The sequence below is a fragment of the Streptomyces sp. NPDC003379 genome, assembly GCF_053589195.1.
Window position 1 is genome coordinate 1 of sequence record NZ_JBSFRK010000043.1, and the last position, 57,671, is coordinate 57,671.

Annotated in this window: 41 protein-coding genes and 1 pseudogene (1 of these 42 running past the window's edge); 17 read left to right on the top strand and 25 right to left on the bottom strand. The window is 72.4% G+C overall.

Translation table 11 applies throughout. From position 1 onward, the window contains the following. Window positions 1–76 precede the first annotated feature (76 nt). Window positions 77–724: a TetR family transcriptional regulator gene (locus tag ACWDVB_RS31755; RefSeq protein WP_451518530.1), complete on the bottom strand. Its 648-nt coding sequence runs from the start codon at window positions 722–724 to the stop codon at window positions 77–79. 157 nt (window positions 725–881) lie between these two features. Here ACWDVB_RS31755 and ACWDVB_RS31760 point away from each other — a divergent pair, with 157 nt between their 5' ends. Both ACWDVB_RS31760 and ACWDVB_RS31765 read left to right on the top strand, forming a co-directional pair. Further along, window positions 882–1,721, top strand: a complete 840-nt coding sequence (locus tag ACWDVB_RS31760) for a VOC family protein (protein WP_451518531.1) — start codon at window positions 882–884, stop codon at window positions 1,719–1,721. A 244-nt stretch (window positions 1,722–1,965) separates the two neighbouring features. Then, the gene (locus ACWDVB_RS31765; protein WP_451518532.1) at window positions 1,966–4,365 is read left to right on the top strand and encodes a serine/threonine-protein kinase; all 2,400 of its coding nucleotides are present in this window, start codon (window positions 1,966–1,968) and stop codon (window positions 4,363–4,365) included. 31 nt (window positions 4,366–4,396) lie between these two features. Here ACWDVB_RS31765 and ACWDVB_RS31770 read toward each other — a convergent pair whose 3' ends face one another. The 3 genes from ACWDVB_RS31770 to ACWDVB_RS31780 all read right to left on the bottom strand — a co-directional run bounded on the left by ACWDVB_RS31770 (window position 4,397) and on the right by ACWDVB_RS31780 (window position 6,893). After that, window positions 4,397–5,185, bottom strand: coding sequence for an enoyl-CoA hydratase/isomerase family protein (locus ACWDVB_RS31770; protein ID WP_451518533.1), 789 nt, complete (start codon window positions 5,183–5,185; stop codon window positions 4,397–4,399). Further along, complete coding sequence (locus ACWDVB_RS31775) at window positions 5,182–5,643, bottom strand: Zn-ribbon domain-containing OB-fold protein (RefSeq protein ID WP_451518534.1); 462 nt, start codon at window positions 5,641–5,643, stop codon at window positions 5,182–5,184. Before ACWDVB_RS31775 ends, ACWDVB_RS31770 begins: the two co-directional genes overlap by 4 nt. Before the next feature lie 98 nt (window positions 5,644–5,741). Then, window positions 5,742–6,893 (bottom strand): lipid-transfer protein, encoded by a 1,152-nt coding sequence (locus ACWDVB_RS31780; RefSeq protein ID WP_451518535.1) that lies wholly within the window; start codon window positions 6,891–6,893, stop codon window positions 5,742–5,744. A 152-nt stretch (window positions 6,894–7,045) separates the two neighbouring features. Here ACWDVB_RS31780 and ACWDVB_RS31785 point away from each other — a divergent pair, with 152 nt between their 5' ends. Continuing rightward, window positions 7,046–8,683, top strand: a complete 1,638-nt coding sequence (locus tag ACWDVB_RS31785; protein WP_451518537.1) for a fatty acid--CoA ligase family protein — start codon at window positions 7,046–7,048, stop codon at window positions 8,681–8,683. Between the two features lie 61 nt (window positions 8,684–8,744). On the opposite strand, the pseudogene ACWDVB_RS31790 reads toward ACWDVB_RS31785, so the two are convergent. After that, window positions 8,745–9,119, bottom strand: a pseudogene (locus ACWDVB_RS31790) (VOC family protein); the annotation flags it as partial. A gap of 231 nt (window positions 9,120–9,350) precedes the next feature. Between ACWDVB_RS31790 and ACWDVB_RS31795 the strand changes: the two are divergent. After that, window positions 9,351–10,199, top strand: a complete 849-nt coding sequence (locus ACWDVB_RS31795) for a hypothetical protein (protein ID WP_451518536.1) — start codon at window positions 9,351–9,353, stop codon at window positions 10,197–10,199. A 178-nt stretch (window positions 10,200–10,377) separates the two neighbouring features. Here ACWDVB_RS31795 and ACWDVB_RS31800 read toward each other — a convergent pair whose 3' ends face one another. The 3 genes from ACWDVB_RS31800 to ACWDVB_RS31810 form a co-directional block, all read right to left on the bottom strand. Then, entirely contained in the window at window positions 10,378–10,578 is a 201-nt protein-coding gene (locus ACWDVB_RS31800) for a hypothetical protein (RefSeq protein WP_451518398.1), read from the bottom strand. A 192-nt stretch (window positions 10,579–10,770) separates the two neighbouring features. After that, window positions 10,771–10,947, bottom strand: coding sequence for a sigma-like protein (locus ACWDVB_RS31805; protein ID WP_451518399.1), 177 nt, complete (start codon window positions 10,945–10,947; stop codon window positions 10,771–10,773). A 205-nt stretch (window positions 10,948–11,152) separates the two neighbouring features. Further along, window positions 11,153–14,128, bottom strand: a complete 2,976-nt coding sequence (locus ACWDVB_RS31810) for a BTAD domain-containing putative transcriptional regulator (protein WP_451518400.1) — start codon at window positions 14,126–14,128, stop codon at window positions 11,153–11,155. A gap of 245 nt (window positions 14,129–14,373) precedes the next feature. On the opposite strand from ACWDVB_RS31810, the gene ACWDVB_RS31815 reads away from it, so the two are divergent. The 6 genes from ACWDVB_RS31815 (at window position 14,374) to ACWDVB_RS31840 (ending at window position 22,460) form a co-directional block, all read left to right on the top strand. Then, on the top strand, window positions 14,374–15,621 hold the full coding sequence (locus ACWDVB_RS31815; protein WP_451518401.1) for an amidohydrolase family protein: 1,248 nt from the start codon (window positions 14,374–14,376) through the stop codon (window positions 15,619–15,621). A gap of 362 nt (window positions 15,622–15,983) precedes the next feature. Then, window positions 15,984–16,892: an LLM class F420-dependent oxidoreductase gene (locus tag ACWDVB_RS31820; RefSeq protein ID WP_451518439.1), complete on the top strand. Its 909-nt coding sequence runs from the start codon at window positions 15,984–15,986 to the stop codon at window positions 16,890–16,892. A gap of 64 nt (window positions 16,893–16,956) precedes the next feature. Continuing rightward, entirely contained in the window at window positions 16,957–17,754 is a 798-nt protein-coding gene (locus ACWDVB_RS31825) for an SDR family NAD(P)-dependent oxidoreductase (protein WP_451518402.1), read from the top strand. Between the two features lie 156 nt (window positions 17,755–17,910). After that, a complete protein-coding gene (locus tag ACWDVB_RS31830) occupies window positions 17,911–19,038 on the top strand; it encodes an LLM class flavin-dependent oxidoreductase (protein ID WP_451518403.1) in 1,128 nt (375 codons plus the stop codon). Between the two features lie 189 nt (window positions 19,039–19,227). Continuing rightward, on the top strand, window positions 19,228–20,967 hold the full coding sequence (locus tag ACWDVB_RS31835; RefSeq protein ID WP_451518404.1) for an N-acyl-D-amino-acid deacylase family protein: 1,740 nt from the start codon (window positions 19,228–19,230) through the stop codon (window positions 20,965–20,967). Beyond that, window positions 20,964–22,460 (top strand): aldehyde dehydrogenase family protein, encoded by a 1,497-nt coding sequence (locus tag ACWDVB_RS31840; protein ID WP_451518405.1) that lies wholly within the window; start codon window positions 20,964–20,966, stop codon window positions 22,458–22,460. The genes ACWDVB_RS31835 and ACWDVB_RS31840 overlap by 4 nt, the downstream gene beginning before the upstream one ends. A gap of 312 nt (window positions 22,461–22,772) precedes the next feature. Here the strand turns inward: ACWDVB_RS31840 and ACWDVB_RS31845 are convergent, their stop codons facing one another. The 3 genes from ACWDVB_RS31845 to ACWDVB_RS31855 form a co-directional block, all read right to left on the bottom strand. Beyond that, on the bottom strand, window positions 22,773–22,994 hold the full coding sequence (locus ACWDVB_RS31845; protein WP_451518406.1) for a DUF397 domain-containing protein: 222 nt from the start codon (window positions 22,992–22,994) through the stop codon (window positions 22,773–22,775). 535 nt (window positions 22,995–23,529) lie between these two features. Further along, the gene (locus tag ACWDVB_RS31850) at window positions 23,530–25,068 is read right to left on the bottom strand and encodes a CehA/McbA family metallohydrolase (RefSeq protein WP_451518407.1); all 1,539 of its coding nucleotides are present in this window, start codon (window positions 25,066–25,068) and stop codon (window positions 23,530–23,532) included. Window positions 25,069–25,315: 247 nt separating this feature from the next. Next, on the bottom strand, window positions 25,316–25,732 hold the full coding sequence (locus ACWDVB_RS31855) for an ankyrin repeat domain-containing protein (RefSeq protein ID WP_451518408.1): 417 nt from the start codon (window positions 25,730–25,732) through the stop codon (window positions 25,316–25,318). Between the two features lie 151 nt (window positions 25,733–25,883). Here ACWDVB_RS31855 and ACWDVB_RS31860 point away from each other — a divergent pair, with 151 nt between their 5' ends. Both ACWDVB_RS31860 and ACWDVB_RS31865 read left to right on the top strand, forming a co-directional pair. Then, window positions 25,884–26,747, top strand: coding sequence for an LLM class F420-dependent oxidoreductase (locus ACWDVB_RS31860; RefSeq protein ID WP_451518409.1), 864 nt, complete (start codon window positions 25,884–25,886; stop codon window positions 26,745–26,747). Window positions 26,748–26,810: 63 nt separating this feature from the next. Continuing rightward, complete coding sequence (locus ACWDVB_RS31865; protein WP_451518410.1) at window positions 26,811–29,405, top strand: bifunctional FO biosynthesis protein CofGH; 2,595 nt, start codon at window positions 26,811–26,813, stop codon at window positions 29,403–29,405. Window positions 29,406–29,480: 75 nt separating this feature from the next. On the opposite strand, the gene ACWDVB_RS31870 is transcribed toward ACWDVB_RS31865, so the two are convergent. Continuing rightward, on the bottom strand, window positions 29,481–30,896 hold the full coding sequence (locus ACWDVB_RS31870) for an FG-GAP and VCBS repeat-containing protein (protein ID WP_451518411.1): 1,416 nt from the start codon (window positions 30,894–30,896) through the stop codon (window positions 29,481–29,483). A gap of 44 nt (window positions 30,897–30,940) precedes the next feature. Then, window positions 30,941–32,371, bottom strand: a complete 1,431-nt coding sequence (locus tag ACWDVB_RS31875) for an FG-GAP-like repeat-containing protein (protein WP_451518412.1) — start codon at window positions 32,369–32,371, stop codon at window positions 30,941–30,943. Window positions 32,372–32,562: 191 nt separating this feature from the next. Between ACWDVB_RS31875 and ACWDVB_RS31880 the strand changes: the two genes are divergently transcribed. Together ACWDVB_RS31880 and ACWDVB_RS31885 are read left to right on the top strand one after the other, a co-directional pair. Next, complete coding sequence (locus ACWDVB_RS31880; protein ID WP_451518413.1) at window positions 32,563–34,971, top strand: tetratricopeptide repeat protein; 2,409 nt, start codon at window positions 32,563–32,565, stop codon at window positions 34,969–34,971. Between the two features lie 184 nt (window positions 34,972–35,155). Further along, window positions 35,156–36,274 carry an ADP-ribosylglycohydrolase family protein gene (locus tag ACWDVB_RS31885; protein ID WP_451518414.1) on the top strand — a complete coding sequence of 373 codons (1,119 nt, stop codon included), beginning with the start codon at window positions 35,156–35,158 and terminating at the stop codon, window positions 36,272–36,274. Here the strand turns inward: ACWDVB_RS31885 and ACWDVB_RS31890 are convergent. Next, window positions 36,271–37,848 carry a sodium:solute symporter family protein gene (locus ACWDVB_RS31890; protein ID WP_451518415.1) on the bottom strand — a complete coding sequence of 526 codons (1,578 nt, stop codon included), beginning with the start codon at window positions 37,846–37,848 and terminating at the stop codon, window positions 36,271–36,273. The two genes, ACWDVB_RS31885 and ACWDVB_RS31890, sit on opposite strands and share 4 nt — an antisense overlap. 207 nt (window positions 37,849–38,055) lie before the next feature. After that, window positions 38,056–38,853 (bottom strand): SDR family oxidoreductase, encoded by a 798-nt coding sequence (locus ACWDVB_RS31895; protein ID WP_451518416.1) that lies wholly within the window; start codon window positions 38,851–38,853, stop codon window positions 38,056–38,058. 90 nt (window positions 38,854–38,943) lie between these two features. On the opposite strand from ACWDVB_RS31895, the gene ACWDVB_RS31900 reads away from it, so the two are divergent. Beyond that, window positions 38,944–39,783, top strand: coding sequence for a hypothetical protein (locus ACWDVB_RS31900; protein WP_451518417.1), 840 nt, complete (start codon window positions 38,944–38,946; stop codon window positions 39,781–39,783). Window positions 39,784–39,912: 129 nt separating this feature from the next. Here the strand turns inward: ACWDVB_RS31900 and ACWDVB_RS31905 are convergent, their stop codons facing one another. The 3 genes from ACWDVB_RS31905 to ACWDVB_RS31915 all read right to left on the bottom strand — a co-directional run bounded on the left by ACWDVB_RS31905 (window position 39,913) and on the right by ACWDVB_RS31915 (window position 42,390). Continuing rightward, window positions 39,913–40,122 carry a DUF397 domain-containing protein gene (locus tag ACWDVB_RS31905; protein ID WP_451518418.1) on the bottom strand — a complete coding sequence of 70 codons (210 nt, stop codon included), beginning with the start codon at window positions 40,120–40,122 and terminating at the stop codon, window positions 39,913–39,915. A gap of 223 nt (window positions 40,123–40,345) precedes the next feature. Continuing rightward, on the bottom strand, window positions 40,346–41,203 hold the full coding sequence (locus tag ACWDVB_RS31910) for a helix-turn-helix domain-containing protein (protein WP_451518419.1): 858 nt from the start codon (window positions 41,201–41,203) through the stop codon (window positions 40,346–40,348). A 416-nt stretch (window positions 41,204–41,619) separates the two neighbouring features. After that, window positions 41,620–42,390 (bottom strand): GOLPH3/VPS74 family protein, encoded by a 771-nt coding sequence (locus tag ACWDVB_RS31915; protein WP_451518420.1) that lies wholly within the window; start codon window positions 42,388–42,390, stop codon window positions 41,620–41,622. Between the two features lie 278 nt (window positions 42,391–42,668). On the opposite strand from ACWDVB_RS31915, the gene ACWDVB_RS31920 reads away from it, so the two are divergent. Together ACWDVB_RS31920 and ACWDVB_RS31925 are read left to right on the top strand one after the other, a co-directional pair. After that, window positions 42,669–45,737: a D-alanyl-D-alanine carboxypeptidase gene (locus ACWDVB_RS31920; protein WP_451518421.1), complete on the top strand. Its 3,069-nt coding sequence runs from the start codon at window positions 42,669–42,671 to the stop codon at window positions 45,735–45,737. Between the two features lie 186 nt (window positions 45,738–45,923). Beyond that, a complete protein-coding gene (locus ACWDVB_RS31925) occupies window positions 45,924–47,777 on the top strand; it encodes an MFS transporter (protein ID WP_451518422.1) in 1,854 nt (617 codons plus the stop codon). A gap of 9 nt (window positions 47,778–47,786) precedes the next feature. Here ACWDVB_RS31925 and ACWDVB_RS31930 read toward each other — a convergent pair whose 3' ends face one another. The 7 genes from ACWDVB_RS31930 to ACWDVB_RS31960 all read right to left on the bottom strand — a co-directional run. Continuing rightward, entirely contained in the window at window positions 47,787–49,091 is a 1,305-nt protein-coding gene (locus ACWDVB_RS31930; RefSeq protein ID WP_451518423.1) for an extracellular solute-binding protein, read from the bottom strand. Beyond that, window positions 49,088–50,254 carry a hypothetical protein gene (locus tag ACWDVB_RS31935; protein ID WP_451518424.1) on the bottom strand — a complete coding sequence of 389 codons (1,167 nt, stop codon included), beginning with the start codon at window positions 50,252–50,254 and terminating at the stop codon, window positions 49,088–49,090. The genes ACWDVB_RS31930 and ACWDVB_RS31935 overlap by 4 nt, the downstream gene beginning before the upstream one ends. Window positions 50,255–50,488: 234 nt before the next feature. After that, entirely contained in the window at window positions 50,489–51,940 is a 1,452-nt protein-coding gene (locus ACWDVB_RS31940; RefSeq protein ID WP_451518425.1) for a hypothetical protein, read from the bottom strand. After that, window positions 51,937–54,345: a tetratricopeptide repeat protein gene (locus ACWDVB_RS31945; RefSeq protein WP_451518426.1), complete on the bottom strand. Its 2,409-nt coding sequence runs from the start codon at window positions 54,343–54,345 to the stop codon at window positions 51,937–51,939. Before ACWDVB_RS31945 ends, ACWDVB_RS31940 begins: the two co-directional genes overlap by 4 nt. After that, on the bottom strand, window positions 54,342–56,186 hold the full coding sequence (locus tag ACWDVB_RS31950; protein ID WP_451518427.1) for a trypsin-like serine peptidase: 1,845 nt from the start codon (window positions 56,184–56,186) through the stop codon (window positions 54,342–54,344). The genes ACWDVB_RS31945 and ACWDVB_RS31950 overlap by 4 nt, the downstream gene beginning before the upstream one ends. A 104-nt stretch (window positions 56,187–56,290) precedes the next feature. Continuing rightward, window positions 56,291–57,172, bottom strand: a complete 882-nt coding sequence (locus ACWDVB_RS31955) for a MerR family transcriptional regulator (RefSeq protein ID WP_451518428.1) — start codon at window positions 57,170–57,172, stop codon at window positions 56,291–56,293. A gap of 97 nt (window positions 57,173–57,269) precedes the next feature. Further along, window positions 57,270–57,671, bottom strand: partial view of a transglycosylase domain-containing protein gene (locus ACWDVB_RS31960; protein ID WP_451518429.1) — the 3' portion only. 1,461 nt of this gene lie beyond the right edge of the window; 402 of the gene's 1,863 nt are visible here — the last part of the coding sequence; its start codon lies off the right edge, out of view; it ends in the stop codon at window positions 57,270–57,272.

Genomic DNA, 57,671 nt, shown 5'->3' on the forward strand with positions numbered 1-57,671 from the left:
CGGATCACCTCAGTGATCCGCCGTCGCGGTGACAGGACTTGGGAAGCATGCCCGTCCGGGCCGCTTTGCTTGAGCGCTACTTCGTCGGCTTTTTGCCTGTGACGCCCAAATGTACCAACATCGCCAGGTTCGGCTTGAGTTCGGCAGGTTTGACGCCCCACGTCTGGAACCCGCGCTGGTGCGAGGCGACCGCGGCTAGCATCGCGACCAGGGAGCCCGCCATGGCCGCGGGGCTGACGTCCTTGTCGACCTTGCCCTTGGTCTGGAGCTCCTTGACGGTGTCCGTAAGGGAGTTGTTGACGGAGTTGAGGATCTTCATCCGGATCTTGTAGAAGCGCTTGTCGCCCTCGGCGGCGCCGAGGTCGACGACCCGGAGGATCGCGTCGTTCTTGCGCCAGAAGTCGAGGAAGCCGTCGACCAGGTCCTGGGAGGTCTGCCAGCCCGCCTTGCCGACCCAGGAGCGGCCGTCGAGCACCTGGGTCAACTCGGCGCCCTCCGCCGCCATTTGCTCGGCGATCTCCAGGACGGCACCCTCGACGTCCGGAAAGTACTGGTAGAAGGTCGCGGGTGAAGTCCCCGCCTTCCGGGCGACGTCGATGACTTTGACGTCCCGGTAGGGCGAGGAGCTGAGCATCTCGCTGAGGCAGTCGAGCAGCTTCTGACGCGTCGCCTGACCGCGCCGACCGGCCACGCGGCCGTCGACGGTACGTACCTGTCCTGTCATGCCGTCAGCTTACCGAGGGGTGATCGGAGCGCGATTCGGCCGAGTGCAAATGGGGTTGGGGCGCGTGGGAGCGGCGGAGGGCTCATCTCGTAATAATTGGCCAAGTGTTCGAATGTGTGCGCTGCGGGTGCCGTGGAGGGCCGCTAGCTTGACTGGCATGGACTACGCAGAGCGGGACACAGGGGGCGGAAACGAGGAGGGCGTGCCCTGCTGGGTCGACGCGATGCTCCCCGACGTCGAGGGCGGCAAGCGGTTCTACGGTGACCTCTTCGGGTGGACCTTCGAGGAAGACGGAGGCGGAGGCGGAGGCAAGGGTGGAGGCGCGGGCTCGGAGCGCGGGCGCTACGCCCTGGCGTACAGCGAAGGCATGCCCGTCGCCGCGCTCGCGCCCAAGGCCGACGGCCGCATGCCCACCGTATGGACCGTGTACGTCGCCACCCCCGACGCCGCCGCGCTCGCCCAGCGGATCAAGCGGGCGGGCGGCTCCATGATCACGGAGGCCGGGCCCGTCGGGCCCTTCGGCACGATGGGGCTCGCCGCCGACCCCGAGGGCGCCGTCTTCGGGCTCTGGCAGGCCGGTACCCACCAGGGCTTCGGCAAGCGGCAGCGGCCCGGTTCGTACTGCTGGAGCGAGGTGTACTCGCGGGACAAGGCCCTCGTCGACCCCTTCTACGAGGACGTCTTCGGATACGGCGGCTTCGACCTCGACCTCGACGGCACCGACTTCCGCACCTGGTCGCCCGCCGGGGCCGCGGCCGGGCCCGACACGGCGATCGGCGGGCGCAGCGTGATGTCCCCGGCCACCGACGGGTACAGCAGGCCGGAGACGCCTCCGCACTTCCTCGTCTACTTCAATGTCGACGACGCGGACGCGACGGCCGCCGCGGTGACCCGGCTCGGCGGGCGCGTACAGCTGCCGCCCCACGACATCCCGTACGGGCGGATCGCGGTCCTCAGGGACAACCAAGGGGCGACCTTCGCGGTCCTCCAGGACTGAGACCGCCGTGCGCGGGGCCCCGCCCCCGGTGTTGTCCTGTAAAACACTGAGCGTTTGTCCTGTAAAACACTGAGAAACCGCGAGAAACCGCGGGAAGCCGGAGACACCCCGATCCCGCCCCGGGTTCGCCACGGCAGCCTCGGACAGGAAGAATCAGGGTGCGTGCCGCCGTAGCGGCTCGGTGGTGAGACGCTGCACGGGGCTGTCTTCTTCGGCGGCCGCGTACGGGGAGGTGGCAGGGCAAGTGGTGGATCAGCTGACGCAGCACGATCCGAGGCGGATCGGCCCGTTCGAGGTCCTCGGACGGCTGGGCGCGGGCGGCATGGGCCTGGTCTATCTCGCGCGCTCCGCGTCGGGGCGGCGCGTGGCGATCAAGACGGTGCGGACCGAGCTCGCCGAGGACCAGCTGTTCCGCGTCCGCTTCACGCGCGAGGTCGAGGCCGCGCGCGCCGTGTCCGGCTTCTACACGGCCGCCGTGGTGGACGCCGACCCGCGCGCCGCCGTGCCCTGGCTCGCGACGGCGTACGTCCCCGCGCCCTCGCTCGAAGAAATAGTGAGTGAACACGGGCCGCTGCCCACCCAGGCCGTGCGGTGGCTGGCGGCGGGCGTGGCCGAGGCACTGGAGTCCATCCACGGCGCGGGCCTCGTCCACCGTGACCTCAAGCCGTCCAACGTCCTCGTCGTCGAGGACGGCCCGCGCGTCATCGACTTCGGCATCGCGTCCGGCGTCTCCAACACGCGCCTGACCATGACGAACGTCGCCGTCGGCACGCCCGCCTACATGTCGCCCGAACAGGCCAAGGACTCGCGCAGCGTGACCGGCGCGAGCGACGTCTTCTCGCTCGGCTCCACGCTCGTCTTCGCCGCCACCGGACACGCGCCCTTCCACGGCGCCAACCCGGTCGAGACCGTCTTCATGCTGCTGCGCGAAGGACCGGACCTCGAAGGGCTGCCGGACGACCTGCGCCCGCTCATCGAGTCGTGCATGCAGATGGAGGCGGCGCTGCGGCCCAGCCCCGCCGACCTCCAGGCCAGGCTCGCCCCGCACCTCTTCGCCTCCGAGAGCGCCGACAACGACGACAGCGGCACGGCCTCCGCCTGGCTTCCCGAGCGGGCCGTCGCCCTCATCGAGGCCCGCAGGGGTGGTCGACCGCCGGCCCGGGTCCCCGTCACCGCCGGGCGCAGCTCAGGCGGTGCCCGGGGCGCCGCTCCGGCCGCGCCCGTCACCGCCCCGCCCGTCACCGCACCGCCGCCCCCGCAGCAGCCGCCGCCCGCGCCGTCCCGCGCGCCGTTCGGGGGCCTGCCCGACGCCGGGCCCGTGCACCTGGCCGGGGCCAAGGTGCCGATCGGCCCCGGGCCGCGCCTCGCCGACTCCCGCGCGGCCGCCGTACCCGGCGACCTCGGGCTCGCCGCGTCCTGGACGCGCTCCGCGTCCCCCAAGGGCGGGGCCAACGGCGCCGCCCCGGCGGCGCCCGCCGTGCCCGCGCCCGCCGTGGCGCCGGACGCCGGGGCCAAGACGTGGCGGCCGTGGCGGTTCCGGATGTCCAACGACGTGTGGGGCACACCCGCCGTCGCCGGTGACCTCGTCTACGTCACCTCCTTCGAGGTCCACGCGCTGGACGTCGGCACCGGCCGCCGCAGCTTCAAGACGCGGGACGTCGCCTGGTCCATGGCGGTCGCGGACGGACGTATCCACGCCTCCGACGGCCCGACCCTCTACGCCCTCGACGGCGCCGACGGCTCCGACCTCTGGCGGCTGCCGACCGACGCCTGGGTGTACTCCCTCCAGGCCGCCCGCGGCACGGTCGTCACCGGCACGCGCGGCGGTGGCGTCCAGGCATGGGAGGCCGCCAACGGCGAGAAGCTCTGGGAGATCACCGGCGCCCAGACCGACTTCGAGACACCGGAGGCCGGGCCCGCCGTCTTCGACGGCACGGTGTACGTCTGGAAGGACGCGAGGCTGCGGGCACTGGAGGCCCGTACGGGCGAGGAACGCTGGTCCTACCCCGTGGGCGACGCGGCCTCCTGCGGAGGCGTGCCGGTCCGGCTCACCCAGGCCCAGGACGGCTACGTGTACATCGCGGCGGGCACCCGCGTGCTCGCCGTCGACGTCGCCGCCGGGCACGTCCGCTGGCACTTCGAGGCGCCCGCCGCCTTCCTCTGCCCGCCCGCCTTCGCCCCCGGGCCCGCCGTCACGGGCGGCGGCGTGTACCTCGCCGACTACCTCGGGACGGTGTACGCGCTCGACGCCACGGACGGCCGTGACCGCTGGCGCATCGCCACGGAGTCCCGCTCCTCCATCGAGCCGGTCCTCGTCGCGGACGGCCACGTCCACGTGGGCAGCGGCAAGGGCCTCTACACCCTCGACGCGGTGACGGGCACCCCGAAGTGGCGCTTCCAGGCGGGCGGCGAGGTCGTCGGCGCCCCCGTCGTCGCCGAGCGGCGCATCCACTTCGGCTCGACGGACCATCTGCTGTACACCCTGAAGGCCGACGACGGCCGGCTCCGCTGGAAGCTGGCCACCGGCGGGGAGATCACGGGGGCGCCTGTGGTGCGGGACGGGGTGGTGTACGCGTGCAGCAAGGACCGGTGTGTGTACGCGTTGGACGCGGAGCGGGGCACGGGGACGTCTCCTCGTCCTTAGGGGGTGTGGGGCCCGGGGTAGGGCGGGGCGATCACCTGATCCGAAACCCACCACCCCGCCGCGCCGCGAACAGCTCTCCCTGCCGTTCCGGCGGCACGTTCCCCAGCGCGATCAGATGGGGCGCGTGCGCCAGCGCGTGGGCGCGGGCCGCCTCCTTCGCCGACCACAGGGACCTGACCGTGCCCTGCACGGCCTCCGTGGGGTACGAGGCGATGGTCTCGGCGGCGCGGACGGCCGCCGCCGATGAGCCGCCCGGCGGGGTCAGCTCGGAGACCAGGCCCGTCTCGTACGCCCTGCGCGCCGAGATCCGCTCGGCCGTGCCCATCAGGGACATCCTGGCGACCTCGCCGAACGGCATGCGCTGCGCCATGTGGATCGTCTCGTACGCGCTGACCATGCCGTACGTGGTGTGCGGGTCGAAGAACGTGGCGTGTTCGTCCGCGACGAGGAACTCCGCCTCGCCCAGGAGGTAGAAGGCGCCCCCGCACGCCATGCCGTTGACGGCGGCGATCACCGGCTTCCAGAGGTCGTTCGCCTTCGGGCCGATCGCGATGAGCGGATCGTCGATCGTGTACGGGGAGCCGGGCTGCGGCACCTCCACGGCGCGGTCGATGCCCGTGCAGAAGGCCTTGTCGCCCGCACCGGTCACCACGATCGCCCGCACCGAGTCGTCGTAGCGGAACCGCCGCCAGACGTCGCTCAACGCGGCGGCCGTCTCCAGGTCGATGGCGTTGTGCCGCTCGGGGCGGTCGAGGGTGAGGACCGCCACGCCCGTGTCCTTGTCGGCGGTCGTACGCAGCGCGCTCGTCGCCCGTGTCACGGCCGCTCCAGGACCCAGCGCGGGACCGTGACCCCGCCCACGTCAGCGAAGACCACCTGCACCTTCGCGCCGATCCGCAGCCGCCGCGGGTCGACGGAGTTCAGCGGGGCGTCCGGTTCCGCGACGAGGTTGCCGACGAGGCGGATGCGCGGGGCGTCGGCCAGTTCGACGACGATCGCGTTGTACGGGGCCTGCGCGGCGTAGGCGGGCAGGAGGGGCGGGTGCGGGACCACGTAGGACCAGACACGGCCGCGGCCGCTCATCCTGCGCCATTCGCTGTCGAAGGACTGGCAGTGGGGGCAGCAGGGACGGGGCGGGAAGCGGAGCTCGCGGCAGGCGGTTCCGGCGCAGGCCTGTATGCGCAGTTCGCCTCGGGCGGCGTAGGCCCAGAAGGGGGTGCCGTCGTCGTCCACGGTGGGTGTGAGGAGGGGTTCGGGTTTCGTCGTCGCGTCTGCCATGTGACTGTCCTTTGCCGGGTGCGGGTTCGTTGTGGCTGGTCGCGCAGTTCCCCGCGCCCCTGGAAGGCCCCTGGCGGGGCCCCAGGGGCGGAAGGCGCCTAGGGGGCCCTCAGGAGCAGCGCCGAGGTGGGGACCCCTTCCCCCGCCGTCACCAGGCACGTCGACGCGTCCGGGACCTGTGCCGTGCTCGTGCCCCGCAACTGCTTCACACCCTCATTGATGAGGTTGAAGCCGTGGACGTAGGCCTCGCTGAGGCCGCCGCCACCCGTGTTGATGGGGAGTCGGCCGCCGCTCTCCAGGGCGCCGCCCTCCGTGAACGCGCCGCCCTCACCGCGCCCGCAGAAGCCGTAGCCCTCCAGGGAGAGCGGGATGAGCGGGGTGAACGCGTCGTAGATCTGCGCGACGTCCACGTCCTCGGGGCCGAAGTCGGCCTGCTTCCACAGGTGGCGGGCCGCTGTCCAGGCGGGGCCGGAGAGCGGGTCGTCGTTCCAGTAGTTGACCATGCCGTGGTGCTGCGCGGGCAGGCCCTGGGCGGTGGAGTGGACGTACACGGGCCTGGTACGGCAGTCACGGGCCCGCTCGGCCGACACGACCACGCACGCCAACGCCCCGTCCGTCTCCAGGCAGTTGTCGAAGAGGCAGAGCGGTTCGCTGATCCAGCGCGACGTCATATACATGTCGCGGGTCAGCGGACGTTCGTACATCATCGCGGCCGGGTTCTGGTTGGCGCGGTTGCGGCAGGCGAGGGCGACGTTGAAGAGGTGGTCGCGGGTGGTGCCGTACTCGTGCATGTGGCGGCGCGCGAGCATCGCGATCTCGTCGGCCGGGCGGAGCAGCCCGAAGGGGCGCGTCCACTGCGCGGGCGTGGGGAGCTGGACGGCGGTGTTCTTCCAGGGGCGCGGGCCGCTGCCGCGCTTGCGGGAGCGCCAGGCGACACCGACGCTCGCCTGCCCCGTGGCGATGGCCGCGGCGAGATGCGCCACCGTGGCACAGGAACCGCCGCCGCCGTAGCCGACCTTGCTGAAGAAGGTGACGTCACCCGCGCCGATGGCCTTGGCGACCTCGACCTCGTCGGTCTCCTCCATCGTGTACGAGGCGAAGGCGTCCACCTCCGACGGTGCGATGCCCGCGTCGGTGAGGGCGGCGAGGACGGCGCGGCACGCCAACGTCCTCTCGCTCTCGGCTAGTTGTTTGGCGAAGGGCGTCTGGCCGATCCCGACTATCGCTGTAGCGTCCTTGAGTGAGGGCATGGGCAGCGGCACCTCCGCGAGACGAGGGACTCGGTCAGCGTCCCAACTGCTGACAGCGCGCCAGGCTACAGCTAATCTGACGGACAGTCAGCTACTAGTGGTGGGCTACTGCGGTGGGAGGGCTTGCGATGCGCGGCGATCTGGGTCTTGCGATGCGCGGCGACCTGCGGTGGGGCAGCATCCCGGGGCTGGTCCGGGCGGCCGCCGAGCGGTACGGCGACCGGGAGGCGGTCGTCGAGGGCCGCACCCGTGTCTCGTACGAGGAGCTCGGCCGGCGCGTGGAGCGTGCGGCGGCCGCCTGCGTGGCGAGCGGTGTCGGGCCCGGCGACCGTGTCGCCGTGTGGGCGCCGAACACCCTCGACTGGATCGTCTCCGCGCTCGGCGCGGTCTCGGCGGGGGCCGTCCTCGTCCCCCTGAACACCCGCTTCAAGGGCGCGGAGGCCGCCTACGTCCTGGCCCGCAGCCGCGCGCGGCTCCTCTTCATCACCGGCACTTTTCTCGGTACGTCGTATGTCGCCTCGCTGCGCCGCGCGGCGGGCGACGGTGGCCCTGGGGGCGACGGTGCGGCCGCCGACGGGCCGGGGCGCGGCCCGCTGCCCGGCCTTCCGCACCTGGAGCAGGTGGTCGTGCTCGCGGACGACGCGCCGGAGGACTTCCGTACCTGGAAGGACTTCCTGGCGAGCGGCGACGCCGTCGACACGGCCGCCGTCCGCGCGCGAGCGGAGGCGGTCGACGGCTCGGCGCCCTCGGACATCATCTACACGTCGGGCACGACCGGCCGCCCCAAGGGCGCCGTGATCACCCACGCCCAGACGCTGCGCTGCTACGACGTGTGGAGCGAGCTCGCGGGCCTGCGCGAGGGCGACCGCTATCTGATCGTGAACCCCTTCTTCCACACCTTCGGCTACAAGGCCGGGATCATCGCCTGCCTGATGCGGGGCGCGACGATGATCCCGCAGCCCGTCTTCAACGTCGACACGGTCCTCGCCAACGTCGCCGCCGAACGCATCTCCGTCCTGCCGGGCCCGCCCACCCTGCACCAGTCGATCCTCGACCACCCCTCCCGCGACCAGCACGACCTGTCGGCGCTGCGGCTCGTGGTGACGGGCGCGGCGGTCGTACCGCTCCAACTGGTCGAGCGGCTGCGGAGCGAGCTGCGGGTGGGCACGGTCCTCACCGCGTACGGACTCTCCGAGGCGAGCGGCATCGTCTCGATGTGCCGCCGCGGCGACCCGGCCGAGGTCATCGCGTCGACCTCGGGCCGGGCCATACCGGACACGGAGGTACGCGTGGTGTCCCCCGCCGGGCGGACGCTGTCGCCCGGCCACCCCGGCGAGATCCTCGTACGCGGCCACCACGTCATGCGGGGCTACTTCGAGGACCCGGCGGAGACGGCCCGCGCCCTGACCCCGGACGGCTGGCTGCGCACCGGGGATGTCGGCGTCCTCGACAAGGAGGGCAACCTCCGCATCACGGACCGCATCAAGGACATGTTCATCGTCGGCGGCTTCAACGCCTACCCCGCCGAGATAGAGCAACTGCTCGGCGTCCACCCCGACGTGGCGGACGTCGCGGTGATCGGCGTGCCCGATCCGAGGCTCGGCGAGGTCGGCAGGGCGTACGTGGTGCGGCGCCCCGGCTCGGTGGTGACGGCGGACGACCTGATCGCGTGGTCGCGGCGCGAGATGGCGAACTACAAGGTCCCGCGGGGCGTCGAGTTCGTCGCGGAACTGCCGAGGAACGCGAGCGGGAAGGTGGTCAAGGGGGAGCTGCGCAGGGCGGCGCGGTAGCCGACCGGGCGGTACCCGCCAGGGCCGGGCGGTCGGGCGGTCAGGCGCCCTCGGCCGCGAGGATGGCCGTCCGCTCGGCCTGGCTGCACTCCACGCAGAACTCGTTGCCCTCCGGGTCGGCGAGGAGGACCCAGCCACGGCCGTTGGGCCGCCGATGGTCGGCGACCTGCTTGGCGCCGAGCGCGAGGACGCGCTCGACCTCCTCGTCCCGGGTACGGTCCTGCGGCTGAAGGTCCAGGTGCAGACGGTTCTTGACGGTCTTGGCGTCGGGCACGGTCACGAAGAGGAGAGTCACGCCGGTCGTGGTGACGAGGGCCTCGGGATCCCCGGGAAAGTCGTCGTCGGCGATCGACCCACCGAGGACCTCGGCCCAGAACGTGCCCTGGCGGTAGGCGTTGTGGCAGTCGAATGTGAGGTGGCGCACGAGAGAAGTCATGGGCGGCACTATTGGGGGTGGGGGGTGGGCCTGTCCATCGATATATGGGGGCCCGAGGGCTCGACGGCGCGGCAGCGCGGTGACTCGGAAACTCGGTGACTCCGCGACTCAGTGTCCGATGGGCGGTGCGATGCAGCCGGTCTCCATGAAGCGCCCGTTCGTAGGCGTCGTCCTCGTAGCGCGGGTACAGCTCCCGTACGCTCGGGTGACCGGTTCTGCGACGATTGCGCGATGCGCACTACACGCCCCCGCGTCCTCATCGTCACCGACCTCGCCTACCAGGCCAAGGGCCGCCGCTACTGCGACGAGGACATCTACCTCACCGCCCGCCTCCGCGAGGACTTCGACGTGGCCCTGTGCCACCCGCTGGACGCGGCGCCCCTCATGGAGACGTCCGCCTTCGACGTGGTCATGGTCCGCAACACCGGCCCGGTCCTCAACTACCAGGACCAGTGGGACGACTTCACGGCTCGGGCGGCGCGGTGCGGGGCGCGCGTGTACAACCAGCTCACCGGCAGGGCGGACATGGCGGGCAAGCAGTACCTGCTGGACCTCACGGCCGCGGGCCACCCCGTGATCCCGACGGTCGACGACCCCCGGCACGTCGACCGCCTCCCGGCCACGGAGACGTACGCGGTGAAGCCGAAGCTGGGCGCGGACTCGATAGGCCTGCGTTTCCTGCCGAGGGAGTCCCTGCCGGCCTTGACGACCGGGGCAGGCCCCGCCTCCGGCATCCTGATCCAGCCGCGCGTCGACTTCACCTACGAGGTCTCGTTCTACTTCGTCGACCGCACCTTCCAGTACGCGCTCCACGCCCCCGCCCCCGACCACCGCTGGCGCCTGGAGCGCTACGCCCCCACCCCCGCCGATCTGGCTTTCGCCCAGCGCTTCGTCGACTGGAACACGATCGACCACGGAATCCAACGAGTCGACGCCTGCCGCACCCCGTCCGGCGACCTCCTCCTGGTCGAACTGGAGGACCTGAATCCGTACCTGTCCCTGGACCTCCTGGACGATGCGACGCGGGACGCGTTCGTGACGGCGGTGAAGGAGTCCTTGTCGGCGCGACTGGCCGCCTGACGCGTATCCCGGGCGGTGGCCGAGCAGTTGGCCGTGCCCGCGCTGGTGGCGACCGAGGCACTGGCGGTGGTGGGTCAGGGCGGGGACATGGGGTGGCACTGGGCTGCGAGGCGCCGTCAGGTGGGGTGGCGCCAGGCGAGGGGCCGAGGGGTGAGCTCGGCCCCTCGCCTGGCCGGTGTCAGCCCTGCGGGGGTGTCGGTGCGTGACCGTCGCCCAGGGGCGCCGTCGGCGAGTGGCCGTCCTGGTGGGCGGTGATCGGTATGTGGCCGTCCCGAGGGGGAGTCGGCGCGTGGCTGTCGGCGAGCGCCGGGGTCGCTGCCGCGCCTGCGGTGGCGGCAGCGATGACGCAGGTGACGAGTAACGTCTTGGTGCGGGTCATTCCAACTCCTGTGGTGAGGCGGACTTCCGACGTCGAGTGACCCTACTGATGCGGCGACTGAACGTTCGATTCCGTTGATCGCCGGGCGTGGCATCTTCTCCGTGTCCAGGCGCCCGGACATGCGTCGGCCGCGACGGCTCCCCCTCCGCGCCGCCGCGGCCGATCGATCCCCCGTCGGGATATGACGCTGGCTCAGTCCTTGGGCGGGGTGGGCGTGTGGCCCTCGCCCTGCGTGGTGACGGCGCCGTCCTTCGGCGGGGCGGGCGTGTGGCCCTCGCCCTGCGTGGTGACGGCGCCGTCCTTCGGCGGGGCGGGCGTGTGGCCCTCACCCATGGTGGTGATGACGGACTTCTTGTCGATCTCGCTCATGTGGGACAACTCCTAGGGTCAGAGCGGGGTTCAGGTATCGAATACGCCCGTTCGGCGACTCCCCCGAGGACCGCCGAACGGGCGTTCTGGGCCGCTCACCTTATCCGCAGGGCCCGTGCGACCCGTCTGCCCCCCGACGCGACGGATCGACTCCATGAGAGTGGCAGCCGCTCATAAACGTTCGATGAACGTGACCCGGGAGCCGTCAGGTGACGGCTGCCGGATTGAGGAGATTCCTGACCCGAGCGGCCTCCGGGGCGCTCGATTCCTCGTGGATGGCCAGGGCCTCGCGCCAGCATGCCTTCGCCCGGTCCAGCTGACCCAGTTCGGCGAGGGAGCTTCCCAGCAGGGTCAGTACGTTGGCCCGCATCCACTCGCCGCCGACACATCCGATGGCGAGCGCCTGTTCGGCATGCTGGGCCGCCCGCGCGGGACGGCCGTCCGCGAGGTCCACCTGGGCGATGCGGTAGTGCGTCGTACCCTCCCACAGGCGCTGGCGGTTCTCGGCGAAGATCTGCAAGGCGTCGTTGAGCTGGTCGAGAGCGTCCGCACGACGGTTGGCGTCGCTGAGTGCCAGGCCCAGAGCGTACTTGGCGTTGGCCAGGCGGAAGGTGACTCCATGATCGCTGTAGATGGCGATGCCCTGCCGTGCGAGGTCGATCGACTTGGCGGTGCGGCCCATCGCGAGCAGTGCACGGGACAGGTTGCACAAGGCACTGGCCTCGCTGTGGCGGTTGCCGTCGGCGCGAAAGACGTCGATGGCTCTGCGCAGGTGCGTCTCGCTGACCGCCGGCCGGTCGATGCAGTTGTTGATGATCCCCTGCTCGTTGAGAGCGTTGCCGGTGGTCCACGGGTCCGCGGACTTCGCGGCGAGCGCGGTGGCGAGGTCCAGCTCGACGGCCGCGTCGTCGAAACGACCGACCTTGTTGAGCACTTGGGCAAGACTTACCCGTGCCCGGCCCTCGGCGAGCGCGTCCCCCGCCGTGGCGGCGGCCTCGCAGGCGGCGCGCGTCGCCGTCTCGTACCCATGCGATATGGCTCCTGACTCCGCCAGGTCCTTCGCCGCGAGGAGAAGGTCGACGGCCCGGCGCAGTGCGGCGGGGCCCAGGGACTGCTGCACGCACGCCAGGATGCAGGAAGCCTCCCCGTGCAGCCAGTCGAAGGCCTTGGTGCTGTCGGCGAAGTCGAGGCCCGCCCGCTCGGTCACCTCAAGGTGGTCCACCGTCCGGTCCCCGGGCCGCTCCAGGGCGTAGACCCGTGCCGCCGACGCCAGATAGAAGTCCAGCAGGCGCGACATCGCGGCGTCGCGCTCGCTGGGAGGCTGTTCGTCGCGTTCGGCGCATGCACGCGCGTAGAGGCGTACGAGGTCGTGGTAGCGGTAACGGCCCGGCGCCGCGGATTCGACCAGGGAGGTGTCCACCAGGGATTCCAGGAGGTCTTCCGTCTCCTCCAGGGGGAGGTCAAGGACCGCGGCGGCCGCGGCCAGGGAGAGGTCGGGGCCGTCCGCGAGGCCCAGGAGGCGGAAGGCGCGGGCCTGAGGGGGCTCCAGCTGGCCGTAGCCGAGTTCGAAGGTGGCCTTGACGGCCAGGTCGCCCGCCTGGAGTTCGTCCAGGCGGCGGCGCTCGTCCGCGAGCTTCGCCGCGAGCGTGGAGACCGTCCAGGTGCGGCGGGCCGCGAGGCGGGAGGCCGCGATGCGGATGGCGAGGGGCAGGAAGCCGCAGGCCGCGACGACGTCGAGGGCCGCTTCCCGTTCCGAGGTGACCCGTTCCTCGCCGACGATGCGGGTGAAGAGGAGCAGCGCCTCCTCGGGGGACATCACGTCCAGGTCGATCAGGTGCGCGCCCGCTAGGTCCACCATCCGGACGCGGCTCGTGACCAGCGCCGCGCAGCCCTCCATGCCGGGGAGCAGGGGGCGCACCTGGGCCGCGTCGCGCGCGTTGTCCAGGACCACGAGGACGCGGCGGCCGTCCAGGACCGAGCGGTAGAGGGCCGCCCGCTCCTCCAGGGAGTCGGGGATCGAGGAGTCCGCCGTGCCGAGCGCGCGCAGGAACGCGCCGAGGACCGTCTCCGGTTCCGCCGCCCGCGCGCCCGCGCCCTGGAGGTCGACGTAGAGCTGGCCGTCCGGGAAGTGGGTGCGGGCCACGTGCGCGACGTGGACGGCGAGGGTCGTCTTGCCGACGCCTCCGATGCCCGCCAGCGCGGAGACCGCCATCACCCGGCCCTCGGCCGTGGAGAGGATCTCGCTGAGCTCGTCCACGAAGGCGGCCCTGCCCGTGAAGTCGGGCACGGTGGCGGGCAGTTGTGCCGGGCGGACCGCCGTGGTCGCCGGTGCCCGGTCCGCCGCCGGGGGCTCTGCCAGGGCCGGGTCCGCCTGGAGGATGCGCTGCTGGAGTTCCTTGAGACCCGGGCGGGGGTCGACGCCGAGCTCGTCCGCGAGCAGGCGGCGCGTGTCCGCGTAGACCGCGAGGGCCTCCGCCTGGCGGCCGCTGCGGTAGAGGGCCAGCATCAACAGCTCGCGCAGGCGTTCGCGCAGGGGGTGGGCCGCCGTCAGGGCCGTCAGCTCGGAGACGGCCTCCGCGTGGCAGCCGACCTCCAGGTCCATGTCGAGACGCGATTCGATCAGTTGCAGTCGCCACTCGTCGAGGCGGGTGCGCTGTGTGTCGGCGTACGGACCGGGGACGCCGGCCAGGGGCTCGCCGTCCCACAGGCCGAGGGACTTGTTCACCAGTGCGCGCGCCTGGCGCAGGTCACCGATGCCGCGGGCCTTCTCGGCGGCCGCCCAGAGATCTTCGGCTACGGCCAGGTCGAGGGCGCCGTCGGCGACCTGGACCGCATAGCCACCGGATTCGCTGACGAGAACTCCGGGGGGCAGCACTTTGCGCAGCCGGGACGCGTACGTACGTACCGCCGCCAGTGCCTGCGAGGGCGGCTCGTCGCCCCAGAGGGCGTCGATCAGCTCCGAGGCCGTGGCCGTGCGGCCGTCCCGCAGCAGGAGGGCCGCGAGCAGTGCCCGCTGCTGCGGTGAGCCGGTCGGGAGCTGCTCCGTGCCGAGCCATGCGCGCACCGGTCCGAGCACGCTGAAGCGTGACGCCTGGACCTCGGGGTGCCCCTCGGTCCGCCCCCCGGGGGTGTTCCCCGAGGCCGGATGCCACTGCTCCGGTACTCGCGGTACATCGACCATCGCTCCCCCTGCCGCCCTGCCGTTCCCAAGTCCTGCCGGTCGCGGGCCTGCCCTGCCCGCGTCGTGCCGTGCCTCGGTTCGTGCACCCCGCCAGTTTGCCTTGTTCATGGCGGATGCGTCAGCCGTGGGAGACGGCTCTCACAGGGTCCTCGCACACCGTTCCGCATGACGCCGTGCTCCGGTGGGCACCAGGAGGCGCCGCACAGCTTGCTGACGGGTCGTCAGTTCAACGCTACCGTGGCCGTATGGACACCATGCAGAGCGCGGCGAGCACGGAGACCTTCCCGGAAATCATCTCGGTGGACGACCACACCGTCGAACCCCCGCACGTCTGGCGGGACCGGCTCCCGTCGAAGTACCGGGACACCGGGCCCCGGATCGTCCGCGCCCCGCTGAAGGAAATGACCTTCCTGGGCGGGAAGTTCGCCCCGGTCATGGGGCGGAAAGGCGACGAGGGGCCCATCGGGGACTGGTGGGTGTACGAGGATCTGCACCGGCCGCTGACCCGCCTCGACACGGCCGTCGGATACGACCGGGACGAGATCAAGCTGGAGGTCATCACCTACGAGCAGATGCGCCCGGGGTCCTTCAGCGTGCCCGACCGACTCGCCGACATGGACGTCAACCACGTCCGGTCCGCGCTCTGCTTCCCCACCTTCCCGCGCTTCTGCGGGCAGACGTTCACCGAGGCCAAGGACCGCGAACTCGGCCTCCTCGGCGTACGCGCGTACAACGACTGGATGGTGGAGGAGTGGTGCGGTCCCGACGCCCACGGCCGCCTGATACCGCTCACCCTCATCCCCCTGTGGGACGCCGAACTGGCCGCCGCCGAGGTGCGGCGCAACGCCGCGCGCGGGGTGCGGGCGGTCGCCTTCTCCGAGATCCCGCCGCACCTGGGGCTGCCGTCGATCCACACCGACGCGTGGGACCCCTTCCTCGCGGCGTGCGACGAGACGGGGACGGTCGTGGCCATGCACATCGGCTCGTCCAGCAGGATGCCGTCGACCTCGGCGGACGCGCCGCCGGCGGTCGGCTCCACCATCACCTTCGCCAACTGCTGCTTCTCGATGGTGGACTGGCTGATGAGCGGCAAGTTCGAACGCTTCCCGAACCTGAAGGTGATGTACGCGGAAGGGCAGATCGGCTGGATCCCGTACATCCTGGAGCGGGCGGACGTCGTATGGGAGGAGAACCGGGGGTGGGGCGGGGTCGCCGACAAGGTGCACCGGCCGCCGTCCGAACTCTTCGCCGAGCATGTGTACGGGTGCTTCTTCGATGACGCGTTCGGCCTGAAGAACCTGGAGTCGATCGGCGTCGGGAACGTCCTCTACGAGACGGACTACCCGCACTCCGATTCCACTTGGCCCAGGTCGCGGGAGGTCGGGGAGGCGCAGATGGGGCATTTGGACGCGGGGGTGGTGGAGCGGATCGTGCGGGGCAATGCGGTGGGCCTTCTCGGTCTTACGGAGGCGGGGCTCTGGCCGGGGGCCTGATGGAGGGGGCTCCGGGGGGTGGGTGTCGTTCTCGCCGTTGGGGGCGGCCCTGTTCCGCCGCTGCGTGGCGGATGTTTCCCACCCACCCGCCCGTTTACCCGGCATCCAGACCTCCACGTAGGAACACCCGCGCTCCTACCCGAGGCATTCGACGCGGGGCAAATGGGCGGGTGCGTGGAAGAGTTCCGCCGCGAAGCGGCGGGCTCGGCCCCTACGGGGGCCCCGACCGCCGTCCCCTTGCCTGACGCCCCATCACGGACCACCATGCATGACGACCCGTCAGAGAACGCCGACCCAGAGGGTGGTCCCCCGTGGCCGTCGACCCGACGCACCGCTCCCCCCGAGGACATCTCACCTACGGGATGCAACTCCCCGTACAGTCCCAAAGCTCCCTCTACGCCGAACCCTGGGAAGCCGACGCGACCCCCCAGGACCTCGCCGAGATAGCCCGCACCGCAGACCGCACCGGCTTCGCCTACCTCGCCACCTGCGACCACGTGGCCATCCCCCGCCGCCTCGCGGAAGCCATGAGCACCGTCTGGTACGACGCCGTCGCGACCCTCGCCTTCCTCGCCGCCGTCACCGAGAACGTCCGCCTGATGAGCCACGTCGCCATCGTGGGCCTGCGCCATCCCCTCGTCACCGCCAAGCAGTACGCGACCCTGGACCACCTCAGCGGCGGCCGGCTGATCCTCGGGGTCGGCGCCGGACACGTACCGGAGGAGTTCGAGGCGCTCGGCGTCGACTTCGGGCGGCGTGGCCCACTGCTCGACGAGACGATCGACGCGCTGAAGGCGGCGCTCGGCCCGGACGAGTACCCCGAGCACCACGGCGAGCGCTTCGACTTCAGCGGCCTGGGCCAGCGGCCGCGCCCCGCGCAACGGCATGTACCCGTCTGGGTCGGCGGCTCCTCGCCCGCCGCCATCCGCCGCGCCGCGACCCGCGCCGAGGGCTGGCTGCCGCAGGGCGACCCGCGCGACAAGCTGCCCGCGCAGATCGCGAGGCTCAAGCGGCTGCGGGCGGACGCCGGGGTGACGGAGCCGATCACCGTCGGTGCGATCACCGAGGCCCTGTACGTCGGCGTACCTGGCTGGTCCGTCGGCCGCCGCACGCTGCACGGCGAGCCGGAGGCCCTGGCGGAGTCGCTGCGCGCGTACGCGGCCATGGGCGTCGATCAGATCCAGGTCCGCTTCCGCAGCCGTGACCTAGCCGAACTCACGGACCAGATGGAGGCGTTCGCCGCCGACGTGGCCCCGCACCTCGACGACTGACCGATGCGCCGCACCGCAGTCCCTCACCGCACCGACCTTCGCCTCGACCACCAAGGAGATCCTCATGGGCAAGCTGGACGACCGCGTGATCATCGTCACCGGTGCGGCACGCGGGCAGGGCGAGCAGGAGGCGCGGCTGTTCGCCGCGGAGGGCGCAAAGGTCGTTGTCGCGGATGTGCTCGATGACCAGGGCGAGGCCCTCGCCAAGGAGATCGGCGAGGAGCTGGGAGCGGACGCGGCGACGTACGTCCATCTGGACGTGGGCCGGGAGGAGGACTGGCGGACCGCCGTGGCCACCGCCAAGGACGCCTTCGGGAAGATAGACGGCCTCGTCAACAACGCGGGCATCCTCCGCTTCAACGAGCTGGTCAACACGCCCCTCGAAGAGTTCCAGCAGGTCATCCAGGTCAACCAGATCGGCTGCTTCCTCGGCATCCGCACCGTCGCCCCGGAGATCGAGGCCGCGGGCGGCGGCACGATCGTGAACACGGCGTCCTACGCGGCGCTCACGGGCATGGCGTACGTCGGCGCGTACGCCGCCACGAAGCACGCCATCCTCGGCCTCACCCGGGTCGCCGCGCTGGAGCTGTCCGGGAAGAACATCCGCGTCAACGCCGTGTGCCCGGGGGCCGTCGACACCCCCATGACGAACCCCGCCCAGCTCGACCCGTCCGCCGACCCGGAGGAGGCGAAGGGCGCGGTCGCCGAGCTGTACAAGAAGCTGGTGCCGATGGGGCGGATCGGGACGCCCCAGGAGATCGCGGCCCTCGCGCTCTTCCTCACCGGGGACGACTCGGCGTACATCACGGGCCAGCCGTTCGTCATCGACGGCGGCTGGCTGGCGGGCGTCAGCGTCATCTGAGAAGGGCCGGCTCCGACCCGCACGCAGCTGCCTGACGCAGTGTCAGGTCTTGACGCCTCGTAGGCCCGGTGGAACAGTCGACGCATCGCAATCTGACGGGGCGTCAGGAGAGTGTGCGTCGCCACCCGTCGGACATCACGAGGACGGTGAACCTCCTTGGAATTCGGTCTCTTTGTACAGGGATACGTGCCCGCCGAGCGGGCCAAGGTCGACCCCGAAGCGGAGCACAAGGCGCTCATCGAGGAGACCGAGTACGTCATTCACGCGGACAAGTCGGGCTTCAAGTACGCATGGGCCTCCGAGCACCACTTCCTGGAGCATTACTCACACCTCTCCGCCAACGACGTCTACCTCGGATACCTCGCCCACGCGACCGACCGCATCCACCTGGGCTCGGGCATCTTCAACCCGCTCGCGCCCGTCAACCACCCGGTGAAGGTCGCCGAGAAGGTCGCCATGCTCGACCATCTCTCCGAGGGCCGCTTCGAGTTCGGGACGGGGCGCGGTGCCGGTTCGCACGAGATCCTCGGCTTCATGCCGGGCATCACCGACATGAACCACACCAAGGAGATGTGGGAAGAGACCATCGCCGAGTTCCCCAAGATGTGGCTCCAGGACGAGTACGTCGGCTTCCAGGGCAAACACTGGTCCCTGCCGCCGCGCAAGGTCCTGCCCAAGCCGTACGGGAAGTCGCACCCGGCCATGTGGTACGCCGCCGGGTCCCCGTCCTCGTACGCGATGGCCGGCAAGAAGGGCCTCGGCGTCCTCGGTTTCAGTGTGCAGAAGGTCTCCGACATGGAGTGGGTCGTCGACTCGTACAAGACGGCGGTGAAGGAGGCCGAGGCGATCGGCGACTTCGTCAACGACAACGTCATGGTGACCTCCACGGCCATCTGCGCCGAGACGCACGAGAAGGCGGTGGAGATCGCCATCGGCAGCGGGCTCAACTACCTCCAGTCGCTCCTCTTCCGCTACCACGACACCTTTCCCCGGCCCGAGGGCATCCCCGAGTGGCCCGAGCTGCTCCCCGCCTACACCGAGGAGATCATCGAGCTGCTCATCGCCGAGGAGCTGATGATCTGCGGCGACCCGGACGAGGTCTTCCAGCAGTGCAAGCGCTGGGAGCAGGCCGGGGCCGACCAGCTCAGCTTCGGGCTGCCCATCGGGATCTCGCCCGAGAACACGAAGAACACGATCAAGCTGATCGGTGAGCATGTGATCCCGAAGATCGACACGGATCCCGTTCACCGGACCACGCGCTTTCGGCGGGCCGCCGGGGCGTGAATCCCTGAGCAGCCCCGGCTTCCCCTCCCGGACGGAAGCCGGGGCCCTGCGGGGCTCGGGCGGTGTTTTGGTTGCCGTCGCGGGCTGCGCCCCGGACCCCCACATCGCCCTTCGGGCTCGTCCTCAAACGCCGGACGGGCCGACATGTCCCGCCCTGTGATCAGTTCTCCGAAAGGGGACGTTCCCGTCATGCTCGACCACCTCATCAAGGGCGCGACCGTCGTCGACGGGACCGGCGCCCCCGCCTTCACCGCCGACGTCGGCATACGGGACGGCCGCATCGCCGTCGTCGCCGCACCCGGCGCCGTCACCGAGGAGGCGCGGACCGGCGAAGACGCCCAGGGGCGCGTACTCGTGCCCGGGTTCGTCGATCCGCATACGCACTACGACGCCCAGCTGTTCTGGGACCCGTACGCGACGCCGTCCCTCAACCACGGCGTGACGACCGTCGCCGGCGGCAACTGCGGGTTCACGCTGGCGCCGCTGCACCCGGACCGGCCCGAGGACGCCGACTACACGCGGCGGATGATGTCGAAGGTCGAGGGCATGGCGCTGGTGGCGCTGGAGGAGGGCGCACCCTGGACGTGGAGTTCGTTCGGGGAGTACCTGGACGCCCTGGAGGGGCGGATCGCCGTCAACGCCGGGTTCATGGTGGGGCACTGCGCCCTGCGGCGGTACGTCATGGGGGCGGACGCGGTCGGTGGACAGCCGACGCCCGGCCAGCTGGACGCGATGATCCGGCTCTTCCACGACGCGATGGACGCGGGCGCCTGGGGCCTGTCCACCACACAGTCCTCCACCCACTCCGACGGCGACGGGCAGCCGGTGGCGTCCCGCCACGCGAAGCCCGCCGAGCTGCTCGCCCTGTCCCGAGCCGTCGCCGAGCACGAGGGCACGCAGCTCGAAGCGATCGTCGCGGGGTGCCTCGACCAGTTCAGCGACGCGGAGATCGACCTGTTCGTGGAGATGAGCGCCGCCGCCGGACGGCCGCTCAACTGGAACGTGCTCACCGTCGACGCCGCCGTCCCCGAACGCGTACCGCGCCAGCTCGTGCCGAGCGAGCGCGCCCGCGAGGCCGGCGGCCGCGTCGTCGCCCTCACCATGCCGATCCTCACCCCCATGAACATGTCACTCGGCACGTTCTGCGCCCTCAACCTCATCCCCGGCTGGGGCGAAGTCCTCGGTCTGCCCGTGCCGGAGCGCATCGCTGAGCTGCGCGATCCCGGGGTGCGCGCGTCGATGCTGCGGCGCGCGGACAGCAAGGAGGCGGGCGTCTTCCGGCGCCTGGCCCGCTTCGACCGGTACGTCATCGGAGACACGTACTCCCAGGCGAACGAAGGTCTCACCGGCCGGGTCGTGGCCGACATCGCCGCCGAACGCGGCCAGGAACCCTTCGAGTGCATCGTCGAGATCTGCGCCGACGACGACCTGCGCACCGTCCTCTGGCCGATGCCCACCGACAACGACCCCGACTCGTGGGCCCTGCGCGCCGAGACCTGGCGGCACGAGGACGTCCTGCTGGGCGGCTCCGACGCCGGCGCGCATCTGGACCGCATGTGCGGGGCCCCGTACACGACCCGCTTCCTCGGGGACTGCCTGCGCGGGCGCAAGCTGGTCGGGCTCGAACAGGCCGTGAAGATGCTCACCGACGACCCCGCCCAGCTCTTCGGGCTGCGTGAGCGAGGCAGGATCGCCGAGGGGTACCACGCCGACCTGGTCCTCTTCGACCCGAAGAGGATCGACGCCGGGAAGGCCACGCTCGTCCACGACCTGCCCGGCGACAGCCCGCGCCTGGACTCCAAGGCGATCGGGATCAACGCCGTGTGGGTCAACGGCGTCGAGGCGATCCGCGAGGACGTCGTCACCGGGGCCGTGCCCGGCAAGGTCCTGCGGTCCGGGCGCGACACCAGGACGGTGAGCACCAAGTGACGGACGGACGGCGGCGGCTGTTCATCGGCGGCGAGTGGGTCGAGCCCGACGGCGGGCACTACGAGGTGATCGACCCGGCGACGCAGGAGGTCGTCGGCCTCGCGCCCGAGGCGAGCCGCGCCCAGGTCCACGCGGCGGCCTCGGCGGCCGGCGACGCCTTCGCGAGCTGGTCCCGCACGACCCCCGAGGAGCGGGCCGCCGTCCTGTCCCGCGCGGCCTCGATCATGCGGCGCGATCTGGCCTCGTACGCCGAGCTGGCCCAGGCCGAGTCCGGCGCGACGACCGGCACGGCGCGCGGCATGCAGGTCGCGGTGGCGGTGTCCCGCTTCGAGCGGTACGCGAGGGGCGCGCTCGAACCGGTGGAGTCCGCACTTCCGCCGCAGATCAACGAGGCCGGGCCCATGGGGAGGGCGGGGGTGATGGGGGCGCTCGCCGTGCGCCGGCCCGTCGGCGTCGTCACCTGCGTCACCTCGTACAACAACCCCTGGGCGAACGCCGCGGGCAAGGTCGCGCCCGCGCTCGCCATGGGCAACACCGTCGTGGTCAAACCGGCCCCGCAGGACCCGCTCTCCGTCTACGGCATGGCGGCCGCGCTGGAGGAGGCGGGAGCACCGCCCGGCGTCGTCAACGTCGTCTCCGGCACGGACGCCGCCGTGGGCGAGGCCGCCGTCGACTCCCCGCGCGTGGACATGGTGAGCTTCACCGGGTCGACGGCCGTCGGGCAGCGCATCGGCGAGGTCTGCGGGCGCCACATGAAGCGGCAGCTGATGGAGCTGGGCGGCAAGGGCGCGGCGATCGTCTTCGACGACGTGGACGACGAGCGCTTCGCCGCGGCGGTCGCCGGCATCGGCACCACCTTCTCCTTCTACAGCGGCCAGATCTGCACCGCCCCGACGCGCGTGATCGCCCAACGGGGCGTGTACGAGCGGTTACTGGAGCATCTCACCGGCTACATCGGCCACCTCAAGGTCGGCGACCCGCGCGAGCCGGGCACGGTCGTCGGCCCCGTCATCTCGGCGGCGCACCGCGACCGCGTCGAGTCATATGTGGAACTCGGCCGCAAGGAGGGCGCGCGGGTGGTGGCGGGCGGCGAGCGCCCCGCGGGCCCCGGTTTCGGCAAGGGCTTCTACGTAGCCCCGACCCTCCTCGCGGACTGCACCCACGACATGCGGGTCGTCCGGGAGGAGATCTTCGGCCCGGTGGTGGTCGTGGTCCCCTTCGACGCCGAGACTCCCGAGGCCGCCGAGGAGACGGCGATCGCCCTCGCCAACGACAGCGACTACGGCCTCATCGACTACGTCTGGTCGAGCGACGTCGCCCGAGCCTTCCGCGTCGCCCACCGCCTGCGGGCGGGCGGCGTCGGCGTCAACACGATCGGCCGCAACATGGAGGCACCGTTCGGCGGCTTCAAGAGAAGCGGCGTGGGCAGGGACGTCGGCTCGTACGCGCTGCACGCGTACAGCGAGCTGCAGTCGATCGTCTGGCCCGGGTAAGGCTTCTGGCGGGGACGCCTAGCGATCCCCACCGACTCAGCAGCCGCGCCCCGGCCCCTCCCGTGCCAGTCGCCGCCCCTCCCCACCCACCGACCTCGGAGGCGCCCTGCGCGGTGCCCCGAGCCCCCGTCTCCGGCGCCGCCTTTTCCCACCCACCGGCCCCCACCGCACCGGGGCGGCCTGCGCGTGCCGCGCCCCGTCACCCGTTTGCGGCGCCGCCTCCTCCCGCCCACCCGCCCCCACCAAGCTCCGCTTGCCGTCGCGGGCCGGGGCACTCCGGACATGGGGCTCGTGGCGCCGAACTGGCACGCGTCAGCTTCTGAGGTCTCCAGCCTTCACACCCGCGATGAAGGCGGACCAGCCGGTGGGCGTGTAGTACTGGATGCCGACGCCAGGGTCCTTACTGTCCCGCACGGCGCGGCCGCCGGTCGCGGTGTGGGCGACCTCGACACACTCGCTTCCTGGCCCCGTGTGAGGGCGGCGGCGGGTGGCTTCGGCGATACTGGGCAGAGACGGAGTACCCGGCCGGTGCATAGGGGCCGGTGCATAGGGGAATGGTCATGAGCGCGCAGTCTCGGCACTCTCACGGTGCGATGCCTCTGCCCGAGATCCGGACCGTGGAAGACCTGAGATCGGCGCTGAGCCGGTACGGATTTCCGGGCGACCGGGAGAGTTTCGAGGCTGAGCTGGCCGAGGCCATAAGCTCCTCTCCCACGAACGATCTGGGAGCCGTGGCCGCTGTCGTGCGGGCTTATCGCCACCGCGTCCTGATCCGCAATTCGCCCGACGTCATGACGGCGCTCGAAGCTGTGCGGCCAGGGGCGAGTGATACATGAGCGAGGTTCCGGAGACGCCTCTGGAAGAGGCTGACTTCGCGAAGCAGGCGTTCGCTGAACTGACCGAGGGAGAGCAGGAGGTCGCGCCGGCCGCACTTGCGGTGATCAAGCGCACTCCGGCTGCCGGTCGCGAGATCCCCGGCTGGAGATCGCCGAGCGTGGAGTACACGTACACCACGCCCTTGGCCCGTGACTCGGCGCCGGGTGCGTCCAGTCGTGCTGCTCCGCGAAGCTCACCGCCCCAGGAAGATCGGGTTCGTGAAGGCCGTCAGTGGGCCCGGGAGGCCCGGGGCCGTCGGGGGGTGGCGGACTTCCGCTCGGGCGTATGCCGCGTATGACGGCGTCGTGCGCCACTCCACCGTGCCCTCGCCGGACGTCGGCAGAGGGGCGCTCGTGTGCAGGACGCCCTGGTCCGTCACGATGCGGACCGTGCAGCCCGGCGCGCCCTTGACGGCCAGGCGGACCGTGACCGGGGTGTCGCGGTCGACGGAGAGGCGTTCGCCGATGCCCGCGTGTCTGCCGCGGCCGCCCGCCGCGGAGAAGGCCAGCTCCACGGATTTCGACTCGGCGATGTAGGAGCGGCCGCGCCGCAGACCTTCCTGGATGGCCTCGCGGGTCAGGTCGTCGGCGAGGACCACCGTCTGCGGACCGCCGATCCGGTCGGGGTCGCGGTGCGCGTCGCTGTTGCCCATCGCCGGGATCCACGCCCTCCCCCCGCGTACGGAGGTCGCGAGCATGCTGTCCCAGTCGGCGAGGGAGACCTCGTCGTCCGGCGTGTACGCGCCGTTCCACACCTCGACCACGTCCGCCTCGCCGAAGCCGAACTTCCAGTTGCAGCCGATGCAGGTGGCGTGCGGATGGGCGGGGACGACGAGGCCGCCCGTGTCGCGGATCCGGCGGGCGTACCTGCCGAAGCGGTTGTCGCGGGCCCGGTAGCGCCAGTCGATGAACGTGCCGGGGTCCGTGCCGAGGGCGACCAGGTGGCCGTTGCGGGTGGTGACCTCCTCGCCCAGCATGATCAGCAGGTCGTCGCCCGCGTACTCGGCCCAGTGCGCGTGCGCGGAGTGGGTGTTGTGCTCCGAGCTGTTGATGAAGTCGAGGCCGGCGGCGCGGGCCAGCGCCGCGATCTCGGCGAGGGTGCGCCTGCCGTCGGAGTACACGGAGTGCAGATGGCAGTCGCCGCGGTACCAGGCGCGGCCGCGGCCCTTCGCCCGGTCCGGCGGATAGACGGGCTTCGGGGTGCTGCCGGGCGCCCCGTAGGCGAGGGTGATCGTCACCTCGTAGGGGAGGCCCTCGGGGGCGACCGTGTACGGGCCGAGCGCGATGTGCCAGGTGCCCGCCCGGACGCGGCCCGGGATGTAGCCGGGGGTCGCCTCGTCGGCGCGGATGAAGAACTCGGTGCGGGCCCCGCCCGACCAGCCGCGGAAGCCCTTGCCGCCGAGGTCGGTGCCGCGCTCGTCGAAGACGCCGATGTCCAGGGCGTTGCCCTGCGTCCCGGCGGGGACGGGCGGCTTCTGGTAGGTGTATGCGACGCGCAGTTCGCCGACCCCGTCCGGGATCTCCACGGGCAGGTACACGAAGTCGGGCGACCCGACGGGCAGCGTGCCGCGGACCGTCCGGGTCTCCTCGCTCCCCGGCGCCCGGCCCGCTGAGGGAGCGCGCCCCTCGGCGCCGCTCGCGAAACTCACGCTGTTCAACGTAAGCGCGGCGGCGGCTCCCGTCACGAACAGTGCGCGCCTGTTCAGTCCCTCGCGTACGACGTCCTCGCACATGCTGCGGCTCCCCAGGGTGTCGGTGGTGACGTGGGTGGTGCGTGCAACCCTGGTATTGAGCCGTGAACTGTGCGGCAAGGGAAGGCGATGGACGGTTTTCCACCCGGTGGCCGGGAAACGCGCCCGACGATCCTAGGGAGCCGTCAGCTCCACGACGACGTCATACACCGCCGGGTTCGGCGTGATCGGCTGCTTCGTCCGCTCCACCCCAAGGGCCGGTCCCGCCGGAGAGGTGGTCAAGGGGGGCCTAGTCGGTGGCCCCCGCCGCGAGCAGCGCCGCCTCGGTCTCCGGATGCGGGCCGTTGCGCGCCCAGCGCAGGGGGGACCAGCCCGTGCCGCGGTCCTCGCGGAGGTTCGGGTCGGCGCCGTGGGCGAGGAGTTCGCGTACCGCGTCGACGTAGCCCCAGCAGGCGGCACCGCACAGCGGCGTGCCCTCGGAGCCGTGCCCGCTCTCGGCGTCGGGTGGCGCGCCCGCCGCCAGCAGAAGCCGTACGGCCGCCGCCTCGCCGTTCACCGAGGCGGAGTACAGGGGCGTCGTGCCGTCGGCGTCCGGCAGCCTGGGGTCGACCCCTGTGCGCAGGAGGGAGGCGACGGCGGCGGTGTCGCCGAGCATCGCGGCGAACACCAGGCGTGCGGTGAGCTTCTTCTGCCGTCGTCTGTTCATCGGCGCCAGGGTAATGAGCCCGCGGCCATGGACCAACCGACTTTCCGGGGATAGGAAGGTACGGAGGAGGCCCCGAAAGAAAAACCGAGCGACGTACCGAACGACGCACCGAAGGAAGCACCCCGCCACACCCCCACCCCCCGGAGGCCCCGTGCGCATCTCCGCGACGCTGTACATGACCGACACCACCATCGGCCCGGTCCGTCTGGCGAGGGAGTTGGAGGGGCGCGGATTCGACGGCCTGTACATCCCCGAGCACACCCACATCCCCGTGCCCCGCGAGACCCCCTACCCCGGCGGCGAGCTGCCGCCCGAGTGCGCCCGTATGCTCAGCCCCTTCGTCGCCCTCGCCCAGGCCGCCGCCGTCACGGAGCGGATCACCCTCGGCACGAACATCGCCCTGGTCGCCCAGCACGACCCCATCGACCTGGCGAAACAGATCGCGACCCTCGACCATCTCTGCGGCGGCCGCGTCACCCTCGGCATCGGCTACGGCTGGAACCGCGAGGAGGCCGAGGACCACGGGGTCCCGTGGCCCCGGCGACGGGCCGTCGTACGGGAGCACATGGCGCTCATGCGGGCGCTGTGGGCCGACCAGCCGACGGCGTACGAGGGTGAGTTCGGGGCAGTGCGTCCCAGCGAGGTCCATCCGAAGCCGCGGCGCGCGCCCCGCAAGCGGCTCGGGAAGGGGCCGCTGTACGGGCCGCGCACGCTCATCGGCGGGGCCGCCGGGCCGGGGCTCTTCGCGCACATCGCGGAGTACGCCGACGGCTGGATGCCCATCGGCGGCAGCGGACTGCGTGACGCGCTGCCCGCGCTGCGCGCGGCGTGGGCGGACGCGGGGCGCGAGCCGGGCGACCTGTACGTGGCGCTGACGGCCGTGGCCCCCGAGGCGGGCAAGCTGGCGCACTACGCGGAGCTGGGCGTCGACGAGGTCATCGTGCAGCTGCCCACGGCCGGCGACGCGGAGGTGTGCGCGGCGCTCGACGCGGCGCAGCGGCATGTGAACCCCTGACCCCGGCAGACTGCGCGGAAGTATCTGTACAGGTCAGGCGTTGTCGCTCGTATGCTCGGAGACATGACCAACAGCGCGCAGCCCCCCGAGGCCGGACCACCCACCGCGAACGCCATGCGGCGCGCGCTCAGGCGGGCCAGGGACGGCGTCGCGCTCGACGTGAGCGAGGCCGCCGTCCTGCTCCAGGCGCGCGGCGAGGATCTCGACGACCTCACGGCGTCCGCGGCGCGGGTGCGCGACGCGGGCCTCGACGCGGCGGGCCGCCCGGGCGTCATCACGTACTCGAAGAGCGTGTTCATCCCCCTCACCCGGCTCTGCCGCGACAAGTGCCACTACTGCACCTTCGCGACCGTGCCCGGCAAGCTGCGCCGCGACGGGCACGGCATGTTCATGTCCCCGGACGAGGTACTCGACATCGCGCGGCGCGGTGCCGAACTGGGCTGCAAGGAAGCCCTGATCACCCTCGGCGACAAGCCGGAGGACCGCTGGCCGGAGGCGCGCGAGTGGCTGGAGGCGGAGGGGTACGACGACACCATCGCGTACGTCCGCGCCATCTCGATCCGCATCCTGGAGGAGACGGGTCTGCTGCCGCACCTCAACCCAGGTGTGATGTCCTGGACGGACTTCCAGCGGCTCAAGCCCGTCGCGCCCAGCATGGGCATGATGCTGGAGACCACCTCCGAGCGGCTGTGGAGCGAGCCGGGGCAGCCGCACTACGGCTCGCCCGACAAGGAACCGGCTGTGCGGTTGCGCGTGTTGGAGGACGCCGGGCGTTCGTCCGTGCCGTTCACCAGCGGGCTGCTCATCGGGATCGGTGAGACGTACGAGGAGCGCGCCGAGTCGCTGTTCGCGCTGCGCCGCGTGGCGCGGTCCTACCACGGCATCCAGGAACTCATCATCCAGAACTTCCGCGCCAAGCCGGACACGGCGATGCGCGGCATGCCCGACGCCGAGATCGACGACCTGGTCGCCACGATCGCCGTGGCCCGGCACATCATGGGCCCGGCGGGCAACATCCAGGCGCCGCCGAACCTCATCGCGGGCGAGTACGAGCGGCTGATCGGCGCCGGCATCGACGACTGGGGCGGGGTCTCGCCGGTCACCATCGACCACGTCAACCCCGAGAAGCCATGGCCGCGCCTGGAAGAGCTCGCCGAGCGGTCGGCGGCGGCGGGCTTCACGCTCGCCGAACGCCTGTGCGTCTACCCGGAGTTCGTGCGGCGCGGCGAGCCCTGGCTCGACCCGCGGCTCCAGCCGCACCTGCGGGCGCTCGCCGACCCGGGAACCGGCCTCGCCCGGCCCGACGCGACGGTCGAGGGCCACCCCTGGCAGGAGCCCGACGAGGGGTACGTGGCATCCTCCGGCCGCACCGACCTGCACCGCACCATCGACACGGACGGCCGCACCTCCGACCGGCGCGACGACTTCGACGAGGTGTACGGCGACTGGGAGGCGCTGCGCGAGCAGGCCGTGCCCGGCATGGTCCCGTCCCGCATCGACGGCGACGTACGCGCGGCCCTCGCCACGGCCGCCGACGACCCGACGAAGCTGACCGACGACGAGGCACTCGCCCTGCTGCACGCGGACGGGCCCGCGCTGGACGCGCTGTGCTCCGTCGCGGACGACATCCGTAAGACGGTCAACGGCGACGACGTCACGTACATCGTCACCCGCAACATCAACTTCACCAACGTCTGTTACACCGGCTGCCGCTTCTGCGCCTTCGCGCAGCGCAGGACGGACGCGGACGCGTACACCCTCTCCCTGGACCAGGTCGCCGACCGGGCCGCGCAGGCCTGGGACGTCGGCGCCGTCGAGGTGTGCATGCAGGGCGGCATCCACCCCGACCTGCCGGGCACCGCCTACTTCGACATCGCGCGGGCCGTGAAGGAGCGCGTGCCGGGCATGCACGTGCACGCCTTCTCACCGATGGAGGTGGTCAACGGCGCGACCAGGACCGGCCTCTCCATCCGCGAGTGGCTCATCGCCGCCAAGGAGGCCGGGCTCGGCTCCATCCCGGGCACGGCCGCCGAGATCCTCGACGACGAGGTGCGCTGGATCCTCACCAAGGGCAAACTGCCGACGGCCACCTGGATCGAGGTCATCAAGACCGCGCACGAGCTGGGCCTCCGCTCCTCGTCCACGATGATGTACGGACATGTGGACCAGCCCCGGCACTGGCTCGGCCACTTCCGCACCCTGGCCGGAATCCAGCAGGAGACCGGGGGATTCACGGAGTTCGTGACGCTGCCCTTCATCCACACGAACGCGCCCGTCTACCTGGCGGGCATCGCCCGGCCCGGACCGACCACCCGCGACAACCGTGCCGTCACGGCCATGGCACGTGTCCTGCTCCACCCGCACATCCCCAACATCCAGACCAGCTGGGTGAAGCTCGGCCAGGAGGGTGCCGCCGAGATGCTGCGGTCCGGCGCCAACGACCTCGGCGGGACGCTGATGGAGGAGACCATCTCCCGCATGGCGGGCTCCAGTTACGGCTCCTACCGGTCCATCGAGGACCTCGTCGCCATCGCGGAGTCGGCCGGACGGCCCGCGAAGCCGCGTACGACCTTGTACGGCGAGGTGCCCGAGGAGCGGCAGCTCGCCGCCAAGGCATCCGACGGGCAGCTGCCCGAGCTGCTGCCGCTGGTGGACTGACGGCGGACCGAGGCGGTGACGCCCGTGCGTTTCTCGGCGTACGGGCGTACACCACCGCCGTCAACTCGTGAGTCCCTAGCGGGTCAGCCCGCCACCGAACTCGACGCGGTTCTCCGGCAGTCCGAGCGACTTGGGGCTGAAGGACGTGATGCCCGTGACGGTCAGGCCGCCCGCGGCGCCGCGCAGGTGCCAGGCGGCGCCCGAGTCGGCGTACGTGCCGTCCTCCAGCGGGGCGGTCGCCGTCAGGTCGGCCTTGCCGTCCTTGTTCGTGTCGGACAGCAGGACCTGGCCGCCGAACTTGTCGGCCTTCTCGGAGGCTCCGGGCACGCCCGTCGTGGACTGCTGGAAGGCCTGCGCGCCCGTGCCGGTCAGGCCGGAGCGCGAGCCCTTGAGCAGGACCGTGCTCCCGGAGTCCGCGACCGACTCGATGTCCTCGCCGGGGATGCCGACGGCGATGTCCGCGTAGCCGTCGCCGTTCGCGTCGCCCGCGCTGATCGACGAGCCGAACTCGTCGCCGTCCTCGCCGACGCCGGGCACGCCCGCCGTGTCCTGGGTGATCTTCGCGGTGCGGGTCGTCGAGGGTCCGGACGCCGTGCCGTACTTGATGAGGACCGTGCCCTTCTGGTACGGCATGTCCTCGTAGTTGTTGCCGATGTCGCGGACCACGAGGTCGCCGTAGCCGTCCTTGTCGACGTCCGCGATCGCCCCGCCGAGGGAGGCCGCGAGCGGCTTGGAGGTGGTGCTCACGCCGCCCTTGCCGCCGGCCCAGAACTTGCTGGCGTACGCCTTCTCCTCGAAGCCGTGGCTGGAGACGATGTCGTCGGCGCCGTCACCCGTGACGTCGCCCGTGACGAAACCCGCCGGGCCGAAGACCTGGCTCGTGACGATCGCCTGGGTGCTCGCGGGCTTGCCGTCACGCGTGAAGGGGCCGTACGAGATGGCCATGCCCTGGTTGACGTTCTCCGGGTCGTCGCTGCTGGGCGGGAGGTCGACCGTGACCAGGTCCCGCTTGCCGTCGCCGTTGAAGTCGCCCGCGGTGACGTGCCCGCCGTTCCAGGGCATCTGGGTGCTGCCCTCGCCGGACAGGCCCGTGGCGGAGCCCCACAGGACGACGGCCTTGCCGTCGTAGCCGCTGACGACGAGGTCGGTGTACTGGTCGCCGTCCAGGTCGGCGGCGGCCGTCTCCTGCCCGAAGCGCCCGCCGTCCTCCGGCTCTCCGGGGACGCCGGGAGTGGCGCGGCCGAAGGTCTTCGCGTGCGCGGTGTCGGGGCCGGACGCCGAGCCGCGGACGACCGTCACCGTGCCGGGCGTCGTGCCTTCGTAGCCGCCGACCGAGGAGATCGCGAGGTCGGCGTACCCGTCGTGGTCGAAGTCGACGAGCGGGGTGCGGGGCGGTACGGGCGCGGCCGAGGCGGAGCCCGCGGTGGCGACGAGCGCGAGGGGTGTGACGAGCGCGGTGACCGCGATGGCGGCCGTGAGGGAGCGTCGCACTGATCCTCCAGAGGGTGTGGGGTGGGTGGCCGGTGTCGGGCGGGTCAGCCGCGCAGCCGCAGGCCGAACCGGGCGTCCTTCTCGGGGGCGCCGAGCTTCACCGGGCTGAGCGTGGTGGCGCCCGTGGTGGACAGGCCGCCCGTGGAGCCGAAGAGGTTCCACAGGGCGCCCGAGTCGGCGTACGTGCCGTCCTCGCCGGGAGCCGTGGCGGTCAGGTCGGCCTTGCCGTCCTTGTTCAGATCGGTGAGGGACACCTGGCGGCCGAAGTCGTCGCCCGTCTCGGAGACGCCGGGCACCAGGGCCGTCGTCTGGTTGTAGGCGACGGCGCCCGCGCCGGTCATGCCGCCGTCGGCCTTGGAGGCGCCCTTGAGCAGGACGACCGCGCCGGTGCCGGTGCTCGCGTCGAGGCTCTCGCCGGGGACGCCGGCGGCGACCTCCGCCTTGCCGTCGCCGTCCACGTCACCGGCGCTCAGGGACGCGCCGAAGGCGTCGTTCGCCTCGCTCGCTCCGGGGACGCCCGCGGTGGCCTGCGTGATGACCTTCCTGCGCGCGTCGGTGGGGCCGGTGGAGCCGCCGTACTGGATGGTGATGCTGCCCGGCGCGGTGTCGATCACCTCGGTGACGGAGCCGATGTCGCGGGTGATCAGGTCGCCGTACCCGTCGCCGTCGACATCGCCGACGGTGCCGCTGTACGCCGTGCCGAGGGACTTGGCGGTGTGGGAGACGCCGGTCCTGCCGCCCTTCCAGAAGCGGGCGTCGTGCGTCATCTCTTCAAAGCCGTGCGTGGTGACGATGTCGTCGACGCCGTCGCCCGTCAGGTCGCCCGTGATGAAGGAGGCAAGACCGGAGGGGCCGTCGTCCGTGGTGATGCTGTCCGTGGTGCGGGTCTTGCCGTCACGGGTGAACGGACCGTAGTGGATGGTCATCCCGGACACGTCCGGGTCGTCGCTCGGGTCGTCGTTCACGACGAGGTCGCGCTTGCCGTCACCGTTGAAGTCGCCCGTGGCGAACTCGGAGTACATGTTCGGCAGGAGGGTGTTCTGACCGGTCAGACCGTCCTTGGAGCCCCAGAGCACCGTGGCCTTGTTGCCGTCCCCGTCACCGCCGCTCACGAGCAGGTCGGTGTACGAGTCACCGTCCAGGTCGCCGGGGAGCATCTGGTAGCCGAAGGCGTACGTACCGTCGAGCTCACCGGGGACACCGGGCGTGGCCCGGCTGATGAGCTGGTGGCGCGCCGTGCCGGGGCCCGAGGCGGTGCCGTACACGACGGAGACGTAGCCGGTCTTCTCGACACCGTCGACGGTGCCGTGGGGAGCCGCGACCGCGAGGTCGGCGTACCCGTCGTGGTTGAAGTCGGTCACCGGTGTGCGGGGCGGCAGCGGCGCGGCCGCCGCGGAACCGGAGGTGGCGAAGAGCATGGCGGGGGTCGCCAGCGCGGCGACCGCGACGGCGGTGATGAGGGTACGGCGGGGCACGGAGCCTCCTGTGAGGTACGTCTGTGACGCAACGGGAGACCGGTTGCCCGAAGAGAAGGTTGTACACCGCAGGAACTCCGTTACGTCATACGGACATTCGACGGGCGTCAGTCCGTGTTCACCCCGCGCCCCGCACGTATGCGTGAGACTGGCCGACGACAGCAGGCGCGGCAGGGGCGGGAGGGGCCGGGATGGCGCGGGCCAGGGTGTCGATGCAGGAGCTGATCCGGCGCAGACGGCGGGCGGGTTTCGTGGGCCGGCGCGAGGAACTGCGGCTCTTCCGGGAGAACTTCGAACTGCCCGTGGACGACGACCGCCACCGTTTCCTCTTCCACGTGCACGGCCCCGCGGGCGTCGGCAAGACCTCGCTCGTACGTGAGCTGGGCCAACTGGCGAAGGACCGCGGCGCGCTGGTCGCCCACGTCGACGAGGGCGCGGGCGGCATCCCGGAGGTCATCACCGAGCTGGCCGCCCAGTTCGCACAGCAGGGCAGGGCGCCGAAGGCCCTGGAGCGGGCCCTCGCCACCCACCGGCAGCGCAGCCACGAGGCCGTCGCGGCGGCCCTGCGCGAGCCGGAGCCGGACGCGCCCTCCATGGGCGGTGCCGTGGCGGCCCGCGCCGGGGTCGTGGGCCTCGGCATGGTGCCGGTCGTCGGCGCCTTCGCCGGGGTCGTCGACGCCGAACGCCTCGCGCGCGGCGCCGACCGGCTGCGCGCCCGCTTCCGCACCCAGGAGGACGCCCGCCTCGTCCTGGAACCGGAGCGCGTGCTCACCCCCGTGCTCATCGACGAGCTGGCCGACGCCGCCGACGCCGCGCCCTGGCTGGCCCTCTTCTTCGACACGTACGAGCGGACGGCGCCGTTCCTCGACCGCTGGCTGCACGACATCATGACGACCGACCGGTACGGCGAACTCCCGGCCAACGTCGTCCTGGTGACCGCCGGGCAGCGCCCCCTCGACCCGGCCCGTTGGGAGGGCGCCGCGGACTTCGCCGCCGAACTGCCGCTGCGGCCCTTCACGGAGAGCGAGGCGCGCGCCCTGCTCACCGCCAAGGGCCTCACCGAGGAGCCGGTCGTCGCGGAGGTCCTGCGCCTCTCGGGCCGCCTGCCCGTGCTCGTCTCCACGCTCGCCGAGAGCGGCCCCGCGGGCCCCGGCGACGTGGGCGACCCGAGCGCCACGGCCGTGGAGCGCTTCCTGAAGTGGGAGCAGGACCCGGCGCGCCGGGCCGCCGCCCTGGCGTGCGCGCTGCCCCGGCGCCTCGACGAGGAGGTCGTACGGGCGGCCACCGGCGAGGCCGGTGAGGGCGGCGAGGGCCCGGCGGAGCTGTACGCGTGGCTGCGCGCCATGCCGTTCGTACGGGCCGACCGCGGGGGCGCGGCCCGCTACCACGGCGTCGTACGCGCCCCGATGCTGCGCCTTCGCCGCAACTCGGCCCCCGAGTGGTGGAGTGCGGGGCACACCCGGCTCGCCGAGCTGTACGAGCGGCGGCGCGTCGCGCTGGAGGAGGACCGGGACGGGCCCGGCCGCCCCTGGACGCGCCCCGCGTGGCGGGCGGTGCGCGTCGAGGAGCTGTACCACCGGCTGTGCGCCCGGCCGCGCGCCGCGCTGACCGCCGTGCTGCTCGACGGGGTCGAGGCGTGCCGCGTGGACACGGCCGTGGCCCGCGAGTGGGTGCGGGCCGTGTCGGACGCGGCCGACGACACCGGCGCCGAGCACCTGGGGACTCTGGCCGCCGAGTGCCGGTCCGCCCTCGCCTTCGAACGGGAGGGCCCGCTGCTGGTGCTCGATGTGCTGCTCGGCCGGGCGGAGCTGGACGACGAGGGCAGGGTGGCCGCGTACAACGCGCACGGCCTGCGGCTGTTCCTCCTCGGACGGCTGCGGGACGCCCTCGGCGACCACGAGCGCGCCATCGCCCTTGACCCCTCCGACCCCTGGGGCCACCACGGCCTCGCGGTCACCTACCGGGCGCTGGGCGAGTACGAGGAAGCCCTGCGGCACCTGACCGCCGCGGCCGGGGCCGCACCCGGCGCCGCCTGGGTGGCGCGGGAGCGCGGTGAGACCTACCGCCGCATGCGCCGCCCGGAGGAGGCACTGCCCTGGCTGGACCGGGCGCACGTGCTCGACCCGGCGGAGCCGCTGACCCTGGGCAGCCTCGGCCAGGTCAAGTTCGTGCTCGGCCGCCCCCGGGAGGCCCTGGACGACCTGGACCGCGCGGTCGCCCTGTGGCCCGACTACACCTGGGCCCTCACCCGCCGGGCCCGCGTCAGACAGCACCTCGGCGATGTCTCCGGCGCCCTCGCCGACCTCGACCGCGTCCAGGAACTCGCGCCGGACGCCGCGGGCACCCGGGGCGAGCGGGGTGACGTCCTGCGCTTCACGGGCCGCCACGAGGAGGCCGTCGCCGAGTACGAGTCGGCCCTCGCCCTGGACCCCGGCTACGCGTGGGCGTGGGGCAGCAGGGCCCTGTCCCTGGAAGCCCTCGGCCGCGCCGACGAGGCCGTGGCGTCCCTGGACGAGGCGCTGCGGATCGATCCCGGGTACGCGTGGGCGCGGGAGCAGCGGGAGCGCCTGCTGCGCTGCCCGGAACCGGGGATTCCGTAGCAACTGCGAAGCTCTGGTGAACGTCGTTCAAAAGCGACCTCGGGGGCGACTCCTCACATACCACTTGGCACCTGAATCGAACGTTCCCGATCGATTACAGTGCTGCAAAGTCGCAACCGGTCGAGGCGCGGCGAGGCACGTCGAAGCACGTCAAGGCAGGTCGAGACGCGGAGAGGGAGGTCCCGTGGGCACTGCGGCAGCCACCGGTGTCTGGGGCCGCGCCGAGCAGCAGGACTTCCGCAGCCGGGTGCGCGGCACGCTCCTCGGGGCCGCCCTGGGCGACGCCTTCGGGGCGCCCGTCGACCGGCTCTCCCTCGACGCGATCCGCGAGGAGCACGGCGCCGAAGGCCTCACCGAGCCCGTCCCCGCGTACGGCAGGCGCGGCGCGGTCACCGCCGCCACCCAGCTCACCCTCTTCACCGTCGACGGGCTCATACGCGCCCAGGTGCGGCGCGACACCGGCGCCTGGCATCCGCCGACCGACCTGCACCGCGCCTACCGCCGCTGGATCGCCACCCAGAGCGACTGGGGCCCCGACGAGCGGCGCAAGGAGGACGGCTGGCTGGCCCGCGAGGAGTGGCTGTACGCACGCCGCGATCCTCCCCGCGCCTGCCTCCTCGGCCTCGGCAACGTCGTCATGGGCACCCTCGAAATCCCCAAGAACCCCGACGAACGCGGCCCCGAAGCCGTCGTCAGGTCCGCGCCCTTCGGCCTCCTCGTCGGCTGGGAACCACAGCTCGTGCTCCAGCTCGCCGTCGAGGCCGCCGTCCAGACGCACGGCCACCCCACCGCCTATCTCGCCGCCGGTGCGCACGCCGCCATCGTGCACGGCCTCGCCCGCGGGGAATCCCTCGACGGCGCGATCCAGCGGACCCTGGCGATGCTCGCCACCCGCCCCGGCCACCAGCCCGTCACCGACGCGCTGCGGCACGCGCTGGGCGCCGTACGGCAGGGCATGCCCACGCCCGCGCGCGTGGCGGAGCTCCTGACGGACGGCACCGCCGAGGGGGCGCTCGCCGCCGCCGTGTACTGCGCCCTGGTCGGCGAGGACATCCGCCACGGCGTGCGGCTCGCCGTCAACCACGGCGGGGCGTCGGCCGCGACGGGCGCGCTGTGCGGGGCGCTGCTGGGCGCGCTGCACGGGGAGACCGCGCTCCCGCCGGGCTGGCTCACGGAGCTGGAGGGCCGCCCCACGATCCTGGAGCTGGCGGACGACTTCGCCATGGAGATGACCCAGGGCCCCGCCCTGCACGGCCCCGCCGCCTCCGCCCCGGGCTGGCTCGCCCGCTATCCGCGCGTCTAGTCCTTCACCGGGGTGGCGACGGCGCCGTCCTTCGGCTCGGCCGGAAGGGGCTCGGCGGCCGCGCCCGCCGAGCCGTCGTCGTCATCCGTGTTGATGCGCTCGATGAGCGCGTCCCGCTCCGGGGTGTCCTCCGGCTTCAGGTAACCGATGACGATGTAGAGGAAGAGCGAGACGGCCAGCGGGATCGACACCTGGTACTGGAGGGCGACGCCCCCGTCGATCGCGTCGTTGATCGGGTAGTTGACCAGGTAGAAGGCGAAGAGTCCGGCGCCCCAGCTGGTCAGCGCCGCGGTCGGCCCGGACGTGCGGAAAGTACGCAGCAGACCCAGCATCATCGGGATCGCGATGGGCCCCATCAGACCGGCGACCCACTTGATGACGACCGTGATGATGTCCTTGAACGCGGGGGAGTTGACCTGCGTCGCGACCGCCATGGAAAGACCCAGGAAGATCACCGTGGTCAGACGGGCGGCGAGCAGCCCCGCCCGCTCCGACCAGAACTTCGCCCTCGCCGAGAGCACGGGAGCCACGTCCCGGGTGAAGACGGCGGCGATCGCGTTGGCGTCGGAGGAGCACATCGCCATGGTGTGCGAGAAGAAGCCGACGATGACCAGGCCCAGCAGGCCGTGCGGCAGCAGCTGCTCGGTCATCAGGGCGTACGCGTCCGAGCCGTCGGGCTTCTTCGCGTCCACGAGGAGCGGCGACATCCACATGGGGAAGAAGAGGACGACCGGCCAGACCAGCCACAGGATCGCGGAGAGCTTCGCGGAGCGCGCGGCCTCCTTGGCGTTGGCGGTCGCCATGTAGCGCTGCGCCTGGTTGAGCATGCCGCCGTTGTACTCGAAGAGCTTGATGAAGAGGAACGCCAGCAGGAACACCGTGCCGTACGGCCCGACCAGCGGCTTCCCGTGGCCCGCCAGCTCCGGCTCGTCCCAGACCCCGAAGAAGCCGCCGAACTCACCGAGCTCGGCGACGACGGCCACGAACATCGCGATACCGGCGAACAGCTGGATGATGAACTGCCCCAGCTCGGTGAGCGCGTCCGCCCACAGTCCGCCGATGGTGCAGTAGATCGCCGTGATGACACCGGTGATGAGGATGCCCTGGTTCAGCGACACACCCGTGAACACGGACAGCAGCGTCGCGATCGCGGCCCACTTGGCGCCCACGTCCACGATCTTCAGGAGCATCCCGGACCAGGCGAGAGCCTGCTGCGTCTTCAGGTTGTAGCGGGTCTTGAGGTATTCGAGCGGCGAGGCGACATGCAGCCTTGAGCGGAGCCTGTTGATGCGGGGGGCGAAGAGCCGCGCGCCGATGGCGATGCCGAGCGCGATGGGGAAGGACCAGGTGACGAAGGACGTCACGCCGTAGGTGTACGCGATACCGGCGTACCCGGTGAACATCACCGCGCTGTAGCCGGACATGTGGTGCGAGATGCCCGACAGCCACCAGGGCATCTTGCCGCCGGCGGTGAAGAAGTCGCTGACGTTGTCGACCCGCTTGTGGGACCACACGCCGATCGCGACCATCACGCCGAAGTAGCCGATGAGCACGGCCCAGTCGAGACTGTTCATATGGCCCTCCAGGGGTCCGCCTGGTGAACTGCGCATAATGGCTCGCACTTCGCCAGTACCGGCCGCTGGAGACATGAACGACCCGGAAGTGCGTGCTCATCGTGGGTTCGGGCATGCGTCGGCGACAACGGGGGGTAGGGTCAAGAGCGTGCAAAATCGTTCGGTTCACTGACCTCTGTTCATATACCTGACTCCCGCCAGGGGGCGCTACCGCATCAACTCCCCCGCGTTCACCAGCAAGGACTGCCCCGTGATGGCCCGGGCCCGCTCCGACGCCAGAAAGACCACCGCGTCGGCCACATCCCCGTCCGTGGCCAGATCGGGCAGGGCCATGCGCGAGGCGAGCCGCTCCCGGACCTCCGCCTCCGGCACCCCTTCCGCATCCGCCGTGAACCGGACATACGCCTCCACCGGCGGCCCCCACATCCACCCCGGCAGCACCGTATTGACCCGGATGCGATGTGGCCCCAGCTCCCGAGCGAGGGAGTACATGGCGGAGGTCAGCGCCCCCTTCGACGCCGCATACGCGGTCTGCCGCACCTGCGAGGGCGCCGCCACCGCCGACTGCGTTCCGATGAAGACCACCGAACCGCCCCGCCGCTCCTTCAGCGCGGGCAGACACGCCCGCGTCATCCTCAGGGTGCCGAGCAGATTGACGTCGACGACCCCGCGCCAGGTCTCGAAGTCCGCGTCCTCCAGGCCGCCGAAGCAGCTGTCCCGGGCGGCGACATGGACGACCGCGTCGATCCCGCCGAACCGCTCGCACGCGAGTCCGGCGAGGGCCCGGCACTGGGCCTCGTCGGTGATGTCCGTGACGCGATGGGCGGTGCGCGCGCCCCCGGGATCGATCTCGGCGGCCGACTTGGCGAGGTTCGCCTCCGTGCGCGCGCCGAGCACGGCGTTGCCGCCGTCCCGTACGACGGCCGCCGCGACCCGGTGGCCGAGCCCCGTGCCGACACCCGAGACGACAACGGTCTTTCCCGCGAGCGGTGACGACGACGGCATGGAGCGCCTCCCGGCTCTGGCAGTTTTACTGACGGGGCGTCAGAGTATGGGCGTCCACCGGAGGACGGAAGAGGGAGGCAGGGGAGAGGCATGGAAGAGGACACCCGCAGTGACGTGTACGCCGAGCTGGCCGCCGTAGGGCCCTACGGAGTGCACCCGGGGCACGCCCTGATCACCATGGTCGAGCCGCACCCGGGGCACGAGTTCGCGTACAACCGCTGGTACGAGGACGACCACTACTACGCGGGCGCGATGGCCATGCCCTGGATGTACGCGGGCCGCCGCTGGGTCGCCCCACGCGAACTCCAGCTCCTGCGCTACCCCGACAAGTCCGCCGTCGCCGAGCCGGTCACCGCGGGGTGCTACCTCTCCACGTACTGGGTGACGGACGGCCGCTACGACGACCACATGAAGTGGACCGTCGGCATCAACAAGCGGCTGAACCGCGACGGCCGCGTCCATCAGGAACGCACCCACGTCTTCACCGCCTTCCAGGACCACGAGGCGAGCGTCTACCGGGACGGCGCGGCGGGCCCACGCGACTTCCACGCGCTCGACCACCCGTACAAGGGATTGGTCCTTGAGGTCATCGACGCGGAAGCGCCCGAGCGGAGAGGCGAGTTGCTGGAGTGGCTGCGGGCCCGGCAGCTGCCGCGGGCGCTCGCCGGGTCGCCGGCCGCGATGGTGACGGTCTTCCGGCCGACCCCGCTGCCCGGCGACCGGATGACGTACGTGAAGCAGGTCGAGGGCGTGGACACCCGGCTGACGCTGCTGTGGTTCCTCCAGGAGGATCCGCGGGAGTGCTGGGAGGCCCACTTCACCGGGCGGGACGCGGCCGTGGCCGCATCGGGCCTCGGGCACGTGGAGCTGGTCGCGCCCTTCATCCCGACGGTGCCGGGAACGGACCTGTACGTCGATCAGCTGCGCTGATCCAAGGCCGAGCCCCCTCGGCCGGGACGGCGGGCCAGTCGAGAGGGCTCATACGGTGGTGCTTATGCGGTTGTGGTGCTGCGGTTGACCTTGTGGGCCGGGGTCTCCGGCCGGTTCGCTGTCGCGTCGTCACGCGAGATCGGCAGCCCCCCGGCTCACCTCGGTGACGAACGCGTTCCAGGAGTCGGCGGGGAAGGCGAGGACCGGGCCCTCGATGACCTTGGAGTCCCGCACCGAGATGCCCGCCGTCATCGGGGACTTGACCTCGACACAGGCTCCGTTCCCGGTGGAGTACGAGGACTTGACCCACGTATGCGAGACACCCTGCTGAATTGCCATGTTTCCTCCGGTTGCCCAGTTGTTGAGTTGCTGTCCCGCGTGATCGCGGTGTGCGCCAACACTGCTGCTCGATGGCGTGAACGACGCTACTCGCCAACATCGGCACGTGAAGGGGCCGTTCACTCGACCGGATGGCATATTCCAGGGGGGTCTTCCGTCCCGACGAGGGAAGGGTGTACCGTGCGGCCTTTTTCCGGGAGGGGGCGGTTCCGCGGCCCCTCGGTCAGCGGGCGTACCCCTTCGCGATCTCCGTGATGAGCTGCCGCGACTGCTCCACGTTCAGCGCCTGGGCCCGCAGATGCTCGTACATGACGCTGTACTGCTGGACGTCGTTGGCCTTCTCCAGGTACAGGTCGCTCGTGACGCCCTCGATGTAGACCACGCTGGAGTCGGCGGCGTCGGGGAACTCCAGGATCGCGTACTGACCATTGAGGCCCGGGTGCGCGCCCAGCTCGAAGGGGATCACCTGGACCGTCACATGCGGCAGCCGGGACTGCTCCACGAGGTGCTCAAGCTGCTCGCGCATCAGATGCCGGGAGCCGACCACGCGGCGCAGCGCGGACTCGTCCAGAACGGTCCACAGGCGCAGCGGATTCTCCGGCGCCGCGATGCGGTCCTGGCGGCGCATGCGCACCTGGACGCGCTTCTCGATGTCGGTCGTCGTGGTCTCCGGGAGCGCGCCGGTGATCAGCGCCTCGGCGTAGGCGCGGGTCTGCAGGAGGCCGGGGACGACCTGCGGGTCGTACACGCGCAGGGACGCGGCGTCCGTCTCCAGACCGATGTACACGCTGTACGGGATGTCGCCGAAGGAGTGCCACCAGCCCTGCTGGCGCGAGTCCTTGGCCATTTGCATGAGGGAGTCGACGACGCGGTGGTCCTCGACCTCGTAGACACCGCACAGGTCGCGCACGTCGCGCTGGCTGATGGAGCGGCGGCCGTTCTCGAGGCGGCTGATCTTCGACTGCGAGACGAGCAGGCGCTCCGCGACCTCCTCGGCCGTCATGCCCTTGAGCTCACGGAGCCGACGGAGCTCCTGGCCCAACCGGCGTCGCCTGACGGTGGGATTGACATTGGACGCCACGGGACGTGCACCTCCGGCTTGCCTGCCTCGATTTGCGTATCTACTGCTCAGCAGAGTGCCACCAACGTGTGTGGCACCGCTGGGAAACAGCGGATGTGCGAACGTGCGGGCGGACGTATGCGGGTGCGAGCCGTCCTCGCGGCGCCAGAGGGTGTGCGGCCGCGCGGGGCGGCGGTTCCGGGTGTCGTCGTCCGGACGGTCCGGTACCGCTCCCCGCGCGGCCCAGCGGCTCCCGGACCGGGTCTGGGGGGACTGCGGTGCGGCGCTGGTGCGGCGGTTCGGTGATGCGGTGGTGCTGAGCGGTTACGTGTGTACTGCCGAGCGGATGGTGCTGTGCTGCTGGTGCCTGTGCTGCTGGCGCCTGTACGGATGGCGCCTGTACGGATGGTGCCTGTACTGATGGTGCTGTGCCGTGCTCAGTGGGCCACGGCGCGTGCCATGGATCCGCGGCGCGGCTGCATCGGGATCCGGTCCGGATCCATCACCGCCCTGGCCGGCTGCCGGCCGCCAGGACCCGCGGGGCCCGTGGGACCCGCCGGTGCCGCGCTGCGGCGCGGCTGAGCGGCCACGCCGTTCTGGACGTCCATCACGGCGTGTGCCACGAGGCCGCCCATGGGGTCGTGCCTGATGAGGTCCCGGAGCCGGGAGCGCGATGAACGCCCCTCGTTCCCGGGGTACAGATGCTTGCCGAGACCGACCGCGTGGGCCAGCGCGGCGAGCGCCGCGGTCCGCGGGTCCGGCGGTACGCCGGTGCGGATCGCCGAATCGAGCCGGGACCTGATGTCCCGGCTGATGGCCGTCTCCGTCGCTTGGTAGCGAGTCGTCGGCAGCACTCCGCACATCTGGCCCGATACGGCATGCACCATGCCGCACCGCTCCAGGTGCGCGAGGTAGATCTGGCGCAGCCCCAGTCGGGGCCCGCCGATCCAGTGGACCGCCCGAACCGGGCTGCCGCGCCTGCGCAGCAGCTCCAGTGCGGAGTCCAGAGTCGGATCTCCGGTCGGCCGTGGCATCACCACGGCGATACGATCCCCGTCTGGGGCTATCCGTCCGGCCAGCGCCAGCTCCACTAGCTGTGCTCCGGCCAGACCGAGGTCGAGCGACTGCGGCTGCGCTGTGGTACCCGTGGCCGGGTCCAAAGCGAGCAGCAGAAGCTCCTCCGGAATTGTTCTGCGGCTCCTGCCCATCCATGCCTCCCCGCGTGGATGAGTGACAGGGTGACCCCTCTCACATTGGTCTGTCGAGAGCGCGTGGGCGGGATGTACGGGAACCAGTAGGTATGTCGTTCTCGTCTACCACGGGGGTTAAGCCCTCACACAGGACACTGGTACACGGTTCGGACAGTGGGGTCCGACCGGATTCGGCATACGGCATGGCGTACGAGGAGGCATCGGTGGCGGGCGAGACCCCCGACAGGTCGAAGCAGCGGAAGTCGTCGGGGAACCCGACTGCGGAGGACCCTTCTGTGCCGGCACCGGAGGAACGGGACCCGCGGCTCGCGGTCGCCCGTGAGATCCCCGCCGCACGGGAGGCCGCCGCCGGCGGTCCGACTCCGGACACCCCCGGCACCACCCCGGCCGGCGACGCGCGGCTCCGGGACGCGGTGGCGGCGTGGGTCGCCACGTCGGACGACGACGCCCCGGCGGCCAAGACGCCCGCCGAGAGCGGCGCCGGGACCGGCAGTGACGGTCCTGCGGAAACCGGGAAGACCACCCCCGCGGAGAACGCGGTTCCGGCGAGCGCGGTTTCCGCCGGGCCCGAGCCCGGGCCCGGCGCCGAGCCCGGCGCTGGGGCCCAGCCTGACGCCGAGCCCGAGCCCGAGTCCGGCGCTGAGAACCAGCCTGACGCCGAGCCCGGCGCCGAGTCCGGCGCCGAGTCCGGCGCCGAGTCCGGCGCCGAGCCCGGCGCCGAGTTCGGCGTTGGGGTCCAGGCCCAGGCCGGCGCCGAGGCTCAGGCCGAGGCGGGCGCTGAGCCCAAATCTGGCGCCCAGGCCCAGGTCGGCGGGGCTGAGCCCGAGCCCGAGCCCGAGCCCGAGCCCGGTGCCGGGCCCGAGGCCCAGGCTCCGGTCCGAGCCGACGCCGAGGCCCAGGCTGACGCCGAGCCTGCGTCCGAGTCCGAGACCCGCGCTGGGTCCGGCGTTGGGGTCCAGGCCCAGGCCGGCGCCGAGGCTCAGGCCGAGGCGGGCGCTGAGCCCAAGCCTGGCGCCGGGGCCCAGGTCGGCGGGCCCGAGGCCCAGGCCCAGGCTCCGGTCCGAGCCGACGCCGAGGCCCAGGCTGGCGCCGAGCCCGCGTCCGAGTCCGAGACCCGCGCTGAGTCCGGCGTTGGGGTCCAAGCCCAGGCTGCCGCCAAGGCCAAGCCCGAGACGGGTGCCGAGCCCGAGGCCCAGGTCCAGGCCCAAGCCGGCGCCGAGTCCGGCGTCCGGCGCGGCGCTGGAGCCCAGGCCCAGGCCGGCGGCCAGGCCGACGCCGAGCCCGAGCCCTGGCCCGAGTCCGACGCCAACGCCAAGAGTCCCCGTGCCGACAAGGGCGACGCCGCCCCGGCCGGCAAGGGCTCCAAGGCCACGCCCTCCGAGGGCGCCGCGCCCCGTTCCAGCGACGCCACCCCGACCGGCAAGGGCGCCAAGGCCGCGTCCCCCGAGGGCATCGCGCCCCGCTCCGGCGGGGCTGCCCCGGCCGGTGAGGGCGCCAAGCCCGCGTCCCCCGAGGGCACCGCGCCCCGTTCCGGCGGCGCCGCCGCGGTCGGCGTGGGCGCCAAGGCCACGCCCTCCGAGGGCTCCGGCCCCGGCGAGGGCGCCGACCCCCGTTCCGGCGGTGCCACCCCGACCGGCAAGGGCACCAAGGCCACGACCCCCGAGGGCACCGCGCCCCGCTCCGGCGGCGTCGAGTTCAGCGGTGTGGATCAAGCCACCGCCGTGTTCAAGGCTCCGACGGTCAAGCCCGCGGTGGATCAGCCGACCACCATGCTCAAGCTCGGCGGCGAGGCACCCGCCAAGGAGTCCGCGAAGGAGTCCGCAAAGGAGTCCGCAAAGGGCAGCGCAAAGGGCGCCGCGAAGCCCGCGGGGGACGTTGAGCGGGACGCCGAGCGGACCAGTAAGTTCGTCGCGCTGAAGCCGCTCGACGGGCCGCCCGCGCCGCCGCAGGTGGGGAACAGGGCCGAGCCCAAGGCCGCTCCCGGCGAGGTCAGTGGCCCCAAGGCGCCCCCGCCCGCGGAACGTACGACACAGCAGCCCCTGCCCCCCAAGCCCCCGCTCGACCTGCTCGCCGAGCTGACCAACACGCCGCCGCCGCCCGAGACCCCGGTCCGCACGGCCGTGCGCAGGTTCAAGATCTGGACGCCGCTGGTGCTGCTCCTGATCGTCGCCTTTGCGGTCGTACAGGCTGTCCGGCCGCTGCCGCCCGCCACGCTCACCCTCACCGCCGCGCAGTCCGTGTCGTTCGAGGGGGACAAGCCGTCCATGCCGTGGCCGGCCCAGGGGCAGGCCGCGATGGACGTCAACGGCATCGGCTCGTTCGGCACGTCCGGCGACCAGAAGCCCGTGCCGATCGCCAGCATCGCCAAGGTCATGACCGTTTATCTGATCCTGCGCGACCATCCGCTGGAGAAGGGCCAGGACGGCCCGAAGATCCCCGTCGACGCCGCCGCGCAGAAGCACTACGAGACGGGCAAGGCGGAGCAGGAGTCCGTCGTCAAGGTCACCGAGGGCCAGAAGATCTCCGAGTACGAGGCGCTGCAAGCCGTCATGCTGCCGTCCGCGAACAACGTCGCGAAGCTGCTCGCCCGCTGGGACACCAAGAGCCACTCCGAGGACGAGTTCGTCGCGAAGATGAACAAGACCGCCAAGGAGCTGGGGATGAAGAACACCCACTACACGGACCCCAGCGGCCTCGACAAGACGACCGTCTCCACCGCCGAGGACCTCGTGAAGCTCGGCCGCGCCGCGATGGAGAACCCGGTCTTCAACGAGATCTCCCGCCAGCCCAGCTACAAGGACCTCAACGGCGACAAGCAGAACAACTTCTTCGGCCTCGTCCCGACCGTCGCCATCGGCATCAAGACCGGCACGACCACGGCCGCGGGCGGCAACATCCTCTTCGCCGCGGAGAAGAAGGTCGGCGGCGAGACGCAGACGATCATCGGCGCCGCCCTCGGCCAGTTCGGCAAGGACGGCGTCGCCAACATCGACGAGGTCACCGGCGTGACCCGCAAGCTCATCGAGGCCGGGCAGGACGCGCTCACCGCCAAGACCATCGTGAAGAAGGGCGCTGTCGTCGGCCAGGTCGACGACGGCCTGGGCGGCACGACCCCGGTCGTCGCCACGAAGGACGTCTCCGCGGTGGGCTGGGCCGGCCTGACCGTGAGGCTGCGCCTGGAGGAGCGGAAGGGCGAGCCCGTCCCGCACACGGCGAAGGCCGGCACCAAGGTGGGTGTGCTGAGCGTCGGTGACGGCAAGGGCGACGCCGTGGAGGTGCCCGTGGCCCTCCAGAAGGACCTCGCCGAGCCTGGCCTCGGCGCCAAGCTCCAGCGCGTCGGCTGACCGAGCCGCAGCGACCCGAGCAGCGCTCCCCGCGGGGGGAGGCCCACCCCGGGCCTCCCCCCGCGGGTGCGTGCTAGCGTCACAAGCTCGGGGGGCAGTACGCCGGGGCCGAGTGCGGGGTGTTCCGGGACGGACCCCCGTCGGCTCGACCCGGGGCATACAGGGACGACACGGGGAGAGCCTCCAGTGGCCACAGCGGAGCCGACGCGCGCCGACGACGAAGCCGAGCCGGACAGCAGCGAGGGCGAGAGCCCGGGCACCGGCCCGCGAATACCGCTGCCCTCCGGGCCGCAGGCCCGCGAGGACACCCTCGTCACCCGGCTGACGCGGCGCCTCCAGCGCCACCCGGTGACCACCGCGACGGCCGTCGCCGCCGTGCTGCACATCGTCTGGTTCTTCACGTTCGCCAACAGCGGCGGCGACCTCGCGGCGCAGGACGCCTGGGCGGAGTTCGTCGGCCGGCACCCGGATTCGGCGTACAACCTCGCCTGGTACGGCGGTATGCACCCGGTGTCGTACAGCGTCGTCTCGCCGTATCTGATGTCGGTGCTCGGCGTGCGGACGACGATGATGATCGCGGGCACGCTCTCGGCCACGCTGCTCACCATGATCCTGGTCCGCAGCCGGGCGGTGAAGCAGCCCCTGTGGCCCGCCCTCGCGGGCGTCTTCGCCCTGTTCTGCAACGCCGTGTCGGGCCGCGTCACCTACGGCCTCGGACAGATGTTCGCGCTCATGGCGGTCGCCGCCGTGTTCTGCTGGCCGTACCGCTGGCGCTACAAGCGGTGGGCGAAGGCCCTGGTCGCCGCGCCGTTCGCCGCGCTCGCCACGATGGGCAGCCCGGTGGCCGGTCTCTTCGTCGGGCTCGTCGCCGTCGCGCTCTTCCTCAGCAAGCGGTACCCGGGCGCGTACGCGCTGGGGCTCGCGCCCGCCGTGGTCGTCGGGCTCTCCGCCTGGCTCTTCCCCTTCTCCGGCACCCAGCCGATGTCCTTCGGGTCGGCGTCGCTGCCGCTGCTCTTCGCGGTGCTCGTCTACTTCCTCGTGCCGCAGGAGTGGAAGACCGTACGGATCACGACGGCCGTGTACGCGGTGTTCGTGCTCGGCGTCTGGCTGATCAGTTCGCAGATCGGTTCCAACATCACCCGTCTCGCGATGTCCTTCGCGGGCGTCGTGCTGCTCGCCGCCCTGCCGTTCACCGTGCCGAAGTCCCGCAAGTGGTACGCGCTCGTGCTGGCCCTCGCCGGGTTCACCGGGTGGGTCGGGTTCAAGGCCGGCGACGACGTGGTGCACACCAGGCCGGTCGCGTCCTGGACGCGTGCGGTCGCGCCGCTGATCGAGGAGTTGCAGGACGTGGGCGCCGCCAAGGGCCGCGTCGAGGTGGTGCCCGCCCGCAGCCACCGCGAGGCGTCCGCGTTCGCCCCGTACGTCCAGCTCGCCCGCGGCTGGAACCGGCAGGCGGACATGGAACGCAACCCCATCTTCTACGACGACACCCTCAACTCCGCGAACTACCACGAGTGGCTCCAGCGCTGGTCCGTGCATTACGTCGTGCTGCCCGAGGGCGAGCCCGACGGCGACGGGGGCAAGCGCGAGGCGCAGCTCATCGGGAAGGGCCTGCCCTATCTGAAGCAGGTGTGGGTCGACTCCAACTGGCGGCTGTACGAGGTCCTCGACCCGAAGCCGCTCGCCGAGCCGCACGCCGTCGTGGAGCGCGCCGAGCCGGGCGAGATGACGCTCCGCGTGAAGGAGCCGGGCCGTGTCCTGATCCGCATCCCGTACTCGCCGTGGCTGAGCGTCGTCGACGCAGAGGGCAAGGGCGTGGAGCGGCCCGAGGAGACCGAGGAGTCGCAGCGGCGGCGCGAGTCGGACGACGGACTCCCCAAGGAGTACGCCAACGTCCACGGCTGTCTGCGGGAGGCCCCGGAGGACCACAACGGCGACAAGTGGGTCGAGCTGATCGCCCCGAAGGCCGGCACCTACCGGCTCGGCTCGCCCTACCAGCTGCCGCGCGGCACGCCCTGCCCGGAGGGGCTGGCGCGCTGAGGCCCGGCGTCAGCCGCCCGGCGCCGCGCAGATCCCGGAGGCGGGCAGACGGCCGGGCCCGGTCTCCGATACGGCTTCCTCGCGGACCGCGTCGAGCTGTCCGAGGAGCTCGTCGAGCCGTCTGCCCGTCGGGTTCCTGAAGTACTGCAGGACCGCCCGGTGGAACGCGTCGCGCAGCCCCGGCGGCATCACGTCCGAGGCGTCGAAGCAGAGGGTGCGCGCCTTCTCGGTGAGGATGCCGGCGATGCGCCGCCCCGTCGGGTCGGTCGGCTGGGGGTCGGTGGCGTCCGGGAACAGCGGCCGCAGCTCGTCCTTCGCCTCGGAGCGCCACAGCGTGCGGGCCGTCCTGCCCGACAGGCGCTCGACGAGGGTGCGGGCCGCCGGGTTGTCGCTGAACACGGCGGCCATGTCGCCCGCCACCTCGTACGCGCCGTCGTACGCGGACCGGCCGCGCAGAAAGCCCGCCGACGGGTCGGCGCGCACCGGGTCGTCCGCGTACACGTACCGGATGAAGGCGCTCTGGTGCTCATGCGTGCAGCGCGGCGTCAGCGAGTCGAGCAGGCCGCGCGGGCTCCCGCCGCCCTTGGTCGCCGGGTCGGGAGTGCCCACGTACGACATGGTCAGGGACTGGTCGATCGACGCCTTGGAACGGTCGCCGAGGAGGTCGGCCCAGGTCGTCCACGCCTCGCGGACCCGCCGGTCGCGCCAGCTGAGCCGTCCGGTGGCCCACTCCGTGTAGACGTCCGGGCCCGCTTGGTGGAGCAGGATGTCCTCGACCCAGTCGGTGCCCGGCCAGCCGGATGTGGCCTGCGAGGCGAGGCCCACGCACCACTTCGGGGCGGCGGCCGACTGCCCCTCCTTGCTCCACACCAGGCTCTTCAGGTCGACCTTGAGCGGCACCCAGTAGGTGCGGCGCGTGCCGTCGACGACGAGCGGCGGCGCCCACGGCGGGTAGGCGCGGGCGGCGGCCGTGGCGGTGAGCGGCTTGAGGCGGTTGGCGCGGGCGTACTCGGTCAGCTCGCCGAGGCTGTTGAGGATCGCCACGTCGGGCGGGTCGTCCGCCTCCAGCTGCGCGACGAGCGTCTCGCGCAGGGAACGGGTCCCCTGGTAGGTGTACGTCTGTCCCGTGCCGTCGTCGAGTTCGTTCAGCATCGCCTCGAACGCCTCGCCCTCGTCGCCCGTCCAGGGCCCGAGGACGACGAGCGTCTCCTCCGGCCGGTCCGTGCAGGCACCGGCGGTGACGGCGAGCAGGCAGGCCGCAAGGAAGACGCGCAGGACGCGCAGGACAGGCGGGACGGCGGGGGCCGGGCTCATGTGGCGGCTCCGGAGCGGGAGATGAGGACGTACTCGCGGCGGTAGGCGTGCAGCGCGGTGTAGACGAGGCCCGCGTCGAGCAGGCCCACCGGTCCCACCCAGGGCGCGGCGCCGTCGAGCGAGGAGAGGCGGCCCTCGGCGAGGTCGCGGTCGGCGCGGGCGTCCAGGGAGGCGATCAGGCGGGGGTGCGGGCGGCCGAAGGGCCGCGAGTCGACGGTGGACTCGATCGCCGGTGACGTCGCGCGGGACAGCTCGCCCGCCGTGGCCGCGACCCGCTGCTGCGCGCGGTGGGCGAGCACCGCGTCGGCCGTCAGGAACGGCAGGGCGAGCAGCGGCAGCGCGGCCACGAGCAGGGGGACGCTGACGCGCAGATGGAAGCGGTGGTGGAGGAAGACCTGGGTACGCCACAGCCCGGCGGTGAGGAGCGTGAGGGCGGTCGCGGCGACGACGGCCGCGGCGATCACGCCGCCCCCGGGGGCCGCCCGGCCCGCGAGCCGGCCGCGCAGGCTCTCCTCCAGCGCGGAGATGCGGTCCACGACGGCGGTCGCGTCGGAGCCGGTGCGGGGTTCGCACGGCGGATAGCCGCCGGGGCCCGCCTTGCGCGGGGGCACGGCAGGCGTGCAGAGCATGCTGCGGGCGTACGAGAGTCCGGCGTCCCGCAGCGCCGGGTCGCCGACGTTGTTCTGCGCGTAGGCGATCCAGGTGCCGTAGTCGACGACGAGACCGGAGACCACGTCGAGCTCCTGGCGCTCGGCGGTGGTCAGGGCGCCGCTGCGGGCCACTTGGTTGAGGCTCTGCGCGGCCCGTTTCGTACGCGTGAGGTAACGGTTGCCGATCCCGGAGAGCCGCACCGACTCCCCGGCACCGAGGCTCTTCTCCGCCTCGCGGTCGGCGATGCGCAGGGACATCTCCGCGTCGGCCAGATCACCGAGCGCGGGCAGGTAACTCCCGCGCAGCGCCGCGGAGTCCGCGCGGATCTCCGCGTACGCCCACCCGAACGCGACGGACGCGACGACGGCGAGCAGCGGCAGGGCGATCATCCGCTCACGCAGGTAGGCACGGTTGCGCGGCCGCTCGGCCAGCGGGGCGGCCCACAGGTGACGTCGCAGGCGACGCAGCACGTCGGCGACGACGAGACGGGCGGTGCGCCAGGAGGGGGTCATCGGGGGCTGCCAGGGGGGATGGTCGTGTTCGACTGGATGCGGCTCGCCACTGCGTGGTTGCGGGACCGCTCGACGAGGCCGGCGGTGCGCCGGGAACGGTTCATCGGGGGCCGCCAGGGGGTTGGGCGCCGGGCGGGCGGCCTGCGGGCAGGACGGTCGTGCTCGGCTGGACGTGGGCCGCCTCGGTGCGGTCGCGGGGCCGTTCGGTGAGGGGGGCGGTGGACCGGGAACGGTTCATCGGGGGCCGCCAGGGGGTTGGGCGGCGCCCGGCAGGACCGTCAGGCTTGACTGGATGCGGGCCGCCTCGACGTCGAACTTGGCGATGCGGTCAAGGAGTCGCACCGTGCCGCGCTCCGCGTCGCGGACGCGGACGAGGCGGCGCAGATGGTCCCGCATCGCCGTGTCGCCCGTCTCTCCCGCGAGCCGCCATGCCGTGCCGAGGAGCGCCTCGGCCGCGTCCCGCGCGCCCCGCTTCAGCTCCGCGCAGGCCCGCTCGAAGGTGCGGTGCAGCTCCTCCTCGTGCTGGTAGTGGGCGACCTGGGGGTCGAGGCGGCTGTAGAGGTCGGCGTCGTCGGTCCAGCGCACCAGGACCGGCTGCGCGGCGGGGAGTTCCAGCTGCTGCGGGTGGTCGTCGGCGTCGATCTCCACCTCCGTCAGGAGGAGTTCCTTGCCGAGCTGCGCCGGGTCGTAGGGCGCGCCGACGCAGAGCAGATAGGCGCGGGTCTCCTCGCCGCACGGACTCAGCTCGTACTCCTCGACGGGCCCGGCCGCGCCCGCGTCGACGCCGGACAGGTCGACGCGGGCGGGGGCGAGCGCGGTCCGCACCGGGTGGACCTGCTCGAAGGAGTGCGGGCGCACCCCGGCCCGGTGGTAGAGGCGCAGGCGCAGGCCGGTCACGTCGCGTTCGGCGGCCCGCCCGGTGAGCGCGGCCAGCTCGCCGGGCAGCCGCGTCAGATCCTCCACGGCACGCGTACGGCCGCCCAACGCTCCCGCGATCAATAGCAGTTCCTCCGTCTCCCAGGCGTCCCCGATGCCCACGACATCGCAGTCGAAGGCTTGCGCGCACCGCTCGACGCGTGCGCGCAGATCCTCGCGCGACTCGTATCCGGGCTCGTTCTTGCCGTCGGTGAGCAGCAGCGCGTGGCGTACGTAACCACTGGACCCGGCGCCGGGCAGATCGCGGAAGAGGAGCCTGGCCCGCTCCAGCCAGGTGCCCATCGCGGTGCCGCCGCCCGGTGTGCAGTCGTACAGGGCGGCTTCGGCGGCGGCCCGCGACTCGGCGTGCGCGACGGCGAGCCCGGGCCGCCTCGGGTAGATCATCGCGGTCTTGTCACCCCCGGCGACCAGGGCGAACAGCGCGCCGTCGGGAATCCTGGCCAGCGCGCTGACGGCGGCGGCGCGGGCGGCGGCGAGGCGGCTCGGCGGGATCACCATGGACGAGGAGTGGTCGATGAGCAGCACCTCCGCGAGCCGGGGCCGTGGCCGGGGCGCCCCGGTGGCCGTGTCCGGCGCGGGGGCGCCGGGCCTGCGGACCGTCACCGTGAGGACCGCGTACATCCGCGCCGGTTCCTCCGTCCCCGGCGGACGGGGTCGGGGCAGCTCGACGACCTGGCTGACCTCAAGGCCGACGCGGGCGCGCGGCCCGGCTCCGGCTCCGGCTCCGGCTCCGGCTCCGGACGAGCTCAACCGCCCTGCTGCGTAGGAGTGCTGTTCCTGATCAAGTTCCTGATCTTCTTGCCCGGCCATGGGGTGTCCCTGTGGTGTCGTAAGGCGAAGGGGCGTACCGCGTAGGCGCGGTCCAGGAGGAGTTCGGCGAGCGGCACCTCGGCGTCGCGGGGCGGCGCGTCGCGGGCGGCCTGGAGGGCCAGATGCCGGTAGAAGCGGGACAGGTCCTTGCGCAGCCCGCGCTCGTCGCCGGGGAAGTCGAGCAGCGGATCGGCTCTCGCGGCGACGGCCCGCAGCTCGGCAACGGCCACCCGGGGGGTGCCGACGGGCGGGTCGAGCAGGCGGTGGGCGACGCCCCACACCTCCGCCTTCATCCGTACGCGTGCCTGCTCGTCGGTGAGGCCGTGCGCGGAGAAGAGACCGGCGAGGCCCCGCAGGGCCGTGCCGAGGCCGTCCGCGTCCCGGGCGTGGTCGGCGCGGATGCGCACGGCGGCGGTGCGGGCGGCGGTGCGGTGCCGGGAGTGCTGGGGCACCGCGTCCAGCGCGGCGATCGCGTCGGCGAGGGCGTCGGGGCCGCCGAGGGCGAGCCGTGCGCGGGCGGCGCCGAAGGCCGCGCTGCCCAGCGACGGGTTGCGCAGCCGTACGGCCTCGTAGAACGTCAGGGCCTCGTGCGGTCGCCGGAGGTGCTCGGCGCAGTGCCCGAGGGCGAGCTTGGGCGCGTACTCACCGGGGATCGCGCCGTAGACCCGATCGAAGTGGTCGCGGGCCTCGGCGACGCGGGAGCGGGCGAGCGCGAGCAGCCCGCGGTGCCAGTCGAGCCGCCAGTCGTACGGGGCTCTCGCAGGCCCTATGGCGCCCTCGGCCAGGGCGAGCGCGGTCTCGGCGGCGGACAGGGCGTCGGCGTCGCTGTGCGGCTCCACCCGCAGCCGCAGCCGGCAGCGCAGCAGGTGCACCTCGGGGGAGTCCCGCCAGTCGCCGGTGTGCTGGAGCAGTGCGGCGGGGTCGTCGTCGCTGAGCCTGCTCAGCTCGCCGTGGTGGTCGTCGTCCGGGTCGGGGCGCGGCACGGGCAGGCGCCGTGCCACCTCGGGCGGGCCGGGAGCGGGATAGCGGGGCGCGGACGGCGGGGCGGCCCAGCGCGAGACCTCGGGGGCGGCGCCGAGCCCGCCGTCCAGGGCGTACGCGGACTGGAGGAAGAGCGGCGAGGGCTCGAAGGTCTCCACACCGGTCCGCAGGGACCGCAACTCCCGGAACACGCCCCGCAGTTGCTCCTCCATCTCCCTGGCGGTGGCGAAGCGGTCGGCGCGCCGGGTGCGGGTGGCGCGGCGCAGGGCACGGGCGAGGGAGACCAGGCCGAGCCCGCGGTGCCCGGCGGACGCGTCGTCCAGCGGGCCGAGCGCGGCCAGGTCCGCCAGGTCGTGGCGGGTCGCGCCGAGGCCGCACAGGGTGCGCAGCGTCTCGCCGAGGCTGAACAGGTCGTCCTGCGGCTCGGACTCGCCGTGGTCGCCGACGCTGGGGGCGCGGTAGAGGGAGGTGGTGAGGCCGGGAACGCCCGCGCGGCGCACGCTTCCCACGTCGATGAGCTTGGTGGTGGAGCCGTCGTGCATGACGTTGGGCGGCTTCAGGTCGCCGTAGACCTTGCCGCGTTCGGGGGCGTGCAGATAGGCGAGCCCGGCCAGGATGCGCACGCCGTAGGCGAGCGCGAACTCCCGGAACCGCTCGTGGCCGAACTCCTCGGGGTGCTCGCGGGCGCGGGCCCGCACCTCTTCGAGGTTGAGCCCGTCGACGTACTGAAGGACCAGGAAATCCCCGACGCCCGGGTGGTGCCCGTAGTTGAACACCCGGATGAACCCGTCGTGGTTGAGCTCGACCAGCTCCCTGCGCTCGCCCTTGAGGAGGCTGTACGAGTCCGCGGCGAGCTCCGCGTGCAGCATCTTGATGGCGACGGCGCGGTCGTCGACCTTGGTGTCGTGGGCGAGGCAGACCTCGCCCATCCCGCCGTAGCCCAGGGGCCGCTCCAGACGGTACTGGCCCGCGAGCAGCGTGCCGGGCGGCAGCGGGAGGCCACTGGGGCCGGTGAGGTCGGGGCCCCCGCTGTCCGCGCGGTCCCGGAGGGTGATCTCGGGCAGGACCGTGGGGTCGGGGTTCTCGGCGGGGAGGGTGACGTGGGCGGGGCGTGGCGGGGGAGCGGCGGCGAGGCCGGGGTCGACGATCCAGTGCTGGGAGGACCCGTGGTCGGCGGAGGAGTACGAGGGCCACTCGCGCTCGGACGAGTTCGGGCGGGGCGCCGGTGTTGGCGTGGCCTGTGCGGTCTCCGCCGAGTGCAGCCCGGTCCGCGGGTCGACGCGCTCCCCGCTGGCGAGGCAGTAGCCGGTAGGGGTGACGGTGCCCGAACAACCCGGGTGGGGACAGGACTTGACGGGCGTCACGCGTCACCGTCCGCCTCGGCCAGGCGCCGCACCACCCGTGCGAACGCCTCCACCGCCCGCTCCGCGTCGGCGAGCGGACACGGCCCCGCCATCAGGAGCCGCTGCGCCTCGCGGTAGGGGCGGACCGCGTCGGGGTGCTCGGCGAGGCCGCGCCGGGCGAGGCGGGCCAGGTGGTCGCGGAGGAGCGCGCGCAGGCGCAGATGCTCGTCCAGTACGTCTCGGAGTGCGGTCTCGGCGGCCGTGGCGCGCACCAGATAGGTCTCCACGGCCTGCTCGGCGTACGAGAGCTTCTCCAGGAAGCGCGGCCCGGCCCGCCCGGTGAGCGGACGCAGTTCATCGCTGAGCTGCACCGTCCACAGCGCGGCCCGCGCCGCGTATCCGGTGGCGACCGGGGGGTCCACGACGTGCGGCTCCACGCGGTGGAAGAGGCGCCGGGCGCGCCGCTCGGTGTCGGCGAGGTCGTCGACGCGGGCGCCGATCCGCTGCAGCCACTGGGCGGCCCGTTCGGCGGGCAGCAGTCGCTCTCCCATGGCATGGGCGAAGCCGTGCGAGCCGTCGCGCACGACGAGCAGCAAGCGGGCGCCGCCCTCGGCGAGTTCCCGCAGGATCCGCACCGCGGTGGTCGGTTCGGTCGGGGACCGGTCGGCGTACAACACGGCGACGGCGGGCCGCCGCCCCGGCACCGCACGCCGCCGCCCGGCATGCCGCAACTCGTGCCGCAACACGGCAAGCGCCTCGCGCAACTCGCTCTCCCCGGGGTCGTCCAGGGCGGCACCCTCCAGATCGAGAACGATCCCGAGGCTGCCGCCCCGGGGGGCGATACCGGCACGGGAGAGGTGGGGGGCACCGCCGGTGGTGTCGGGGGGCGCGGGGCCGGCTCCGGCTCGCGGTCCGGGGCGGGGCCGGGGTCCGGCTGCCGGGACGGCGAGCCCCAAGGGGCTGACCGCCAGGTGCGGGGCCTGTTCCCGGTCGGCCATGTTCAGGACGACGTACAGCGCCTGCCGGGCCCGCTCGTCGTCCTCGGCGATGAAGAGGACCTCCGTGTCCCAGGCGTCCGCGTCGCCGTTCAGCCAGCGGGTGACCGTGCGCTGGAGGCCGTGCGGGCGGGCCGCGCGGGTGGCCTCGGCGGAGACGACTCGGTGGCCGGGGACGGCATGCGGGCCCGTCACATACCGCTCGGCGAACCGGCGGAAGTACTTGGCGACCGTGGCCGCCGGAATCATGTACCCGTGCTCGCCGCTCTCGTCGGCCTGCGCGACGATCCCGAGCAACCGGTCGCCGCCCTCCTCCAGCACCCCCGAGCCACTGAACCCGCCCCGCACCCTCCCCGCCCCGGTGAGGTCGATCTGCACCCGCTCGTCGCCCTCCCCGCCGGGGCCCATGCAGGCGCCCGTCAGCCACTGCCCGCCCGACTGGTACGCGGGGAAGCCGTCGATGAGGACCGGGGCGCCCCGGTAGTCGAGCGTGCGGTGCAGCGTGACCGGCGACGGCACGGGCGCCGGCTCGTCCAGGACGAGCACCGCCAGGTCACCCTGCGCCTTGCCGAAGGCGGGCACCCAGTGCCCCGCCGCGACGCTCGCGGTACGGCACGGGGTGCGGGTCAGACCCTGGAGCAGCGGGAACTCGACCTGGACGCGGTCGGGACGCAGACCGGTCGCCGGGTCGCGCACGACATGGGCGCAGGTCAGTACGCGGTCACTGCCGAACAGCACCCCGGCGCCGAGCACATCACCGCTGCCCGACGCGGCCCACCGCCGCAGCCGTACGCGCCAACTCCCGTGATCGGCCAGAGGTTTGACGTCCCCGGCCGTCGCTCCCCGCTCTCGGTCCCCGTCCCCCATGCTTCCTCAGGATAGGCGCGGGGGAGGGCAATGACGCCTGGGCTGCATGGGGAGGTATGGGGAGGTAGTGAGAGAACTCCGCGCGGGTCCCCCCATCCGCCCGATCACCCGTCCGAGACGGGGAACGCCACGTCGCACACCTCGTCCTCGGGCCCGCTCCGGTCCCAGTCGGCGAAGTACACCTCGCGGCACGGCCCCGCCAGGGCGAGCCCGCGCTCGGCGGCCCAGGCCTCCACGGCGTCGTAGGCCGCGATGATCTGCGGGTAGGCGACCTGCGCCTTGGTGATCCGCGTGCAGGCGAGCCGGCGCGCGGGCTCCACCCGTACCACCGCGCCGCTCGCCCGCCCCTGCCCGGCCGCCCACGCACGCGCGGCCGCGGCGTCCACGACCGGCACGCACGACTCGGCGGGCCCGTCGCTCTCCTCGGTCACCTCCGCGTGGTAGACGACGAAGTGCGGGGCGGCCATGCCCCCGCACTCGCCCTCCGCGGCGCGCTCCAGGCGCTCCGCGGAGGAAGCGATCCAGGCGGACAGCTCCCCGGCGCTCACATGGCGGGTCTCACTGAGGACGTGCGTCTCCGGTACGTCCACGGTCTTCACTTCGAATGTCGCGTACAACTCGGCGTTCCTTCCCGACAGTCGTCCACGGAGGTACCGCGCGAGCGTCCGCTGCTCGGCGAAGCGCTCCTCGACCGCCGCCCAGTAGGCGTCGAGCGAGTGCGCCGCCCGCTCCCCGTCGAGCCGCACCGTCTCCGCGATGCCGGCCAGCGGCATGTCGAGGCGGCGCAGCAGCGCGACCGTGCGGGCGTGCTCGATCTGGCCGACCCGGTAGTAGCGGTAGCCGCTGGCCTCGTCGACGTGCGCGGGCTCGAGCAGCCCGAGCCGGTCGTAGAGCCGCAGCGCCTTCGGCGAGAGCCGCGCGCGGGCGGCGAACACGCCGATGGAGAGCAGTTCGTCTTCCGGTTCCGCGTTCAGGTTCGCGTTCACGGGGCAATCCTCCGTCACCGGGCCGGTCGGCCCGGTGACGCAGACTCTGAGGTCTGCCCCAGGGACAAGGTCAACGCCGCCCGCCGCTCGCCGCCCCTCAGCCCCGACCCGCGTACTCACCCCAGATCCGCGGCGGCAGCACGGTCCCGCGCCGCGACTTCTCCCCGCCGACGCCCGACATCGGCAGCAGCCCCGGCTCGCCGGGACGGACCCGGAACAGGGTCACCGCTGTCGACAGATCCTTGGTGAACCCCGTGAACCAGGCCGTCCGCAGCCGGTCCTGCTCCCCCGTGCGGCCCGCCGCGACACCCGGCCCGAGACCTCTGCCGCCCGCGCGCAGGGCGTCGGTGACCTCGCGGGCCACCCCCGCGTCCATCGCGCGCCCCGGGGCGGTCCGCTCCAGGCCGGGCAGGGCCGTGCCGTCCTTGACGACCTCGGTCACCGAGTACGGGTCGTGCCGCAGCCCGCCGCTCGCGAAGGTCCCGTACGCGGTGGCCAT

Excerpts from the sequence above, each read along its gene's own strand:
- ACWDVB_RS31915 (WP_451518420.1), bottom strand. The coding sequence starts at position 42,390 with ATGGGCAGGAGCCGCAGAACAATTCCGGAGGAGCTTCTGCTGCTCGCT.
- ACWDVB_RS31850 (WP_451518407.1), bottom strand. The coding sequence starts at position 25,068 with ATGTGCGAGGACGTCGTACGCGAGGGACTGAACAGGCGCGCACTGTTC.
- ACWDVB_RS31800 (WP_451518398.1), bottom strand. The coding sequence starts at position 10,578 with ATGACCCGCACCAAGACGTTACTCGTCACCTGCGTCATCGCTGCCGCC.
- ACWDVB_RS31900 (WP_451518417.1), top strand. The coding sequence starts at position 38,944 with ATGGAAGAGGACACCCGCAGTGACGTGTACGCCGAGCTGGCCGCCGTA.
- ACWDVB_RS31855 (WP_451518408.1), bottom strand. The coding sequence starts at position 25,732 with ATGAACAGACGACGGCAGAAGAAGCTCACCGCACGCCTGGTGTTCGCC.
- ACWDVB_RS31805 (WP_451518399.1), bottom strand. The coding sequence starts at position 10,947 with ATGAGCGAGATCGACAAGAAGTCCGTCATCACCACCATGGGTGAGGGC.
- ACWDVB_RS31755 (WP_451518530.1), bottom strand. The coding sequence starts at position 724 with ATGACAGGACAGGTACGTACCGTCGACGGCCGCGTGGCCGGTCGGCGC.
- ACWDVB_RS31935 (WP_451518424.1), bottom strand. The coding sequence starts at position 50,254 with ATGACCCCCTCCTGGCGCACCGCCCGTCTCGTCGTCGCCGACGTGCTG.
- ACWDVB_RS31795 (WP_451518536.1), top strand. The coding sequence starts at position 9,351 with ATGCGCACTACACGCCCCCGCGTCCTCATCGTCACCGACCTCGCCTAC.
- ACWDVB_RS31865 (WP_451518410.1), top strand. The coding sequence starts at position 26,811 with ATGACCAACAGCGCGCAGCCCCCCGAGGCCGGACCACCCACCGCGAAC.
- ACWDVB_RS31895 (WP_451518416.1), bottom strand. The coding sequence starts at position 38,853 with ATGCCGTCGTCGTCACCGCTCGCGGGAAAGACCGTTGTCGTCTCGGGT.
- ACWDVB_RS31760 (WP_451518531.1), top strand. The coding sequence starts at position 882 with ATGGACTACGCAGAGCGGGACACAGGGGGCGGAAACGAGGAGGGCGTG.
- ACWDVB_RS31880 (WP_451518413.1), top strand. The coding sequence starts at position 32,563 with ATGGCGCGGGCCAGGGTGTCGATGCAGGAGCTGATCCGGCGCAGACGG.
- ACWDVB_RS31785 (WP_451518537.1), top strand. The coding sequence starts at position 7,046 with ATGCGCGGCGACCTGCGGTGGGGCAGCATCCCGGGGCTGGTCCGGGCG.
- ACWDVB_RS31835 (WP_451518404.1), top strand. The coding sequence starts at position 19,228 with ATGCTCGACCACCTCATCAAGGGCGCGACCGTCGTCGACGGGACCGGC.
- ACWDVB_RS31780 (WP_451518535.1), bottom strand. The coding sequence starts at position 6,893 with ATGCCCTCACTCAAGGACGCTACAGCGATAGTCGGGATCGGCCAGACG.
- ACWDVB_RS31950 (WP_451518427.1), bottom strand. The coding sequence starts at position 56,186 with ATGGGGGACGGGGACCGAGAGCGGGGAGCGACGGCCGGGGACGTCAAA.
- ACWDVB_RS31845 (WP_451518406.1), bottom strand. The coding sequence starts at position 22,994 with ATGCACCGGCCGGGTACTCCGTCTCTGCCCAGTATCGCCGAAGCCACC.
- ACWDVB_RS31890 (WP_451518415.1), bottom strand. The coding sequence starts at position 37,848 with ATGAACAGTCTCGACTGGGCCGTGCTCATCGGCTACTTCGGCGTGATG.
- ACWDVB_RS31775 (WP_451518534.1), bottom strand. The coding sequence starts at position 5,643 with ATGGCAGACGCGACGACGAAACCCGAACCCCTCCTCACACCCACCGTG.
- ACWDVB_RS31905 (WP_451518418.1), bottom strand. The coding sequence starts at position 40,122 with ATGGCAATTCAGCAGGGTGTCTCGCATACGTGGGTCAAGTCCTCGTAC.
- ACWDVB_RS31825 (WP_451518402.1), top strand. The coding sequence starts at position 16,957 with ATGGGCAAGCTGGACGACCGCGTGATCATCGTCACCGGTGCGGCACGC.
- ACWDVB_RS31930 (WP_451518423.1), bottom strand. The coding sequence starts at position 49,091 with ATGAGCCCGGCCCCCGCCGTCCCGCCTGTCCTGCGCGTCCTGCGCGTC.
- ACWDVB_RS31815 (WP_451518401.1), top strand. The coding sequence starts at position 14,374 with ATGGACACCATGCAGAGCGCGGCGAGCACGGAGACCTTCCCGGAAATC.
- ACWDVB_RS31820 (WP_451518439.1), top strand. The coding sequence starts at position 15,984 with ATGCAACTCCCCGTACAGTCCCAAAGCTCCCTCTACGCCGAACCCTGG.
- ACWDVB_RS31810 (WP_451518400.1), bottom strand. The coding sequence starts at position 14,128 with ATGGTCGATGTACCGCGAGTACCGGAGCAGTGGCATCCGGCCTCGGGG.